This window comes from Streptomyces sp. NPDC056361 (assembly GCF_042262805.1).
Taxonomy (GTDB): Bacteria; Actinomycetota; Actinomycetes; order Streptomycetales; family Streptomycetaceae; genus Streptomyces.
The window spans coordinates 1-57,671 of sequence record NZ_JBHJQI010000020.1; the positions used below are offsets into that span (position 1 = coordinate 1).

General features: G+C 71.2%; 43 protein-coding genes (1 of these 43 running past the window's edge). 19 read left to right on the top strand and 24 right to left on the bottom strand.

Annotated features, from left to right (window positions below; translation table 11 throughout):
* Positions 1-112: 112 nt before the first annotated feature.
* A complete protein-coding gene (locus ACFCY7_RS09150; protein ID WP_376482772.1) occupies positions 113-655 on the bottom strand; it encodes an SMI1/KNR4 family protein in 543 nt (180 codons plus the stop codon).
* Between the two features lie 42 nt (positions 656-697).
* Entirely contained in the window at positions 698-9,268 is an 8,571-nt protein-coding gene (locus ACFCY7_RS09155) for a DNRLRE domain-containing protein (RefSeq protein WP_376482774.1), read from the bottom strand.
* A gap of 347 nt (positions 9,269-9,615) precedes the next feature.
* On the opposite strand from ACFCY7_RS09155, the gene ACFCY7_RS09160 reads away from it, so the two are divergent.
* The gene (locus ACFCY7_RS09160; protein WP_376482775.1) at positions 9,616-10,071 is read left to right on the top strand and encodes a hypothetical protein; all 456 of its coding nucleotides are present in this window, start codon (positions 9,616-9,618) and stop codon (positions 10,069-10,071) included.
* Positions 10,072-10,085: 14 nt separating this feature from the next.
* On the opposite strand, the gene ACFCY7_RS09165 is transcribed toward ACFCY7_RS09160, so the two are convergent.
* Entirely contained in the window at positions 10,086-11,420 is a 1,335-nt protein-coding gene (locus tag ACFCY7_RS09165; protein WP_376482777.1) for a GH1 family beta-glucosidase, read from the bottom strand.
* A 61-nt stretch (positions 11,421-11,481) separates the two neighbouring features.
* Between ACFCY7_RS09165 and ACFCY7_RS09170 the strand changes: the two genes are divergently transcribed.
* Positions 11,482-12,105, top strand: a complete 624-nt coding sequence (locus ACFCY7_RS09170) for a TetR family transcriptional regulator (protein WP_376482779.1) — start codon at positions 11,482-11,484, stop codon at positions 12,103-12,105.
* 16 nt (positions 12,106-12,121) lie between these two features.
* Here the strand turns inward: ACFCY7_RS09170 and ACFCY7_RS09175 are convergent, their stop codons facing one another.
* Both ACFCY7_RS09175 and ACFCY7_RS09180 read right to left on the bottom strand, forming a co-directional pair.
* Complete coding sequence (locus ACFCY7_RS09175; protein ID WP_376482780.1) at positions 12,122-13,384, bottom strand: MFS transporter; 1,263 nt, start codon at positions 13,382-13,384, stop codon at positions 12,122-12,124.
* The gene (locus ACFCY7_RS09180) at positions 13,381-14,385 is read right to left on the bottom strand and encodes a glycoside hydrolase family 36 N-terminal domain-containing protein (RefSeq protein ID WP_376482782.1); all 1,005 of its coding nucleotides are present in this window, start codon (positions 14,383-14,385) and stop codon (positions 13,381-13,383) included. Before ACFCY7_RS09180 ends, ACFCY7_RS09175 begins: the two co-directional genes overlap by 4 nt.
* Positions 14,386-15,092: 707 nt before the next feature.
* Here ACFCY7_RS09180 and ACFCY7_RS09185 point away from each other — a divergent pair.
* A complete protein-coding gene (locus ACFCY7_RS09185) occupies positions 15,093-16,247 on the top strand; it encodes a peptidoglycan-binding protein (RefSeq protein ID WP_376482783.1) in 1,155 nt (384 codons plus the stop codon).
* 204 nt (positions 16,248-16,451) lie between these two features.
* On the opposite strand, the gene ACFCY7_RS09190 is transcribed toward ACFCY7_RS09185, so the two are convergent.
* Positions 16,452-17,270, bottom strand: a complete 819-nt coding sequence (locus ACFCY7_RS09190; protein ID WP_376482784.1) for an SDR family NAD(P)-dependent oxidoreductase — start codon at positions 17,268-17,270, stop codon at positions 16,452-16,454.
* A gap of 321 nt (positions 17,271-17,591) precedes the next feature.
* On the opposite strand from ACFCY7_RS09190, the gene ACFCY7_RS09195 reads away from it, so the two are divergent.
* On the top strand, positions 17,592-18,671 hold the full coding sequence (locus ACFCY7_RS09195; protein WP_376482785.1) for a protein kinase family protein: 1,080 nt from the start codon (positions 17,592-17,594) through the stop codon (positions 18,669-18,671).
* A gap of 74 nt (positions 18,672-18,745) precedes the next feature.
* On the opposite strand, the gene ACFCY7_RS09200 is transcribed toward ACFCY7_RS09195, so the two are convergent.
* On the bottom strand, positions 18,746-20,113 hold the full coding sequence (locus ACFCY7_RS09200; RefSeq protein WP_376482786.1) for a pyridoxal phosphate-dependent decarboxylase family protein: 1,368 nt from the start codon (positions 20,111-20,113) through the stop codon (positions 18,746-18,748).
* A 431-nt stretch (positions 20,114-20,544) separates the two neighbouring features.
* Between ACFCY7_RS09200 and ACFCY7_RS09205 the strand changes: the two genes are divergently transcribed.
* Positions 20,545-21,348: a hypothetical protein gene (locus ACFCY7_RS09205; protein WP_376482788.1), complete on the top strand. Its 804-nt coding sequence runs from the start codon at positions 20,545-20,547 to the stop codon at positions 21,346-21,348.
* Between the two features lie 69 nt (positions 21,349-21,417).
* On the opposite strand, the gene ACFCY7_RS09210 is transcribed toward ACFCY7_RS09205, so the two are convergent.
* Complete coding sequence (locus tag ACFCY7_RS09210; protein ID WP_373040821.1) at positions 21,418-21,828, bottom strand: RidA family protein; 411 nt, start codon at positions 21,826-21,828, stop codon at positions 21,418-21,420.
* A gap of 604 nt (positions 21,829-22,432) precedes the next feature.
* Here ACFCY7_RS09210 and ACFCY7_RS09215 point away from each other — a divergent pair.
* Genes ACFCY7_RS09215 through ACFCY7_RS09225 form a run of 3 tightly spaced genes read left to right on the top strand, consistent with a single transcriptional unit; the run spans position 22,433 to position 24,121 of the window.
* Positions 22,433-22,588: a hypothetical protein gene (locus ACFCY7_RS09215; RefSeq protein ID WP_376482791.1), complete on the top strand. Its 156-nt coding sequence runs from the start codon at positions 22,433-22,435 to the stop codon at positions 22,586-22,588.
* Between the two features lie 11 nt (positions 22,589-22,599).
* Entirely contained in the window at positions 22,600-23,826 is a 1,227-nt protein-coding gene (locus tag ACFCY7_RS09220) for a neprosin family prolyl endopeptidase (protein ID WP_376482792.1), read from the top strand.
* Positions 23,813-24,121 (top strand): hypothetical protein, encoded by a 309-nt coding sequence (locus tag ACFCY7_RS09225; protein ID WP_376482794.1) that lies wholly within the window; start codon positions 23,813-23,815, stop codon positions 24,119-24,121. The genes ACFCY7_RS09220 and ACFCY7_RS09225 overlap by 14 nt, the downstream gene beginning before the upstream one ends.
* 233 nt (positions 24,122-24,354) lie before the next feature.
* Here ACFCY7_RS09225 and ACFCY7_RS09230 read toward each other — a convergent pair whose 3' ends face one another.
* The 4 genes from ACFCY7_RS09230 to ACFCY7_RS09245 form a co-directional block, all read right to left on the bottom strand.
* Positions 24,355-25,041 (bottom strand): hypothetical protein, encoded by a 687-nt coding sequence (locus ACFCY7_RS09230; RefSeq protein WP_376482795.1) that lies wholly within the window; start codon positions 25,039-25,041, stop codon positions 24,355-24,357.
* 159 nt (positions 25,042-25,200) lie between these two features.
* Complete coding sequence (locus ACFCY7_RS09235) at positions 25,201-26,394, bottom strand: hypothetical protein (RefSeq protein ID WP_376482797.1); 1,194 nt, start codon at positions 26,392-26,394, stop codon at positions 25,201-25,203.
* Positions 26,395-26,524: 130 nt separating this feature from the next.
* Positions 26,525-27,712 carry a sensor histidine kinase gene (locus tag ACFCY7_RS09240; protein WP_376482799.1) on the bottom strand — a complete coding sequence of 396 codons (1,188 nt, stop codon included), beginning with the start codon at positions 27,710-27,712 and terminating at the stop codon, positions 26,525-26,527.
* A gap of 11 nt (positions 27,713-27,723) precedes the next feature.
* The gene (locus tag ACFCY7_RS09245; RefSeq protein WP_376482851.1) at positions 27,724-28,380 is read right to left on the bottom strand and encodes a response regulator transcription factor; all 657 of its coding nucleotides are present in this window, start codon (positions 28,378-28,380) and stop codon (positions 27,724-27,726) included.
* Between the two features lie 240 nt (positions 28,381-28,620).
* On the opposite strand from ACFCY7_RS09245, the gene ACFCY7_RS09250 reads away from it, so the two are divergent.
* The 4 genes from ACFCY7_RS09250 to ACFCY7_RS09265 are packed head-to-tail and all read left to right on the top strand — an operon-like array spanning position 28,621 to position 32,223.
* Positions 28,621-29,157, top strand: coding sequence for a hypothetical protein (locus tag ACFCY7_RS09250; RefSeq protein WP_376482801.1), 537 nt, complete (start codon positions 28,621-28,623; stop codon positions 29,155-29,157).
* Positions 29,154-30,302 carry a peptidoglycan-binding protein gene (locus ACFCY7_RS09255; RefSeq protein WP_376482802.1) on the top strand — a complete coding sequence of 383 codons (1,149 nt, stop codon included), beginning with the start codon at positions 29,154-29,156 and terminating at the stop codon, positions 30,300-30,302. The genes ACFCY7_RS09250 and ACFCY7_RS09255 overlap by 4 nt, the downstream gene beginning before the upstream one ends.
* Positions 30,299-31,021 (top strand): ABC transporter ATP-binding protein, encoded by a 723-nt coding sequence (locus tag ACFCY7_RS09260; RefSeq protein ID WP_376482803.1) that lies wholly within the window; start codon positions 30,299-30,301, stop codon positions 31,019-31,021. The genes ACFCY7_RS09255 and ACFCY7_RS09260 overlap by 4 nt, the downstream gene beginning before the upstream one ends.
* A complete protein-coding gene (locus ACFCY7_RS09265; RefSeq protein WP_376482805.1) occupies positions 31,018-32,223 on the top strand; it encodes an ABC transporter permease in 1,206 nt (401 codons plus the stop codon). Before ACFCY7_RS09260 ends, ACFCY7_RS09265 begins: the two co-directional genes overlap by 4 nt.
* 201 nt (positions 32,224-32,424) lie before the next feature.
* On the opposite strand, the gene ACFCY7_RS09270 is transcribed toward ACFCY7_RS09265, so the two are convergent.
* On the bottom strand, positions 32,425-33,969 hold the full coding sequence (locus tag ACFCY7_RS09270) for an MFS transporter (RefSeq protein ID WP_376482806.1): 1,545 nt from the start codon (positions 33,967-33,969) through the stop codon (positions 32,425-32,427).
* Positions 33,970-34,155: 186 nt separating this feature from the next.
* Between ACFCY7_RS09270 and ACFCY7_RS09275 the strand changes: the two genes are divergently transcribed.
* Both ACFCY7_RS09275 and ACFCY7_RS09280 read left to right on the top strand, forming a co-directional pair.
* Positions 34,156-35,220, top strand: coding sequence for a nitrous oxide reductase family maturation protein NosD (locus ACFCY7_RS09275; protein ID WP_376482808.1), 1,065 nt, complete (start codon positions 34,156-34,158; stop codon positions 35,218-35,220).
* Positions 35,221-35,276: 56 nt separating this feature from the next.
* Positions 35,277-36,305, top strand: a complete 1,029-nt coding sequence (locus ACFCY7_RS09280) for a methyltransferase (RefSeq protein WP_376482810.1) — start codon at positions 35,277-35,279, stop codon at positions 36,303-36,305.
* 89 nt (positions 36,306-36,394) lie between these two features.
* On the opposite strand, the gene ACFCY7_RS09285 is transcribed toward ACFCY7_RS09280, so the two are convergent.
* From ACFCY7_RS09285 to ACFCY7_RS09315, 7 genes are all read right to left on the bottom strand, one after another.
* Positions 36,395-36,727, bottom strand: a complete 333-nt coding sequence (locus ACFCY7_RS09285) for a TcmI family type II polyketide cyclase (RefSeq protein ID WP_376482811.1) — start codon at positions 36,725-36,727, stop codon at positions 36,395-36,397.
* A gap of 56 nt (positions 36,728-36,783) precedes the next feature.
* A complete protein-coding gene (locus ACFCY7_RS09290) occupies positions 36,784-37,263 on the bottom strand; it encodes an SRPBCC family protein (RefSeq protein WP_376482813.1) in 480 nt (159 codons plus the stop codon).
* A 1-nt stretch (position 37,264) separates the two neighbouring features.
* On the bottom strand, positions 37,265-37,525 hold the full coding sequence (locus tag ACFCY7_RS09295) for a phosphopantetheine-binding protein (RefSeq protein ID WP_376482814.1): 261 nt from the start codon (positions 37,523-37,525) through the stop codon (positions 37,265-37,267).
* 24 nt (positions 37,526-37,549) lie between these two features.
* Positions 37,550-38,797 (bottom strand): ketosynthase chain-length factor, encoded by a 1,248-nt coding sequence (locus ACFCY7_RS09300; protein WP_376482816.1) that lies wholly within the window; start codon positions 38,795-38,797, stop codon positions 37,550-37,552.
* Entirely contained in the window at positions 38,794-40,062 is a 1,269-nt protein-coding gene (locus ACFCY7_RS09305) for a beta-ketoacyl-[acyl-carrier-protein] synthase family protein (RefSeq protein WP_376482817.1), read from the bottom strand. Before ACFCY7_RS09305 ends, ACFCY7_RS09300 begins: the two co-directional genes overlap by 4 nt.
* A complete protein-coding gene (locus ACFCY7_RS09310) occupies positions 40,059-40,529 on the bottom strand; it encodes a cupin domain-containing protein (protein ID WP_376482818.1) in 471 nt (156 codons plus the stop codon). Before ACFCY7_RS09310 ends, ACFCY7_RS09305 begins: the two co-directional genes overlap by 4 nt.
* 67 nt (positions 40,530-40,596) lie before the next feature.
* Entirely contained in the window at positions 40,597-41,718 is a 1,122-nt protein-coding gene (locus ACFCY7_RS09315) for a SchA/CurD-like domain-containing protein (protein WP_376482820.1), read from the bottom strand.
* Positions 41,719-41,961: 243 nt separating this feature from the next.
* Between ACFCY7_RS09315 and ACFCY7_RS09320 the strand changes: the two genes are divergently transcribed.
* From ACFCY7_RS09320 to ACFCY7_RS09340, 5 genes are all read left to right on the top strand, one after another.
* Positions 41,962-43,620 (top strand): FAD-dependent oxidoreductase, encoded by a 1,659-nt coding sequence (locus tag ACFCY7_RS09320; protein ID WP_376482821.1) that lies wholly within the window; start codon positions 41,962-41,964, stop codon positions 43,618-43,620.
* A gap of 318 nt (positions 43,621-43,938) precedes the next feature.
* The gene (locus ACFCY7_RS09325; RefSeq protein WP_376482822.1) at positions 43,939-44,478 is read left to right on the top strand and encodes a sortase; all 540 of its coding nucleotides are present in this window, start codon (positions 43,939-43,941) and stop codon (positions 44,476-44,478) included.
* A 247-nt stretch (positions 44,479-44,725) separates the two neighbouring features.
* On the top strand, positions 44,726-45,298 hold the full coding sequence (locus tag ACFCY7_RS09330; protein WP_376482823.1) for an AraC family transcriptional regulator: 573 nt from the start codon (positions 44,726-44,728) through the stop codon (positions 45,296-45,298).
* Between the two features lie 135 nt (positions 45,299-45,433).
* Positions 45,434-45,793 (top strand): hypothetical protein, encoded by a 360-nt coding sequence (locus ACFCY7_RS09335; protein WP_376482824.1) that lies wholly within the window; start codon positions 45,434-45,436, stop codon positions 45,791-45,793.
* A 303-nt stretch (positions 45,794-46,096) separates the two neighbouring features.
* Positions 46,097-48,493 carry a SpoIIE family protein phosphatase gene (locus ACFCY7_RS09340; protein WP_376482826.1) on the top strand — a complete coding sequence of 799 codons (2,397 nt, stop codon included), beginning with the start codon at positions 46,097-46,099 and terminating at the stop codon, positions 48,491-48,493.
* A gap of 53 nt (positions 48,494-48,546) precedes the next feature.
* Here ACFCY7_RS09340 and ACFCY7_RS09345 read toward each other — a convergent pair whose 3' ends face one another.
* The 4 genes from ACFCY7_RS09345 to ACFCY7_RS09360 form a co-directional block, all read right to left on the bottom strand.
* Positions 48,547-49,638 (bottom strand): PP2C family protein-serine/threonine phosphatase, encoded by a 1,092-nt coding sequence (locus tag ACFCY7_RS09345; protein WP_376482828.1) that lies wholly within the window; start codon positions 49,636-49,638, stop codon positions 48,547-48,549.
* A 304-nt stretch (positions 49,639-49,942) separates the two neighbouring features.
* Complete coding sequence (locus tag ACFCY7_RS09350) at positions 49,943-51,544, bottom strand: hypothetical protein (RefSeq protein WP_376482830.1); 1,602 nt, start codon at positions 51,542-51,544, stop codon at positions 49,943-49,945.
* Between the two features lie 20 nt (positions 51,545-51,564).
* Positions 51,565-55,827: a hypothetical protein gene (locus ACFCY7_RS09355; protein WP_376482832.1), complete on the bottom strand. Its 4,263-nt coding sequence runs from the start codon at positions 55,825-55,827 to the stop codon at positions 51,565-51,567.
* Positions 55,824-57,671, bottom strand: partial view of a hypothetical protein gene (locus tag ACFCY7_RS09360; protein WP_376482834.1) — the 3' end only. Its footprint extends 3,030 nt past the window's final position; only the last 1,848 of its 4,878 coding nucleotides appear in the window; its start codon lies off the right edge, out of view — the gene reads right to left on this strand; the stop codon is at positions 55,824-55,826. Before ACFCY7_RS09360 ends, ACFCY7_RS09355 begins: the two co-directional genes overlap by 4 nt.

Consider the following 57,671-nt stretch of genomic DNA (forward strand, 5'->3'; position numbering starts at 1 on the left):
GGCCCGCGAAGGTGCGGGCCCGCGCCCACGCGGCCTGAAGCGTCACACCACCGCTCACGCGAAACGCTCGGCCGGGCAGCCCGGCCGAGCGTCTCGCACACACTGCGGGGCGTCAGCCCTGCGCCTGGAACGTCACCTCACTCACGTCCCAGAGGAACTCGCCGCCCAGGGGGTTCTCCGGCCATTCGGCACGGAAGTTCCGGACGAGGAACTCCACCATCCCGCAGTCGTAGCGACTCCACAGCATGTCGTTGCGGTGGTAGACCACGACGGGCCACTGGGCGGGATCGTCGTTCGACGCGTCCCAGCACAGCATGTCCGCGGTGGCGGAGACCCCCCAGGTGATCAGCACCGGAGAAGTGCCCTCGAGCTCGGGCGTCTTCTCCTCCGTCTCCCAGTCGGCCTCGGCGTTCGCCGTCTCGATCACCATGCCGTCCCGCGGGGCCTGTTCCAGCGGCACCTTGGGCTCCGGCCTGCCGATCGACAGGTACTTCTGCACCGCGCCGGCCCCGTAGACCTCCATGTAGCGCCGGAAGTCGTCGGGGAACGGCTTGCCCCAGGTCTCGGCGAGGGCGGCCCAGTCGACCGTCGTGTCCCCGTCCTTCGGCGGCGGCATCAGCCGGCGCAGGGCGTCCAGGTCGGTCGGCTCACTCATCGGTGCCTCGCTCCGTTTCCGTGCGGTCCGCTGCGGTTCCCGTCATGGGGTGCTCCCCGTGGGTACCGGCGAACCGCCGCTGCTCTGTGTGCCGAGATTGTCTCCCGTGCTGAGTGTGTTCGGGATGAACACCTGGAAGTTGATTCCTACCGAACCGTCAGGATTCACGCCGTACGCCGACATGTCGTAGCCGGTCGGCACCGTCCTGTTGCCGTCGTAACGGGGCGACACGGTGTACATGACGTCCTGGCCCGCCATCACGGCGTTGTAGACCTGCAGTTCGTACGCCCTCATGTGCTCTTCGCCCTGCGTGGAGCCGATCTGCTTGGCATTGGCACCGCGAGCGCACGGGGAGAGGTTCGCCAGGACTCCCTTGCCCGCCAGCTTGTTGCCGATGAGGTGGCACGCGTTGACGTTCTTCTGCGCGTCGAGGCCCTTGCCCTTGGCGTAGTCCTGCGCCCACTCGTATCCCGGGGGGTTGGAACCCACGCCGGTTCCCTTGTTGTTCTTCAGGTACTCCTTGGTCAGGCAGGCCTCGGCAGCCGTGGCCCGGTTGCCGTTGGCCGCGTCCCGGTCGCCGTACTTGATCCAGCCGTCGCCGCAACCCGAACGGTCGTCGTCGTCGTTGTCCGGCTCGGGCTGGGGCCGCGGAAGGCGCCGCGGGTCCGGTGCGGGCTCGTCGGCGGTGTCGTCCTCCCGGGCCTCGTCGATCCGTTCCCGGACCTCGTTGACGACGTACTCGACGGCCGCGGCGACGGCGATGATGGCGACGGTCACCACGACCGCCGCGACGAAGGCCACGGCGATCACCGGGATCGCCAGGGCGAAGAAGTGGCCGTCGATCTCGACGTTGCTGATCGGGTTGCCGCCGGTGAAGGCGTAGCGGTTGCCGGTGAAGGGGTCGCTGCCCAGGCCCATGTCGGCCAGGGCCCCGTTGTACATGTCCCGGCTGGTGAAGCGGTTCAGCCCCGGGTCGTAGTCACGGAATCCCATGTCGTACGTACCGGACCCGGCGTCCCACCGCTTGGCGCTGTAGCGGTAGGAGTTGTACTCCTCCTTCGTCGGGTCGGAGGCGTCCGGCTTGTCGATGCCGGTGAACTCCGACGAGTCCTCGTTGCCGTAGGCCGTGTAGCCGTAGGTGGCCTTGGTGTCGCCGCCGGCGTCGGTCAGCGTCTCGACGTCCGTGTGGCTGTTGTAGCCGTAGTAGGCGTCCTCGGTCGTCCCGTTCTCGTTGTGCTTGACCTGCGACAGCCGCTGGCCCCACGGGCTGTACTGGTAGGACTTGGTGAGCTTGCCGGCCACCTCCTCGGTCAGCACCTCCTGGGAGAGGCCGAGGTAGCGGTAGTCGGTGGTCTTGCCGTCCGCGGTCTTCGACGAGGTGCGGTCGAGCGGGTCGAAGGTGTACTTCGTCGACTTCATCGCGCCGGTGCCGTCCCGCTGCTGGGACTCGACGACGTGGTCGAAGCCGTCGTAGACGCTGCGCGAGACGATCTGCCCGTCCTGGGACGTCGACTCCTGACGACCCAGCGGGTCGTAGTTGAAGGAGGTGACGGATCCCGCGGTGGTCGACGTCTGGAGCCGGTTGCGGTCGTAGCGGAAGTCCGTGGCGGTGCCGCCGACGGTCTGCTGGACGACGTTGGCGTTGTCGTCGTGGACGTACGTCTCCGTGGCGGCGCCGTTGCCGGTCTTCACCGACTTGGCGATCCGGTCGACCGGGTCGTAGGTGTACGCGGTGGTGGACTCGAGGTACGCCGCGTGGTTGTCGGCGTTCATCTTCTTCGCCGCGTCCTGCGCCTTGTTGCCGTTGGCGTCGTAGGCGTAGGTGTGCGAGGCGACGAGCGTGCCGTCGGCCTTCTTCTCCGCGCTGGTCCTGACCGCGCCGTCGAGGAAGTAGTCGAAGTCGACGGTGTTGCCGTTGTCCTTGGTCTCCCGCAGCGACTCACCGCGGTCGGTGTAGGTGTACGAGGTGACCTTGGGGTCGGTGTCCGTGGGCGAGGTGCCCACCGAGACCGTCTTGACCTTCTCCCTCAGGTCGTAGGTGTACTTCGAGTACTGGTCGGGGTGGGTGATGCTCTCGGGCTGGTCGTTGGCGTCGTAGGTGTAGGTCGTGCTGGTCTTCTGCTGGCCGGCCAGGGTCTCGGTGATCCCGGACACCCGGTTCAGACCGGTGTAGGCGATCGTGTACGTGTCGACCTCGGCGCCGGACGACAGGTCGTCGATCAGCGAGAGGTTGTCGTTCAGGTCGTAGGCGTAGCGGAAGTGGTGCTTCTCCGCGTCGATGTCGCCGGTGAGGTCGCGCACCAGCTTGACCCCGTCGGCCACGACCTTGCCGTCGGCGGCCTGGAACAGCTCCAGCTTCGCCGCGTTGCCCTGGGCGAAGTCGTACGTGCCGAGGCTGACCCAGGTGCCCGCCGCGGTGGACTGGTCGACCGTGCGGTCGGTGCTGCCGGCGGTGTGGGTGACCTTGTACTTGGCGGTCTTGCTGGCGCCCGCGACCTGCGGGAACTTCACGTACGCGGTGTACTTGCCGTTCTTCGGGATGTTCAGCGTCCAGGAGTACGCGTCCGTCCCGGCTCCGGCCGCGTGCACGCGGTGGTCGAAGCCCTGCTGCCCGGTGAGGTTCGCCGTGGTCCAGGTACCGGTGGAACCGGTGTGCTGGACGTCGGAGTTGTCGACGAGCGGCACCGCGGTGCCGACCGGCACGCCGTCGTCGGTCTTCTCCTTCAGCTTGCCGTTCGGGTAGTAGCTCCAGCCCATGGTGCGGCTGACGGACCCACCGGCGGAGCTGAGCGTCCTGGAGGTCTGCAGTCCCAGGTCGTCGTACTCGTAGCTCGTCCGGATGTCCCACGGGTCGGTGGAGCTCTTGGTCCATCCGTTGTCGTAGTAGGTGAACTCGGTGTCGTTGCGGACCGTCTGGCCCTGCGAGGGCGGCTGCGAGGTCCGGGTGACGCGGCCGGCCGCGTCGTAGAACGTCTGCGTGTAGACGTTCGGGTTGTTGTAGCGGGTGTCCGACGGGTCGTACGGCAGGTACTGCTTGACCGGCCGGTTCAGCTCGTCGTACTCGGTACGGCTGGTGAAGTCGTCGGCGTTCGCGGTCTCCGTGCCCCGCGGGGTGATGACGCGGGTGGCGTTGCCGACCTGGTCGTACTCGTAGCGGGTGGTGCGGTAGGTGGTGCCGGCGCCGGAGCCCGCGTGCGGAACCCTCTGCTCGGTCTTGCGGCCCCGCTCGTCGTAGCCGGAGTAGGTGGTGTTCCCGTCGGGGTCCGTGTCGGCGACGACCAGCGCGTCCTTGTCGTAGGCGCGGCGCGTCACGTTGCCCAGCGGGTCGGTGACCGAGGTGACCCGGTGCTCCAGGTCGTAGGTCATCTTCGACGAGAAGTCGTCGGGGTCGGCCGTCCGGTTCTTCTTCGGGTCGACGACCTTGACGTTGTTGCCCACCTCGTCGTACGTGTACGTGATCTTCTCGCCGAGGGCGTTGACCACCGAGGCGAGCTGGTAGATCTCGTCGTAGTTCTGGGTGGTGGTGTAGTCGTCCGGGATCCCGGGCGTGGCCACGCCCTTCGGCTCGGTCGTGGTCTTCAGGTGGCCGGTCTTGTCGTAGGTGTAGACCGTCCGGCGCAGCGGCGCGGTCGGCGTGTCCTGCGGCGAGGTGGCGTCGGTGAGCTGGTCGGCCGCGTCGTAGGCCGCCGTGGAGACGGCACCGGTGGGCGCGATCGCCTTGGTGACGTTGTCGTTGGCGTCGTAGTCGGGGGCCGGAACGGTGATCAGGTCACCCGCGGCCTGGTCCCTCGGCGCCGTCCTGATCAGCGGCCGGCCGTACGCGTCGTACGTCTGCGTGGTGCGGTGGCCCAGCGCGTCGGTCGTCCGGGTGACCTTGCCGCGCACGTCGTACTCGTAGCCCGTGCTGCCGCCGAGGGCGTCCGTGATCTTCGCCGGGTAACCGGTCGGCGTGAACTCGCTGTTGACCGTGGAGTGGCCGTTGGCGTCGGTGGCCTTGGTGAGCTGGCCGTGGGCGTCGTACTCGTACGTGGTCGTGTAGTCGCCCGCGGTGGGCGTCGCGACGCCCTTCGGGTCGGTGACCGTCTTCAGGTTGCCGAAGGCGTCATAGCCGAACTGCCAGGCGCGGCCCTCCGGCGACGTCTTGCGGTACAGGTCGGAGGAGTATCCGTCCAGTCGCTTGACGTACTCGAACTTCTGGGCGTCGGCCGGGTACTTGCCGGGCGCGCAGTCGCTCTGCGGCGGGACCCCGGCCTTGTTGTGCTCCGCGGTGCGCTTCCACAGCGGGTAGCCGGTCAGCGGGTCGTAGCAGTACGCGGTGACGGCGCCGTTGTTCTCCTCCATGTACGTGACGTTGTTGTCCGCGTCCCACGCCAGCTCGGTCTGCTGCGACTTGGCGTTGACGGACCGCACCGGACGACCGAAGTCGTCGGTGACGTACGTGGCGTCGTGACCCTCGGCGTCCGTGACCACCGTGGACGTGAAGCGGGTGTCGGTGGTGTCCGCGGCGTACCGGAACTGCGTGGCGCCGCCGATGCGGTCGGTGATGGACTGGGTCCACCAGTGGTACTTCGGGTCGTCGCCCTCGCTCGGGTAGTAGTAGTCGAGAGCGGTGGCGTTGCCGCGCGGGTCGGTGATCCGGACCAGCTTGACGTTCTTGTTGCCCTGCTCGGCGTCGTACGTGAAGCCGAAGACCTTCGGCTGGGACGAGCCCGCGCCGTCGGTCAGCTTGGTGAGCAGTCCCTTGTCGGAGTACTCGAAGGCCAGCTTGCGACCCGAGACGTCGGTGATCGACTTCAGGTGGTCGACGACCTTCGGGCTGCCGGCGTCCGCCTTGGTGTAGTAGGTGGCGGTGAGCGTCTGCCGCCCGGCGGGATCGGTGATGTACGTGAGGAACTTGGTCGGCTTGTTGTTCGACTTGCGTTCCTCGTACGTGAACGTCTGGGTGTTGCCGTTCTTGTCGACGACGGACGTCTGGTAGCCGTCGCAGCCGAAGAGGAACCGGGTGCCGTCCGGACGCGTCAGCGTCCAGGCGTCCGGGATCGGGTCCTTCGCCGGGGTGCAGTCGAGGCCCGGCTTGGCCGACAGCCGGAAGTGGACGCCGGCCGGTGCCTTCCACGTGCCGTCCGGCTGTACCCGGAAGACGTGGGTGGTGCCGTCCCCGTCGGGCAGCCGCACCTCCCGCGGGTTCGGGTTCGGGTGGAAGTCCAGCGGGGCGCCGAGCCGGATCGGCCCCGCGGCCTGCACGGACCAGCCGTGACCGGCGACGGTGTCCGAGGTGTCCTGGGTGTTGTAGGCGAAGCGGACGAAGGTGTTCAGGCCGCGGCCCGGGTTGCTGAGGGCGTTGTACTGCCAGACGGTGTTCCCGACGGCGGTGTTGTTCATCAGCGACGAACCCGCGCCGGTGTTCTTGCCGTTGTACGAGGAGAACTTCTCCAGGCCGAGCTGGTCCGAGGTCGGGTCCTCGACGGTGACGTTCTGCCGGAGCCCGGCCGGACCGCCCGTCCCGGACAGCCAGGTGCCCGCCGCGGTGTCCCGGACGTCCCAGGTGAGGGCGTACTCGGTGCGCTTGCTGCCGGAGCCGGAGTTGATGGGTGCGCGGAGCCGGGCCTGCAGGGTGACCGAGTCGCCGGGCAGCAGGTCGGCGGGCAGGGCCGTCTGGAGCTGGTTGCCGCCGGTCGTGGCGTCCGTGCCGTCCGGGAGCGCCCACCGATAGCTCAGGGCGTGGGTGCCGGCCTTCCAGACGGAGGTGGTGGTGTTGGTGAGGGTGAACTCGACGGTGTGGTCGCTGTTCGGGGTGATCCGGGCCGGGGTCTGCGGCGCGTAGTACGTCGACTCGGTCGTCGAGTCGACGTACGTGACCGCGATCCTGGGCCGCAGGCGCTGCTCGGTGCCCTCGGAGGAGAGGAACAGGGTCCGCTCCTGCTGCGCGGCCTCGTCGGCCATCTTGAGGACCACGCCCCGCTGGGTCGACGGAGTCGTCACCCAGGACTGCGCGAGCGAGGTGACCGTCCAGTTGTGCCGCGACGGGTCGTTCGTCTTGGCCCCGGTGTCACTCGCCACCGCGCCGAAGTCACCGCCCGCGGTGGCCCAGTTCGTGGCCGCGTCGGCCTTGACCCAGGTCGCGCCGGCCTCGTCGAAGTCACGCGTCAGCGGGCGGAGTTCGTAGACCGCGCCGGCGGTGTCCGTGGAGGTCTGGGTGCTCCACAGGCGCACGTCGGCTTCGAGGACGCGCGCGGTGGTGGGGATGCCCAGGGCCGGGAACTTCAGCACGGCGCGGGTGTCGCCGTAGGTGGCGGAGTTGTTGCCGACACTGAGCCAGTTCTTCGGGCCGCCGTCGTCGATCGTGTCGAGGAGGGACGTGGGCCGGGCGGAGGACAGGGTGGTGTCCTGCGTCGCGTCCAGCACCTTCGTCGTCCGGCCCGCCTTCGGCAGCCGCACGAGCCGGCTGGGTGCGGCGAGGACCTGCCCGTCCTTCGTCTTGACCGCGACCATGTAGTAGTACGCGCGGCCGAACGGGTCGGGGTCGTCGGCCTTCGTCGGCACGGCGCTCGTGTCCGTGAACGAGGTCGCCGTGGACGCGACGGGTGCGACGAGGGTGGCGGCCGACGGGGTGAAGGCCTGGTTGACGGAGCGGTGGACCTGGTACTCGGCGATGTCGTCGCCGGTCCCGATGGGGTCCGGGTCCTGGTACGCCGACCAGGACAGCTCCGCGCCCGTGTCGTGGACGGTGGTCGGGTTCGCGAGGTCGACGCCCTGACGCCCGAAGGTCATGACGAGGCGGGGGTAGTTGGCGGTCTCGCCGCCGTACCCGTACTCGCTGCCCTCGTACCGCGGTCCGCCCTTCGGGCCGTTCGCGGACTCGTCGCCGGCCTTGATGACGAAGCCGTTGTTCGTGTAGGTGCCGTCGATCCACTGCTGGACCGTCTTCGTCACCGGGAAGGAGTGCCAGGTGTTGAGCTCGCCCGGCTTCTTGGTGACCGCACCGCCCTTGGTGAACCGGACGGCGTCCGCGATCACCGAGGTGCTCGTCGAGGCCGGACCGTCCCCCAGGGCGATCTTGCCGAGCGTGCCCGCCTTGAACGGGTGGGAGCCCAGTGTCTTCCAGACCCCGGCCGTGCCGGCCTGCTGGTCGACCGTGTACGTCTTCGACCCGCCGTCGTACGTGACGGTGTACGGCGCGCTGGTGGCGCGATCCGAGGCCGGGACGTAGTGCGCCTCGACCTGGTAGGTGCCGTCCTCGGGAAGGTTCGGCTGCCAGGTGTACGTGTCACCCGCGACCGAGTCCTTGTTGTACAGGTAGTCCTGGTTCACCGCGTATTGCGTGTACGCGGTGTTGCCCGAAGCCGGCCAGGCGCCGACGGCGGCCGTCCGTCCGGCGTCGCCGTCGTCCACCACGACCGACGTGCCCGACAGCTCGCCCGTGAGCGCGCTCGCGCTGTTCCAGGTGGCCTTGTCCTCGGTCCACGCCTGCGTGGCGCGGTGCGCCTCCAGCTGGACCTCGGTGTCACCGGTGGTGTGGGTCTGGTCGTAGTACAGCTTCAGATCGGCCGAGTCCAGCGTGGTGCCGGCCGGGACGCCGGTCAGCGGGAACCGCAGCAGGGCGCGCGACGCGCCGGTGCTGGTGTTGCCGACCGACAGCCGCCAGTTCCCGTCGTAGTTCTCGGCCGGATCGTCCGAGGAGATCATCACGTCCTGCGCCGTGCTCGGCGTCGGCGCGATCGAGATCGTCGGGTCGATCGTGACCGGGTACTGCCGCTCCGGCGCGGCGAGCCACTTGGCGTCCGGCGTGACCGTCAGCTTCCAGCCGCTGCCCGACCGGACGAGCTTCTGCTCGACTGTGGAGCTGTGCCCGGTGCCGTACGGCGAGGAGGCGTCCTTCTTCGCGTCCGTCATGAACGCGGCCGGAACGACGAGGACCGGATCCGCGCCCTCGCCGTAGAACCGGATCGAGCCGTCCTTGCCGGCCTTCGGCGTCAGCCCGCCCGCGTCCAGCGTGAACGTGAACGTCACCGGGCCGGCCGGCCGGGCGTCCAGGACGATGTTCTCCTTCACCCGCCCCGGACCCACCTGGTACGTCAGGTCCGCGCCGGCCACGGCGTCCTTGTACGTGACGGTGTCGCCCTTGGCGACGGGGGCGAGCGTGCCCGCGCCCTCCAGGCCCAGGGTCACCGCGTGACCGCTGCCGGCCTCGAAGCGCAGCAGCCTCGCCGCATCGGCGCCGAAGGACGTGCGTGCGACGTTCGTGGTGTTGGTGAAGGCGAAGCCCCCGGACCCGGCCGCCGTGACCGTCGGGTCGATGTCCTTCCACGACTTCCCCGACCGGTACGCCGTCGGCTCCGCCGATACTTCGGCCTGCACGCGCCCGTCGGACAACTTCCAGTACCGGGCGTTCGACGTGCGGCGGTCCGTCAGTTCCTTGACCCGCTGCGGCTTTCCGGTCGCCTTGCCCTGCGGCAGCTTCTCCCGGCTCGGCAGTACCGGGGACCCGCCGGTCGACGGCTGTTCCGGCCCGCCCTCGCTTTCGTCCTCTGCGAACCAGCCGGCGAAAGTATCGGCTATTCCCTTGCCGTCATCGGTTGAAACCGGTGCGGCATAAGCAACTTGTGGAAGCATGGTGCCGACAACCGCCGAAACCACGAGGCAGGCTATCGCCGGCCCGTATCTCGCTTTCACGCCATTCCCCTCTTCGATGGACCTGACATCGACCGAAGCGCCTCAAGGCATGGCAAACCAGGCCACGTCCCCCGTACGGGGAAGTGGCCTTGCAGGAGCTTCGATCGCGGGCGGTGGGATTCTTCACCACGCAACTGATGTGTCGTCAACCACGAGCCCATTAAGGGCATTTCGCTGACCGACCGTTGGTGATTGGGGCCGCCTTGCCCGACATTTCCATTGCCTGGCGTCCATCGAATCCGGTGGTGTATAACCCAATCCGATTCCTCGACGGAAGGTGCTGCCACATGCGGACGACCGAAGAACCGAATCGCCGCGTCGACCGCAGCGATCGCGTCGGCGCAGCCCTCGCCGCGGCTCTGCTGCTCGCATGCGGCGTGTTCGTCGCGTACGGATTCCTCGGCACCGGAACCGAGGACGAAGCCGCGGGCGAGCGGGCCGCGACGTCCACCGCCGAGGCGACCTACGACGTGACCTACGAGGTGCTCGGCGAGGGCGCGGCCGACGTCTCCTACCGGGGGTCCGGTGGCGACGAGGCGCACGTCGTCACGCGTGTCGGCCTGCCCTGGCGGAAGACCGTGAGCGTTCCGCTCGGCGCCTCGCCGATCGTCGACGTCACCCTCGGCGAGAAGGGCGGTACGGCCAGCTGCACCCTGTCCGTACGCGGCAAGCACGTCCAACGCGCCACCGCGACCGGCGCCTTCGGCCGGACCACGTGCGGCGGCGGATCTTCAGTGGGTTGACCTGGAGGGGCGGCTCAACCGCGCTGGGCGCGGATGAGGTCGCGGTACCACGCGAAGGACGCCTTCGGGGTGCGGACCTGGGTGTCGTGGTCGACGTGGACGAGGCCGAAGCGCTGGTGGAAGCCCTCGGCCCACTCGAAGTTGTCGATCAGGGTCCAGGTGAAGTAGCCCCGTACGTCCACGCCTTGGGCCACGGAGGCGTCGACGGCCTGCAGATGGGTGTCCAGGTAGTCGATGCGGTCGAGGTCGAGGACGGTGCCGTCCGCGTCGACGACGTCCTCGACGGAGCAGCCGTTCTCGGTGATGTAGACGGGCGGGAGTGCCGGGTAGCGCTCCTTGAGGGTGACGAGCAGTTCCCGCAGGCCGTCGGGGGCGACGGGCCAGCCGAAGGCGGTGCGGCGGTATCCCTCGATGGGGGCCTCCTCGAAGGGCAGCCCTTCCGACGTCGGCGCCTGGATCCGCGTCGGGTTGTAGTAGTTGATGCCGAGCGCGTCCAAGGGGGCCGAGATCAGTTCGAGGTCACCGTCCTGTACGGAGCCGCCCAGGGTGGCGTCCGCGCCGAAGGCCGACAGGTCGGGGTAGCTGCCCGTGAGGATCGGGTCGTTGAACAGGCGGTTGTGCAGGGCGTCGTAGGCGCCTGCGGCGTCGCGGTCGGCGGCGGTGTCCGAGGCGGGCCAGACCGGGGTGCAGTTGTTGGCGATCATCACCTGGAGGCCGCGCGCCCGCAGCTCTCCCAATGCCAGCCCGTGGCCCAGCAGTTGGTGGTGGGCGACGGGGAGGCAGTCCAGGAAGAGGGCGCGGCCCGGCGCGTGGGTACCGAGACCGTAGCCCCAGACCATGTGGATGAACGGCTCGTTGAGCGTGATCCACTTCTGGACGCGGTCGCCCAGCCGGTCGGCCATGAGGGCGGCGTACTCGGCGAAGCGGTACGCGGTGTCGCGGTTCAGCCAGCCGCCGCCGTCCTCCAGGCCCTGCGGGAGGTCCCAGTGGTAGAGGGTCGGGACGGGTTCGATGCCGCGTGCGAGCAGACCGTCGACCAGCCGGTCGTAGAAGTCCAGGCCCTGCGGGTTGGCCTTGCCCGTGCCGGTCGGCTGGATCCGGGGCCAGGCGATGGAGAAGCGGTAGCCGGTGAGGCCCGCTTCGGCCATCAGCGCGATGTCCTCCTCGTACCGGTGGTAGTGGTCGCAGGCCACGTCACCGGTGTGCCCGTCGCGGACCGTGCCCGGTCGGGCGGTGAAGGTGTCCCATACCGACGGCCCGCGGCCGTCCTCTTCGGTGGCACCCTCGATCTGGTACGACGCCGTCGAGACGCCCCAGACGAAGTCGGCGGGGAGATGGTTCAGTGTCACGTCTGGCCTCCTGAAACATGAGCAGGGCTCACGTTAACTTCTCGGGTGGGATGATGGAAGCGTGAATCAAGACCGCAACGCAGGAACGCTGCGCAGGATGCCGGTCCAGAAGCGCAGCGCCGAGCGCTTCGAACGCCTGCTGGACGCCTGCGCCCAACTCCTGGACGAGGTCGGCTATGCCGCGCTGACCACCAAGGAGGTGGCCCGCAGGGCCGACGTGCCCATCGGCACCCTCTACCAGTTCTTCTCCGACCGGGAGGGGCTGATCGGCGCGCTCGCCGTCCGCAACCTGGAGTCGTTCGTGGCGCGGGTCGCGGGCCGCTTCGAGCGCGAGGAGCCGGAAGGCGTCCCGGGCATCGTGGAGGTGACCGTCGACGAGTTCGTCACCATGCGCCGGACGATCGCCGGGTTCGGCGTGGTCGACTTCGGCGCCGTGGGGCAGGACCACGTCCTGGAGCCGACCCTGGACAACAACACCGCGGTCGCCGGCCGGCTGCGCTCCCTCACCGCCTCCCTGTCCGGGGGACAGGACGACGCCGAACTCGACATCGCCGTACGGGTGGCGCTCGAGTGCGCGGACAGCGTGCTGAAACTGGCGTTCGCCACCGATCCGCAGGGCGACGCCCGGCTGATCGCCGAGTGCAAACGCGTCCTCATCAGCTATTTGAACGACCGGCTCGCATGACACCCGCCGGCCCGGCTCAGCGGACGCCCCTGACCTTCCAGACCATGGCCGCGCCCAGTGCGGCCATGCCCGCGGAGCAGAGGAACAGCGAGCGGTAGCCGCCCAGACTGCCGAGCGTGACCGAGGCGATGGGGGGAACCAGGACGAACGGCAGGGAAGTCATCAGGTTGGCCAGGGCCATGTCCTTGCCGCGGTCCGCCGAGGCGGGGAGCACCTCGGTGATCAAGGCGGTGTCGACGGCCAGGTACACGCCGTAGCCCAGCCCCAGGATCACGGCCGCGACCAGCGTCACGGTCCACGTGGGCGACACGGCGAGGGTGATCGCGGCGACGGCCATCGTGATGCCGCCGAGGAAGACCGGCAGGCGCCGCCGGCCCAGCTTGTCGGAGAGCCAGCCGCCGAGCACGACCGTCGAGACCGTGGCGAGGCAGTTGACGCCGATCACGATGAGCAGGCCGTCCTCGGTCGACCGACCGGGGAACAACTGCTCGTAGTGCAGCACGTCGTCCAGGAAGTACGGCAGGTAGAGCGTGCCGAGGCCGTACCCGAGGCCCATGGCGAACCGGGAGCTCATCGCCCAGATGAAGTCGGGGTGCTCGCGCGGGCTGATCCGGTAGCCGTCCAGGAAGGCGCGCAGGGAGAACGGCTCGCGGTGCCCGACGGGAAGCGGCGGATCCTTCATGGTGGTCGCGAACAGCAGGATCAGCAGGGGCAGTGCGGCCAGCAGCAGGTACTGCGCGGAGAAGCTCGCTACCAGGCCGACCAGCAGTCCGCCCGCGATCAGGCCGCCGGCCTGCGGGGCCATGGCCCAGCCGAGGACCACGCCCCGCTGACCGATGGGGACCTGGTCGGGCACCACGGGGGACAGGCCCGCACCGATGATCATGCAGGCGGCGGACAGGACGAAGGAGCCGATCGCGACGCCGGTCACCGTCGTCTGGACACCGAGGAAGACCAGCGCCGCCATGTAGACCAGGGAGCCGATGACCATCCACGGCCGGCGCCGGCCGAACCGGCTGGTGGTGCGGTCGCTGAGGGCGCCGGCCAGCGGCGCGAGGACGATTCCCGAGATCGCGCCCATCGCGCTGACCCAGGCGTAACTGCCCACCTTTCCCGCCGGATCGATCTGTGCGATCTGCTCGGGCATCAGGATCGTGGTCGGCACCAGGAGCGGGACGAACAAGCCGACATTGCCCAGGACGTACAGGGTGATCCAACCGCGGCCGACCGTGCGGACGGGCTCGGCGAGGGAATCGGACCGTTCGGTGGCGAGGCTCATCGGGGCACTCTCCTGAGGTGGACGAGTGCGCTCGTCCGGTCGAAGGGCGGCAACGGCGGCAGACCGTGGCCGAGCAGCACGGCGTCCGCGTGGACGGCACCGGTGGCCTCGTCCCGGTGGCGGGCATCGGGGTCGAGGCCCCTCAGCCGGGTGCGGGCGACCGGCCGGTCGGACGCGGACGGCCGGAACTGGAAGACGACGACTTCGTCCTCGGTGAGGTACTGCACGGCATCGCGCTCCAGCCGGTACTGGACGCCACCGCGCACCACGGGCCGGATCCGCCGGTCCGGGAGGCGCGGTCGTAGGGGGCGCGACGCGGGGTGATCCGGCGGCTGCCGCTTCAGGCCAGGGTCGCGCTCCGGACCTCGCCGTGCTCTTCGGCGGCGTCCTGCGCGTCGAGCATCAGCCGGGGTCCGGTGTCCCGTGATGCCGAGGCGACTGGTGAACACGGTCTCCCCGACGGGCACCCGGTCGCGCCCGAGTCGGAAGTCCCGGCCCCGTTCGCCCACCGCGCGGCTGGCCCGGTAGTCGTCGCGGGCGGGCAGCGTCCAGGCGGCGGAGTCGAACCACAGCACGTCGACCGGTTCGCCCGCGGTGAGGACGGCCCAGCGCTCGATCTGGTCATGGCTCTCCCGGACCCGGTAGTTGAGGTCGAGATCGAGGGAGCGGACACGGTCGGTGAAGGAGAGCGTGAGCAGGTCCTCCTCGACCGTGTGCGAGACGAACCGCCACTCGAAGCCGCGGACGCCGTCGTCGAACCGGACGGTCAGGGACGGCGGTCCGAACCGCAGACCACCCTCCACCCCGTATTCCACGCCGCGATCGTCGGCGCCGGGGTCCTCGGCGGGGCGTTCGGCCGCGACCGAGACGGCCTGCTCCAGGCTCAGCGGTCGGCCCCAGTGCACGTGCCGGGGGACGTCACCGGCATCCAACCGGAAGGCGTAGGAGGTGCCGGGAGTGCTCAGAAGCCAGAGGCGCGCTTCGGAGTGATGAGTGATCACGCGGTTCCTCAAATGTGAGTCAGGCTCATGTTCTGCTCGTACGGTAGGCAGTCGAGGCCACCCTGCCAAGCCCCTGGCGGCCGAGAACCCGGCCTCCGGGCCGAACGCCTGGGAGCCGCTCGTGCACTGGGTGGCGAACCCGCCGAGCCTCCAGGGCCGCTCGGTCCGGCCCGCGTCCATCCAGCTGCGCGAGGGGAGGGCGTCCTGGCACGAATCGGACTCGAGGGTGCCGAAGGCCTGGTCCGCGGCGTCGTTGCGCAGGACTGTCCAACTCACTTTCAACACCGCCGGCTTGGAAAAGCTCGCTGTTGCCGCGGCCCGCCATGTGCCCGCCTGCGGCAACGACGCGGTGCGCAACGCGGGCGGTGCGGTCATCACCGTGAGCGGCGGCCCCGGCAAGGGAGTGCTGAACGGTCCGTCCAGATGCCATCGACTCCAACGGCGGATAGCCTTAAAGGTAGAGCTTGTACTCGCCTAGTTGCGCCCGGGCCTTCGAGATGCTTTGCCTCGCGCAGGTGCGACTTCTCCCGTCAGTGACGCTTCACACCCAGCCCGGCAGCACGCAGGGGAACGCCCCTCGGCTCGCTACGCCCGCCGTCGGCGAACCGGTTCTGATGTCCTGGGAACCGAGTGGCGTGGTTCCCAGGTGAAAAGCCATGAGAGTAGCGGGGTGGCGCGCGCAACAGCCTGTTCGAAAGGGGAAGTCCATGGCTGACACACCGCAGCGCCTTCAGTTCCGACTGCGCTACTTCATCGAGCACGACTCCACCGACGAATTTCTCGAAGGGGCCAACGACAGCGTTTTCATGTCGGCCACCGGACTCGACTCCTCGTCCGTCACGATCGGCCCGGACAGGAAGCCTGTCGTGAACCTCATCCGCACACCACGCATCGGAGACGTTTCCGACAATGCCATTCGCGGGGCGTGGAAGATCCATCCGCACGTCCTGATGGATTTCGACCTGCAGCGGCCAGGCGACTTCCCGCGCACGTACACGGTGACCCTCTTCTTCGTGGAGCAGGACCACGGTGATCTCGCCGAGGACTTCCAGAAACTGCAGGACGAGTTCGGCTCCAAGATCGAGAAGGCTGTCCAGACCGCGGCCGCCGCGGCCGCCGCCCAGGCGGTCGGCGCGGCCATCGGATCGGCTGTGCCCGGTATCGGAACCCTGGTCGGGTTCACTGTCGGCGCACTCGTCGGGGCGGCCTGGGACGCGCTGGTCGACCTGATCCGCGAAGGCCTGGAGGATGACATCTTCACCCCCGTTCCCATCATTCTGACCGTTCCGGATCGCGCGTCCATCGCCGGCCAGGTCGGGGTCGGCAGCCAGCAGTCGCTGAGGATCAAGGAACACGGAGGCGACTACGAGCTCTTCTACGACTGGAACGTCGTCTCCGCCGTCTCGAACGGTGGCGACACTCCCACGCTTTCTCAGGGTTCTCAGGGTGAAGCGGTGCGGAAGCTGCAGCGGCTGCTGAACGAGCACGTGCCTGATCTGCCTTCTCTGGCCGTGGACGGGGATTTCGGGCCCGCGACGGATGCCCGGGTGCGGGAGTACCAGCGACGTGTCGAAATCACCGTCGACGGTGTGGTGGGCCCGCAGACCTGGGGGATGCTCTCCGGCGGAGAGCGGGCGGAGGAAGCCGCTGCCGGCGCTCCCACCCTGCAACAGGGCTCTCACGGGCCGGCCGTACGGAAGCTCCAACGGCTGCTCAACGATCACCTTCCGGACCTGCAGCTGGAGGTCGACGGCCAGTTCGGTCCCGTCACCGACGGCCGAGTACGCGAATTCCAGGAACGCGTCGCCATAGCGGTCGACGGCATCGTCGGACCCGAGACATGGGGCCACCTGACGCAGTGACAGACTCAGGCCCAGGCCCCGCGTTTCCAAGCCTGCGGTGCTGGCAGTGAGTTCCAGCGCTTCGGCGTCGCTCCGGACGGTCGAGTGTTCCGAAACGGGCCCGGTGACTCCATCGATGCCAAGTTCCCGGCCGAAGCGCGGAATCATGCGAACCGGCTGATCGACGAGTCCGACGTGACCGGTCACGTCGGCAGTGACTGTCGGTCAGGCCCGCGGGACGCGTGGCTCCAGCCGGAACTCGAAGCCGAGAGTGCCCGGGTCGATTGCGGTCGCGCCGCCGTCGACGGTGAGCACCGCACCGTTCACGAACGAGGCGGCGGGCGACAGCAGCCAGGCGATGGCCTCCGCGACCTCATGCGGCTCCCCGGGCCGCCCGGCCGGCAGGACCCGGGTCACCTCTTCGTACGCCGCCTCCAGACCGTTCCCGCCCAGGCCCGCCTCGTCGGCGAACCGGCTCATTCGGCGGTCGGCCATGTCGGTACGCACCCAGCTCGGGCACACGGTGTTGGCGCGCAACCCCGCGCCCCCGTAGTCGACCGCGAGCGAGCGGCACAGCTGGAGCAGCGCCGCTTTGGAGGTGGCGTAGGCGGCGTTCCCGACGCCGTTGCGCAGGGCGGACACCGAGGCCACCGCGACCACCGCGCCGCGGGCGTCGAGCAGGTGCGGGAGCGCCGCGCGCAGCAGCAGGAAGGGACCGGTGAGGTTGGTCCGCATCACCTCGTCCCAGTCCTCCGGAGTCACCTCTCGCACCCCGCCGCCCCGCCCGATGCCGGCGTTGAGCACCAGACCGTCGAGCCGCCCGTACGTGCCGACCACCGTCTCGACGAGCGAGGCCACCGCGGAGGGGTCTCCGATGTCCGACGGTACGGGCAGGGCGCCGGTCTCCTCGGCGACCAGCCGCAGCGGCTCGGGGCGGCGCCCGGACACCGCCACCTTGTGTCCCGCCCGGGCCAACGACTGCGCGGTCGCCGCCCCGATCCCCGTTCCGCCCCCGGTCACCAGGTACACGCGTTCGTCCGCCATGTCCGCCGCCTCTCCCGTGCCTCGTCCGCCGTCCCGCTTCCCGGTGATCTTAGGCGCGCGACGCTCCGGGGAGGGGCCGGCCGGCGAACCACACGGCGGGGCGCGTCGGTCGGGGGAGCGGAGCCGAGGTTGACTGCTGCTTCGTAGGATCGGGCGGTCTTGTCGTAGCGGCGGAGTTCTCCCTTCGGACGGCTTTGAGGACATGCAGGGGCTGTCTCGGCCGATAGGGCCGATAGGGCCGATAGGGCCGATAGGGCCGATAGGGTCGATCGCGTTCATGAGATCACCGACGCCCTGGTTCGGGGTACTGAGGAGCCGTCGATGCACCACCCGGACCCGTGCCATGCCGCGCGCCTCGCCGCGTACGGGACCGTCGCCACACGCCTGTCCCTTCTGAGCGACCACCGGCTCGGCGAGGTCGTGGCCGCCGTCGCGCCGCTCGGGTCCGGCATCGGCGGCAGGTCGGCGGAGTTGGACGTCGACGGGACGCGGGTCTTCGTCAAGCGGGTCCCGTTGACGGACATCGAGTTGCGGCCGGAGAACGTGCGGTCGACGGCGAACCTCTTCGGGCTGCCGATGTTCTACCAGTACGGAGTGGGGTCGGCCGGGTTCGGAGCCTGGCGCGAGCTGGCCGTGCACACCATGACCACCCATTGGGTCCTCGGAAACGAGTACGAGGGCTTTCCGTTGATGTACCACTGGCGGGTCCTGCCCGACTCCCCTCCCGAGGGGTTCGCCGACGAGTTCGGGGGCATCGACGGAGCGGTCGCGCACTGGGAGGACTCACCGGCCGTGCGCGAGCGACTGGAGGCCATCGGCCGGTCCTCCTCCAGTCTGGTTCTCTTCCTGGAACACGTACCCCAGACGCTCGCCACGTGGCTGGCTGACCAGCGGGAAGCCGGCCCGCAGAGCGGGGACGGCTCGCCCTACCCATGGGTGGAGGAAGGTCTGGCCCGCGGGACCGCCTTCATGAGCTCTCACGGGCTCGTCCACTTCGACGCCCACTTCCGCAACATCCTGACCGACGGACGACTGCTCTACTTCGCGGACTTCGGACTCGCCCTGAGCTCCAGCTTCCAACTCGCGCCGAATGAGGTCGAGTTCCTCTCCCGACATCTCGCCTACGACCGCTGCTACACCCCGAGCCACCTGCTCCGCCACCACTTGCCCGACGGCATACGCGTCGACACGGACCACGAGGCGTTCCTCCGTGAATGGATCGCGGGCCGAAAGCCCCATGGCGTCACGCCGGAGATCGCCGCGATCATCGAACGACACGCTCGGACTGCCGTCGTCCTGGACGCGTTCCACCGCCGTCTTCTCACGGAGAGCAAGCGGACGCCGTTTCCGGCCTTCGAGATCGAGCGGGCCCTGAACACTGCGGCTCCGGCGCCCCGCTGAGGCCGGACCCCTTTGCGTCCTCCGGCTCGTACCACTCCTGGTGCAGGGGCGCGCGACGGGAGGTTCGACCGTCGTCAGGCCCCGGCGGCCGCGCGCCGGATCGCTTCGAGCGTGCGTGCCACATCGTCGTCGGTGGTCGACCAGTTGCTCACCGAGATCCGCATGACGCGTCTGCCGTGCCAGGTGGACCCGCTGATCCACGCCGTGCCGTCGTCGAGCAGCCGGGCGAGTACCCGGTCGGTACGTCCGTCGCCGCCGAACTCGGCGCAGACCTGCGTGAACGCGACCTCGTTGAGAACGGTCGCGCCGTCGATCCCGGCGAGGCCGGCGGCGAACGCGGAGGCGTGGCGGCACAGCCGCTCGACGAGGTCGGAGACGCCTGATCGGCCGAGGGACCTGAGGGCGGCCCACACAGTGAACGCTCTGCCGCGCCGAGAGAGTTCGGGCACCTTGTCGATGGGGTCGCCGTGCTCGTGCTGGATGAGGTAGTCGCCACGCTCGCCCATCGCCGCCCGGACCGCGGACGCGTCGCGCACGATCGCGAGTCCGCAGTCGTAGGGGACGTTCAACGTCTTGTGGGCGTCCGTCGCCCAGGAGTCCGCGTCCGCGCAGCCCGCCGTCAGGTGGGCGTGGCGCGGCGAGGCGGCTGCCCACAGTCCGAACGCGCCGTCCACATGGACCCAGGCGTCCGCCTCGCGCGCCGCACGGATGCTCGCGGCGAAGGGATCGAAGGCGCCGGAATGGATGTCGCCGGCCTGGAGGATCACGATCGTGGGGCTCTGTCCGCCCGCCGTCAGCGCCCTGCGAAGGGCCTCGGGCTCGATGCGTCCTTGATCGTCCGCCGCCACCAGGTCGGGCCGACCGAGCCCGAGGTAGCGCAAGGCCAGGTCGATGGCCATGTGCCGGGACTCGCCGGCGACGACACGCACGGGCGGGCCACCCGTGAGGCCGTCGCGGGCGACGTTCCAGCCGGTGCGCCGCAACACCGTGTCCCGCCCGGCGGCGAGGCACGTGAAGTTCGCCATCGTCGCACCCGTGGTGAAGCCCACGGAGCTGTCCCTCGGCAGGCCGAGCAGATCGAGCAACCAGGCGCCGGCGATCTCCTCCGCCGCCGCGTACGCGGGCGAGACGGTGCGCATCACACAATTCTGGTCCCAGGCGCTGACCAGCCAGTCAGCAGCCAGCGCGGCCGGCTCGGTGCCCCCCACCACGAACCCGTAGAAGCGGCCGCTGGGGAACGCGGTGAGCCCTGGCTCACAGGCCGTGGCCAGCAGGTCGACGACGTCGGCGGGCGTGCTGGGACCGGCAGGCAGTTCGGCACCGAGCGCGCTCACGATCTCGTCGACCGAAGCGCGGGCGGGAATCCGGCGGTCGGGCAGGCTCGCCAACCACCGGACAGCATGGTCGTACGCCTGTCTGAGCGCCGCCTCGCGCGCGTCCATACCTCGGACTATGCGACCGTCGCCGCCACCCCGCAAGCCGACCGCGGTCGGGGTCCTTCGCAAGATCCGGAGGGAGGGCCCGCATGCGTTCGGGCCGAGGGTCGGCTACCCCTCGCCTTCAGGGATGTGGCGTGGGGCGAGCGGTCGAGCTTGAGGGTGGCGAACGCGGGAGTGCGGCGTGCGGTGGTGAACGCCGAGTGCAGCACGGAGCGCATTGCTTCGTGCGGCTCGCGGGGCGAGGAACGCAGAAAGCGCGGCCGATCGGGTCGGCGAGGCTCGGGCGGCTTTCATCCGGACGGCGCAGGAAGCAGTCGAGGAGATCGAAGGGACCTCTTGATCGCCCCACCGGAGAGTGAAATCGGCCGACGACGAGCTTCCCCCGCCCATCCTGCCCGTAGGGTCCAGCGACAGCCGGAAAGCGGAGGAACGACATGGACGACGAGCTGGACCCCCTGCAGGTGGAGCTCGACATCGAGGCGGGCATCCAGAACGCGATCGACCGATGCGTGAAGGAGTACGCCACCCCCGCCACCTCTCCGGAAACGGGCGGGCTGCACCTTCGCCACCCGGAAGGCACGGCGGAGGTCATGCTGGATGCCGCCTCCGCCGCAAAGCAGGCCCGACAGGTCCTCGACAGCCCGTGGGCCGTCTACCAGGCCGAGGACGCCGAGACGACCCTCGCCGTGGCGCTGGACCTGCTGCTGACCGCTCAGGAACTCGTCGGCGACGTCCTGGACCGTGTGGTGGAGGCACGCCACCGCGGCGACATCCGCGACTCGGACGGTCTGACCCACGCCCTGCACACCGGCCGCCGCGCCGCCGTGCAGATGTACCGCGGGGGCCGGCATGAACTCGGCCTGGTCGTCGAGGCCCTCGCGCACACCGCCAGGCACTACCCGGGCCGGCTGCCGAGGGATTCGCACGAGACCGTCGCCGCCGCCGCTGCCGCCCTGGGCGACAGCGCCCGCGTAGACGATGAGCACCACGACGAGACCGCAGACGCTACTCAGGTGTCCTGCGGGTGCACCCTCGTGCTCGACGTGGACGGTCAGACCTGGTACGTGTCGTGGAACGACGAGTGGGCCGCCGTCCTCGACACCGGCTGCACCGACAGCTACGTACTCACGGAAGGCGTCGACTTCGTCGAGCTCGCCATCCTGCCCCTCAGTGTTCACCCTCACCAGATGGTCGAGGCCATCCGCCGGCACATCCCCTCCACCACCGCCACCCGCTGACGCCCCTCGGGGCGGCGGCCCCGACCCTCAGGTCCGAGGGATCTCGCCGTCGGGCCGGGCGAGGACCGCTCAGGAATCAAGCACGGCGGCGATGGCTTCGATCTCTACGAGCTGGCCGTCGTAGCCGAGCACGGTGACACCCATCAACGTGCTGGGCACGTCGTGGTCACCGAACGCGTCCCGGACAACCTCCCACGCCGTCACCAGGTCCTCCCGCCGGTGAGAGGCAACGAGAACACGGGTGCTGATGACATCGTGCAGCGACGCGCCCGAGTCCGTCAGAGCGGTCCGCATGTTCTCCACAGCCCTGGCCGCCTGCCCCGCGACGTCCCCGATCGCCGCAGTGGAGCCATCCTCATTCAGAGGACATGCTCCGGCCAGGAAGATCAGCCGCGACTCGGCCGGGGCCGTGGCCGCATAGGCGTACTCCGCAACATCGGACAGGGAGGCAGAGCGGATCAATGTGACAGCACGCGGCACGGGCTTCCTTTCGCAGCAGTTCCGGGACACTCGGAACCTTCTCAAAGGTCGACTCCGCGTTCGACACATTTTCCTGGCCCGTCGACCCCCGTGATGGGCCACTGCCGTCAGCCGCCCAATGGATCTCACGTGGTCGAATCAAAGGGGGGGCGTACGTTGTCACCCGGCCCCGAAGCCGGCGGGCTGCGGCCGGCTCGGCGGGGAGGAGTCGAGCTGCGCCGACTCCCGCGTGGGGGCAGGATGGAGATGCAGGGGCTGTGTGGCCGCGACATCGTCGCCCGCATCTGACGTCAAGAGGTTACTCATGACCGGTGACGCGTACGAACCCCCTGTCTCCGAACCATCAGCGTATGGAACCGTGTCGGAACACCCTCAGCCCGGCCCCGCCGTTCCGGTGGTGAGCCCGGAAGACGCGGCGGAGCTGCCGCGGGAACTGCCGCCTCGCGGGCGGGACATCGGACGACGCGAACGCTCCAGGCTCGCCCGACACCAGGAGAAGCAAGCATCCACACGCCCTCGTCATGCCGACGTTCCGCCCACGGACGCCGCACCCGCACCCAGGGAAGCCGGCTGAGACGACTGGCGTGAAACGAGGTGGCGCCGCATGCCGTCCGTGAACCTGGTCCAGAACATCGGGCTCGACGACGCCGCGACGGGCCCCAGCACGACGCTGGACGACGAACCCACCGCCGCGCGGTTCCCGAACCATGCGCCGAGTTCGGCGTCGGCCCCTGACGGGCCGTCGCTCCTGAAGACCTGAAGGAGGCAACCATGGAAGTGGGCAGGGTCGAACGCAACCCGGAGGCGCCGCAGTCAGCGCCGCCGCCGCGAGCGGGCCGGGACATGGAACGCGAGGCCGCGGAGCGGCTCGACGAGATCCGGCAGTACTTCAAGGACCTGTACGCGCGACGCGACGTCGTCGCCCGCACCACCACCCCGTACGGAGAAGACCTCGACTGGGTCCCCAGCGAGGCCGATGCCGAGCCACCCGATCTCGAGTACCCGGAACGCTCCGGCAGCACCGACCGTCCCGTGTCCCCCCAGCCCTTCGAGGCGGCCGCCGACAGCGCCCAGACGGGCCCTCCCGGCACGGTCCCCATGGTGCGCAAGCAGCTGGACAGCATCACCGCCGCCGGCACGCTCCAGGACTACCTCGCCAAGGGGACACGGGCGAAGGTCGTGACACCGCCCGACGATCCCGGCCTCGCGCCCCCGGCCGTCTCCCTCCACAAGTACGCGCACGCCATCCAGCAGGTCACGAACTACGGGACGGAAGGCGTCATCAACACCTGGCGGCCCTACGTCCAGTGGTCGGACGAGTTCTCCCTCGGGCAGGAATGGGTGGTGCGGGGCAGCTTCGTGCCGGGCACGACCGACGGGCAGACCGTCGAAGTGGGCGCACAGACCTACAAGGGCCTCTACGGGGACTGGTATCCGCACCTCTTCATCTTCTACACGACCAACAACTACACGGCCAGCGGTCCGAAGATAGGCGGCTACAACACCGACGTGGCCGGCTGGAAGCAGGTGTCGACCTCGGTCTACCCGACCGTACGTCTTGCGGAGAGCGTGTACGACGGGAACCAGTACGAACTCTCCATCAAGGTCACGCTCTTCAGCGGCAACTGGTGGATCCGGATAGGCAATGAATGGATGGGGTACTACCCGGCCGCCGGCCCCGATGGCCTGTTCAACGCCGCGGGGCTGCTCAACGGGGCGCAGTCCATCGACTGGGGCGGTGAGATCGTCGACGAGAGCAGCCACCCGGGGCCCACGGCCACCTGGATGGGCAGCGGCCACTTCCCGTTCGAGGGCTGGCGCCGTGCGGCCTACATGCGCAACCTGGCCTATCAGTCCGACACCTCCGGAACGATGGTCAGCATGCAGGGCTACACCCACGAGACCAACCCGAACGCCTACAGGATCGCGACCGACTTCTCCGGGACGACGACCTGGGGCTCGAACTTCTACTGGGGAGGTCCGGGTGGAGTCGAGTGACCCTCCGGCCGAGGACGAACGGCCCGAGGTGATCCCCTCCGAGGTCGATCCGGACATCGAGTGCGTCCGGATCGACGAGGCGGGCGGGGCGGCTGAGCCACCGCCCTACCCGCCCACGCAGGACCAGGGTGCCCCGCCGGGGCGGGACGCGAGGCTCTGCCCCGAGGGGTACGTGCCCCGGCGCCGCCGCCGCGACTACACGCTGGACGGCAAACGGGTCGTCACCGACTCCCCGGCGACCCGCAACCCCGAGGATCCGCCGGCTCACGGGGCGGCATCGCCGCCGTCCCGGTGACCGGTGACCCGCACGCCCGCGGCGCTGCTCAACGCTGCACCGGCACCTGCGTCATCTCCTGGACCTGACCGGAGGCCGGACCCGGATGCAGCTCGGCGCCTGCGCGGTACGAAACGGCTGGGCGGAGCCCCTCGGGAGTGATGGGCAAGCACCGGCGCGGCACCGCGGGAGCCGTGCGGGCCGACGTGGTCGTCCCGACGTGGTTGTCCCGACGTGGTTGTCCCGACCCCGCGTCAGGCGAGGACGTTGACGGCGCGGGCGACCACGAGCCCGAGGATGAGCAGGGAGACGAGGGATTGAACGCCCATGGTGATTTTGGCCCAGGGTGCCAGGGGCATGACGTCGGTGGGGCTGAAGGCGGTGGCGTTGGTGAGCGCGAGGTAGAGGTAGTCGATGTAGTGGGGCCGCCAGTCGGCGCTGCTCAGTCGGGGATCGAGCTGTTGGGGGAAGGCGAGCGCGGGGGCGGAGGGCATGTGGTGGGCGCGGGAGGCGGGTCCACCGCTGTCGAGTTCGAAGTACAGCAGGGAGAAGGAGAGGACGGTGCAGGTCCACACGGTGCCGCCGGTCTGCAGCAGGCTGGTCGCGGAGCTGGTCTCCTTCCCGGCGTGGAGGATGTCGTCGACCAGTTGAACGGTCGACCAGACGGCACTGAGGGCCAGAACTCCCACCAGGGCGATCGACATGCTCCGCAGGGCGGCCGTGCGCCGGTCGATCCGGCCCGGGTCGCCGGCGATGAGCGCCAGCAGGAGCAGTCCCTCGATGGCAGGGAGAACCCAGCGAGGTGCCAGACGGAGGTCGTCGGGGAGCAGGACGGTCAGCGCCATGGCGGCGACGACGGCCGCCGCCATCGGCCATCGTGGCTCGCCCAAGGACTCGTCCGGTCTCGGGCTCTCGGTCGGCTCGGTGGTGCGTCCGGTCACGGTGGCGGCCCTCAGGGTCGAATGTGGAGTGAATTGCGCTGTTCTACCCTCGGAAGGTATAGCCGCCGGGCGGGCAGGCGTCGGATCCCACGCGTGGTCCACGACAGCGCCGGACCCGACCGCGAGAACAACGGACCACCCGCGGTCGAGGGGACTCCCTCACTGGCCGTGCGGACGCTGCTGGATCTCCGAATCCGGCGGTTGGGGGTTCTGGCCCCGGAAGCGGGTGAGTGTCTTGGCGAGGGCCTTCCATGGCGAGGGGTCGTCCTTGGTGGCCGCAGGCGATGTCGTCCGGGGGGCACCGTTGCCGCTCGTGGCCTCGGCGAGGGCGTCGAGCGCCGACTCGGCGGCCTCCCGGTACAGGTCGCAGGACGCCGTCATGGCTTCGAGCGCCTTGGCGTACCTGGTGACCATGGCCCGTGCGTGGACCAGTTCCTCGTCGGGGGTGAGGAGGTGCCAGCCTTGGCGCAGGCGTGTGAGGGGCTGTTCGGCGTCGGTGGGCAGCGGCTGGGGCAGTGAGGCGAACTCCTCGATCTTGTCCAGGAGCTTGGTGGGTTCCGTGCCGTCCAGGAAGACGTTGCGGATCGTGAAGTGGTCCGCGTCGTAATCGGGGGCCTGCGGGGTCGGGGGCACGATGACGGCGCCGCCGCGCGGTAGCCCCACACCCAGCTCGCGCTTCATCACGAAGTCGGCGATCAGCGCCTGCTCCGGCGTGGCCCGGTGTTCGACCACCCGGTGCCGCAGGCTCGGCGGCAGGAACGCCGTGATCGGCCGGCGTCCCAAGGCGTCCGGCGTCATCGCCTCGTGCACCACGACATGGATGAACCAGCTCTGCCGGGTGCAGGCCCGTAGCAGGCGGCGCAACTCGTCGTCGTCCTTCGGCAGGTAGTTCGTCGACCGCAGGCGCACGTCGGGCACCGTGTCGTGGTCCCAGGCGACCTGGTCGCTGTCGGGCCAGAACACGGTGGCCGGCGAGGGCCAGCGCGCTTCCCACGCCCGCTCGGCCTCGGTGGCGAGGACCCAGGTGACACCCTCGCCCTTCGTGCGGCGGGACCCGGGCTCGTACGTGGTCAGTTGGGCACGCACCGTGACGCCGTCGGCCACGCGCCAGCGGGCCTCGAAGAGGCGGCGGGCGGACGGGCCGGGGTCGGCGGACTCGTCCCGGGGGTACAGGTCGGTGGAACGCGCCGCCTCGACGGGGTCGAGTTCCAGGAAGTCGTCGATCACCCGGGCCGCCTTGAGGGCGATCAGGTTGCGCCGGACGTCCAGCTCGGGCTCGGGCCCGAGGTGGCGCCCGCGCCCGAGCCAGGCGGTGTCGGGGACGGTGGTCGATGAAGTGCTGTTCTTGTCCATGGAACCGTTCGGTGGACGATCAGGGCCCGACCAGTATGGTCCGCGATCCGGGGGAGGGAAGCGGCACCCCGTCCGCGCCGTCGTGGATCGAATGCCCGGTCGACGCTTCGGTCGCGGCGAGTGCGCTCGGTCACCCTTGCGGAGGGTGCCGACTCTCGGGGGGCAGGGTCACGGTGACCGTCAGACCCCCGCCGGGGCGGGGGCGGGCGGTCACGTCGCCACCGTGGGCGAGGGCGACCGAGCGGACGATGGACAGGCCGAGGCCGGCGCCCTTGGCAGTGACGAGGCGCTCGGTGCCGAGGCGGCGGAACGGTTCGAACAGGGTGGGGAGCTCGTAGGGCGGGACTTCGGGGCCGGTGTTGCCCACCTCGATCTCGGCCCGGCCGTCCTCAAGGGTGCGGCTGGTGACGCGTACCCATCCGCCGTCGCCGGTGTTGTGCCGTATGCCGTTCTCCACGAGGTTCTGGACGATCCGTTCGAGCAGCAGGGCGTCCCCGGTGGTCGGGGCCGGGCCCGCCTCCTCGTGCACGGTGATCCCGGCCTTGTCGGCTTCGGGGGCCCTCTGGGCGGTCACATGGGTGACCACGTCGGCGAGGTCGAGATTCTGCTGATCGGGGAGGTGGTTCTCCGAGCCGGCCAGCAGGAGCAGTCCGCTGATGAGCCGCTCGTGCCGGTCGTTGATCTCCAGGAGGTCCTCGCCGAGCCGTTTCACGTCGGGGGAGGCCGTCTTGCGGTGCATGGCCAGTTCGACGAGGGCGCGCCCCACGGTCAGCGGGGTGTGCAGTTCGTGCGAAGCGTTGGCGACGAAGCGACGCTGTCCGTCGAAGGAGCGGTCGAGTCGTTCGACCATGAGGTCGAAGCTGTCCGCGAGGTCCTTCACCTCGTCGTCGCGACCGTCGAGGGCGATGCGCTCGTGCAGGCCGCGGTCGGCGGCCGGCGCGGAGGCGATGCGGCGGGCGGTGTCGGTGACCCGGTGGAGGGGAGCCAGTACCCGGCCGGCGATGAGCCAGCCGAAGCCCGCCGCGACGCCGCCGACGAGGGTCAGCGCGAGGCCTCCCTGGGTGATGAGCGAGGTGGTGGCTGCGTCGTGGAGTCTCTTCTGCTCGTCGTCCACCCAGTTGAGGCCGTCGGACGGGGTGCTCTGCGGCGAGGACGCGTTGTCGGCGGAGTCGGTGTGGACGCTCAGGTCCCCGCCCCGGTCGAGCTGCTGGGCGAACAGGACGTAGGTGACTCCGAGCAGCACGATGCCGGCGGCGAAGAACAGGCCGCCGTAGACCAGGGTGAGCCGGGCGCGCAGGGTGGTACGTCGCTTCTCCATGGGGCCCTTCGTCACGGGATCCGGTACCCCACGCCCGTGAGGGTTTCGATGACCGGTGGGTCGCCGAGTTTGCGGCGCAGCTTGAGTACGGCGAGGCGGACGGCCCCGGTGAAGGGATCGGTGTGCTCGTCCCACGCCTTCTCCAGCAGGTGTTCGGTGGAGACGGCGGCGCCGTCGGCGCGCAGCAGCTCTGTCAGGACGGCGAACTCCTTCTTCGCCAGGGGCACGTAACGGTTGTCCCGGAACACCTCGCGGCGTGCCGGATCCAGCGTGATGCCGCGCCGGCGGAGCACGGGTGGCGCGGCCGGGCGGGAGCGCCGGCCGAGTGCGAGGACCCGGGCGGCGAGCTCGGGGAAGGCAAAGGGCTTGGTGAGGTAGTCGTCCGCGCCGAGGGAGAGCCCGGCCACGCGGTCGGTGACCTCGCCGGCCGCGGTCAGCATCAGCAGTCGCGCCTGGCTGCCGGAGGCGACGAGGTGGGCGCAGACGTCGTCGCCGTGCACCAGGGGAAGGTCCCGGTCCAGGATGATGACGTCGTAGTCGTTGACGTCGGCCCGCTCCAGTGCCGCGGCACCGTCGTAGGCGACGTCGACCGCGTGGGGTTCCTGCCGTAGCCATTCCGCGATCGCGTCGGCCAGCAGCCGCTCGTCCTCCGCCACCAGGAGCCGCATCCGTTGCCGTCCTTCCCTCGGGGCCGCCGCCTGTCCGGCGGGCGGCGACTTCTCGCGCCCATGGTCGTCCACGGGGTCGTTTCCTTCGCGTAAGCGATCGTCGCCCCTTGTGGGGGATCGTCGGCCGCGTTCTTCGAAGGCGACGGCCCGGACGGGGAAACAGTGAGGTAACGGCACCAGGGGTTGCATCTCCTCCGTCGGTCGGCACCCCGCCGGCCCCTCGGCAAGGAGACGCCGCACATGCCTCGTACACGAACCCCCGCCCTGTTCCGCGCCCTGCCCTGGGCCGCCCTGGCCCTGACCCTCACCGCGTGCGGGGCGGGGGCCGACGGTGGTGGCGTGGTGGCCTCCGCGAACGGCGGTACCAAGAGCGCGACGAGCAGCGCCGGTTCCGGCCTGAGCCGGGACGAGATGAACGTGAGGTACGCGCGGTGCCTCCGGGAGCAGGGACTGGACGTGGCGGACCCCAAGCCCGGTCAGGGCATCGGGCTCTCCATCGACGGTTCGAACAAGGAGAAGGCGGACAAGGCGATCGAGGCGTGCCGCTCGGTCGCGCCGCCGGCACCGGCCGACCAGAGCGACTCCAAGGACCGCCAGGCCATGCTCGACCTCGCGCGGTGCATGCGCGAGAACGGCGTGGCGGACTTCGCCGATCCCAAGGAGGGCCAGGGCATCGACATCGGCCCCGCGCAGGCCGAGGACCCGGACTTCGGGAACGCCTGGAAGAAGTGCGGCGGCGCCCAGGGCGAGCGCGAGCAGGCGGGGAGCGCCCAGTGACGGCCGCGGACTCCGACGAAGCCTTCCGCGAGCAGCAGGCGGACCCGCCACCCCGGCGCGGCCGACGGCGGCACCGTACGCGACGCGCCGCGAAGGTGACGGCCGCCCTCCTCGTGCTGACCGCGGCCGGCGCGGGCACGGCAGCCGTCCTCGCTCCGGACGACAGGGGCAAGGCCGGAGGCAATGCGACGAACGGGCTTCCCCCGGCGACGGCCGAAGTGCTCCGGCAGACGCTCAAGGACACGAGGAGCGCCGACGCCCGGCTCGGTTTCGGGAGGGAGCGGACCGCGGTGGGCCGGCTCCCCGGCACGCTCACCCGACTTCCCGCGTCGGGCGCGGAGATCACGCGCGGCAAGGCCCTGTACGCGGTGGACGACCAGCCCGTCGTGGTGCTGTACGGATCGCTCCCGGCCTACCGCGTCCTGGCGAAGGGCTCCGAGGGACCCGACGTCAGGCAATTCGAGGAGAACCTCGCCGCGCTCGGCTACACCGGGTTCACGCCCGACGAGGAGTACAGCGACGCCACGGCGAGAGCCGTACGGCGATGGCAGGACGACCTCGGTGTGAAGGAGACCGGGACGGTCGAGCCCGGCCGGGTCCTCTTCACCGCCGGTGCGATCCGTGTCGCCGGCCTGGAGGCCGAGCCGGGGGACCAGACAGGGCCGGGTCGGAAGCTGCTGTCCTACACCGGCACGGCCAGGGCGGTCACGGCGGAGCTGGACACCTCTGACCGGCGGTTGGCCAAGGAGGGCAACGCCGTCCAGGTCACGCTCCCGGACGGGGCCGCCGTCCAGGGCACGATCGGCGAGGTCGCCACGGTGTCCAAGCCCGCGGAGGGGCAGAAGAAGGCGGAGACGAAGATCAAGGTGGTCGTGGGGCTCACGGACGCCCGGGCCCGCGAGGCCGTCCGTGCGTACGACGAGGCCGGCGTCCACGTGACCTTCACCGCGGGCACACGCGAGGACGTGCTCACCGTGCCCGTCGCCGCGCTGCTGGCCCTCGCCGAGGGCGGCTTCGGGGTGGAACTCGTACAGGGGGCGACCTCGACGTACGTCCCCGTCACCACGGGGCTGTTCGCCGACGGCCGGGTGGAGATCTCGGGCAGCGGCATCGCCCGGGGCGCCAAGGTGGGGATGCCCAAGTGATCACCCTCACGAACGTGAGCAAGACCTACCCCGGCGCGGTGACCGCCCTCGACGGGGTCACCCTGACCATCGGCCGCGGTGAACTCGCCGCCATCGTCGGACCCTCCGGCTCCGGCAAGTCGACGATGCTGAACCTGCTCGGCACCCTGGACCGGCCCACCACCGGTCGCGTACGCGTCGCCGGACACGACGTCGGTGCGTTGTCCGACACCGAGCTGTCAGCCCTGCGCGCCTCCCGGATCGGATTCGTCTTCCAGCAGTTCCACCTCTCCGCGGGCACCTCGGCCCTGGACAATGTGGCCGACGGACTCCTCTACCGCGGGCTCCGGCCGGCGGAGCGCAGACGCCGTGCGGCGAAGGTCCTCGAACGCGTCGGCCTCGGCCACCGCACGGACCACCACCCGCACGAGCTGTCCGGTGGCGAGCGCCAGCGCGTCGCCATCGCCCGCGCGGTGGCCGGCGACCCGACGCTGCTGCTCGCCGACGAACCGACCGGCGCCCTGGACTCGGTGTCCGGGCAGACGGTGATGCGGCTCCTGCGCGAACTCCACTCCTCCGGCACCACAGTCGTGATCATCACTCACGACCAGGAGCTCGCCGCGTCCCTGCCCCGCCAGGTGCGCATGCGCGACGGCCGGGTCGTCGACGACGTGATCCGGGACGACGTGATCCGGCAGGAAGTCCCCAGGGAAGCCCCGGCAGCGGAGGTGGGCCGATGACCGCCGACGTCCTGCGGCCGGCCCGCATGAGGCCCGGCGACGTGGTCAGGGTCGGCGCCGTGGGCCTGCGGACCCGCCCGACACGAGCCGTGCTCTCCGCGCTGGGCATCGCCATCGGCATCGCCGCGATGGTCGCCGTGGTCGGGGTCTCCTCGTCCTCCCGCGCCGGGCTCGACCGCACCCTGGCCACCCTCGGGACCAACCTGCTCACCGTGGCCCCGGGCGACACCCTGACCGGTGGCACGGCCCGACTCCCGGCCACCGCCGAAGGAATGATCTCGCGCGTCCGGCCGGTGACCTCCACGTCGGCCATCGGCAAGCTCCCCGACGCCGACGTCTTCCGCACCGACAGGATCCCCGAGACGGAGAACGGCGGCATCACCACGTACGCGGCACGGACGAGCCTCCCGGCCGCCACCGGGGCCGGGCTGCGCAGCGGCACCTGGCTCAACGCGGCGACCGGCAGGTATCCGGCGACCGTGCTCGGGACCGAGGCCGCCGAGCGGCTGGGCGTCGGCGACGCCCGCCCGGACACCCGCGTACTGATCGGCGGGCGGTGGTTCACCGTCATCGGCATACTCGAACCAGTAGCCCTCGCACCGGAGTTGGACTCGGCGGCCCTCGTCGGCTGGCCGGTCGCCGAGACCGTGCTGGACTTCGACGGCCGGCCCACCCGCGTCTATGTGCGCAGCACGGACGCCGACGTGGAAGCGGTCCGATCCGTCCTCGGCGCCACCGCCAATCCCGAGGCGCCGAACGAGGTCAAGGTCTCCCGGCCTTCCGAAGCCCTGGTCGCCAAGCAGGCCGCGAGCAAGGCCTTCACCGGCCTCCTCCTCGGCCTCGGCGCGGTGGCTCTGCTCGTCGGCGGCGTCGGCGTGGCCAACACGATGGTCATCTCGGTCCTGGAGCGCCGCGCCGAGATCGGCCTGCGCCGCTCCCTCGGCGCCACCAGGGGACACATCCGCAGCCAGTTCCTCGCCGAATCCCTGCTGCTGTCCGCGCTGGGCGGGGCGAGCGGCGCACTCCTGGGAGCCGTCATCACCACCGGGTACGCCCTCTCCCAGGACTGGCCCGCGGTGATACCCCTCCGGGCGGGCCTCGGCGGTGTCGCCGCCACCCTGGCCATCGGCGCCCTGGCCGGCCTCTACCCGGCCGTCCGCGCCTCCCGGCTCTCGCCCACGGAGGCCCTGGCCGCCCCCTGACCGGCCACAGCGGCCTGCCGCCTCGCGTGGAGCGAAGCGGCAGGCCGGAGGCGGTGCGGGGGACGGCCAGGGAGAGGGCCGGGCAGCGGGTTCCTTGAGCACGGCGAACACGAGGTGTACGCGGTCCGCGTCGAGCGTCTCGTCGAGCTCTTCGAGGACGTCGGCCGAGGGCGCGACGTCTCGCGCCGTGGGCGCCCGGCGCTACAGGGCGGCGTCCGCTCGCGTCTCCTGCCCGCCCGGCATCGCGCCCGCTCCCGGCCGCTGCCCGGCGTCGGCCGCGGGGACGCGTACGGTCGCGACGATGATCAGTGAGGCCGCCGCCCCCAGCGCCGCCGCCACGACCAGCACCGCGTTCAGGCCGGACGTGAACGCCTCGCGCACCAGGTGCGTCATCTCGGCGCGTTCGGCCTCCGGCCAGCCGGCAACGAACGACCGGGCGTGTCCGCCGCTCAGAACGACGGCCGCCTCGTGCGGGTCGGGGATGCCGCCGTCGGCCTTCAGCACACCCTCGATCCGCGACTGGAAGATCACGCCGTACACGGCGATCCCCAAGGCGAAGCCCAACTGGCGGAAGGTGTTGACCGCACCGCCCACCATGCCTCCGCGCTCCGGCGGCACCGTGGCCAGCGCAGCCGCCGACAGACTGGGCGTCACGAGCCCGACGCCCAGACCGGCGACGACGAGCCCCGCCACGAGGCTGCTGCCCGAGGATCCCGCGTCGAGGGTGGCCTGCATCCCGGAGCCCACGGCGATGAGTGCCAGCCCTCCTCCGATGGCCGCCCGTGGCGGCCAAGGACCGAAGCGGCCCGCGAGGACGGACGCGAGGAACGCGGAGGCGCACATGGGCAGGATGTACAGACCCGCTTCGACGGGCTCGTACCCCAGGACGGACTGCATCCACAGGGACTCGTACAACAGGTAGGCGAACGCGGCTCCCTGCAGGAACAGGGCGCCGGTCATGATGCCGGTGAACGACGGTCTGCGGAACAGCGACAGGTCGAGGATCGGGTTCTCGACCCTCCTCTCGACCACGACGAACAGGGCGAGGGCGACAGCCGCCGTGCCGAACAGACCGAGGGTGAAAGGGGTCGTCCAGCCGTCGGAGTGGGCGCGGATCAGCCCGAAGGTGAGAGCCCCGCTCGCCACCGTGAAGGCGACGGTGCCGAGGACGTCCGCACGCTGCCGACCCTGCCCCTTGGCCTCCCGGACGGACAGGAGCGTCATCGCGACGGCGGCCAGGCAGACCGGCAGGTTGACGAAGAAGATCCACCGCCAGTCCAGGTACTGGGTGAGGAGTCCGCCGACCACGGGCCCGGCCGCGGCGGCGACCGAGTTGGTGGCGCCCCACACGGCGAACGCCACCCCCCGGTCCCGGCCGCCGTAGTGCATGCCGAGCAGGGCGATCGTCGTACCGAACATCCCGGCGGCGCCGATCCCCTGCACCGCGCGGGCGCCGATCAGCACACCCGCGTTCGGGGCGACCGCGCACGCCACCGACGCCGCGGTGAAGACGATCAGCCCGACCAGGTACACCCTCCTGCGGCCGATCCGGTCGGCGCGGGAACCGACGCCGAGCAGCAGCGCCGCCAGCGCCAGCGCGTACGCGTCGACCACCCACTCCAGCTCGGAGAGCGTGGCGCCGAGGTCGGACGCCATGGCGGGCAGCGCCACCGTCACGATCGTGACGTCCAGCAGGAGCATGAACGTGCCCAGACAGATCGCGGCCAAGGGCCACCACTTGCGCATCCGAACCCCTTCGCCGCCCGCCGCACCGAAGACGTGCCCCCGGCGGCCCCCATGATCCACGGAGGAGCGGAGATCGCCGTGAGGACCCGCGCGCCACGCCCAAGCATGGACCGCAGGGAGGTATGCCTAGGTCCGCCTGGGGGATCACCGGTGGCAGGCCGGAATACGCGCTCTTAGCTTCGGCACATGACCAAACGACAGATCGCCCTCCTGGCCTGCACCGTGGCCCTCACGGCCTCCGGGCTGGGCGCAGCAGCGCCCGGCGCCGGGAGCCGTACGGCGCACCTGGTGAAGCCCGGCGAATCGATCCAGAAGGCCGTGGACGCCGCGAAGCCGGGGGACACCATCGTCCTGACACCCGGCACCTACCGCGAGAGCGTCCGCATCACCACCCCGCGCCTGACGCTGCGCGGCTCGGGCCCGGCCTCCACGGTCCTCGTGCCCGGCGACGCCGCGGCCGACGACACGTGCGCCAAAGCCGGTCACGGCATCTGCGTGACCGGGACGGACGGCCACCCCGTCGAGGGCGTCACCGTGCGCTCCCTCGCCCTCAGGGGCTACACCGCCAACGGCCTGTGGGCCTCCCGCACCGACCGGCTGACGGTCCGCAAGGTGCTCGCCGAGAAGAACGGGAAGTGGGGCATCGCCCAGGAGAGATCCACACGGGGCGTCTTCAGCCACAACACCGCCCGGAACAACGCCGACGCCGGACTGTTCCTGGCCAACACCACCGACACGGAGGCCGGCGCCACGGACGCCGAGGGGACGCGGGTCACCCACAACAACCTGTCCGGCAACCGGATCGGCCTCACGGTGCGGCGCCTGCGGAACGTGACCGTCGACCACAACGAGGCGACCGCGAACTGCGCCGCCGTCTTCGTGGTGGGCGACGAGTCCAAGCCGCGTGCCGGAGCGATGACCCTGCGCCGGAACGACATCCACGCCAACAACAAGTACTGCCCGAAGACCCCCCGCCTGCCCTTCCTGCAAGGCTCGGGCATCGTCCTCACCGGCGCCGAGGAGACGGTGGTGGAGAAGAACCGGGTCGTCGGCAACGTGGGCGCCTCGCCGCTCTCGGGCGGCATCGTGCTGTTCAAGAGCTTCGTGGGCGTCCTGAACGAGCAGAACGCCATCCGCGACAACGTGGTGATGCGCAACAGCCCCGCCGACCTCGCCGACCGGGACACCGGCAAGGGCAACACCTTCACCCGCAACACCTGCACCCTCTCGGAACCCGCCGGAATGTGCTGACCCACCGGTTTCCCCCCCACATCTCCCACGGCACACAGCAAGGACAAGGCGAACAGATGACAACGGTTGATCCGGCTCCCGCCCCGCCGATGCGGCTGAGGGAACTCGTCTTCGGGGCGGCGTGCGCCGCCGCCGTACGCGCGGCCGCCCGCCTGGGCGTGGCCGACGCCCTGGGCGACACGCCCATGACCGCGGAGGACCTCGCGGCCGCCGTGAAGACCCAGCCGCGGACACTGCGCAGGCTGCTGCGCGCGCTGTCCTGCCAAGGGGTCTTCACCGAGCTGCCCGACGGCACCTTCGCCCACACGGAGATGTCCCGCCTGCTGCGCGAGGACGACCCGCACAGCCTGCGGTACATCGCACTGTGGTGCACCGAACCGTGGACGTGGGACGTCTGGCCGAAGCTCGACGAGGCCGTGCGCTCCGGACGGAACGTCTTCGAGGACGTGTACGAGAGGGAGTTCTTCGCGTACCTCAACGAGGACGCGCCCGAGTCGGCCCACGTCTTCAACCGGGCCATGACGACGTCGAGCAGGCAGTCGGCACAGGACGTCGCGGACCTCCTCGACCTCGGGGACGTGTCCTGCGTCGCGGACATCGGCGGCGGACAGGGACACGTCCTGGCCAGCCTGCTGGAGAAGCACCCGTCCCTGAACGGCGCGCTGCTCGACCTGCCGGGCGTGGTGGAGAACGCCGACCCGCGCCTGCGGGACGGCGGCGCGCTGAGCCCCCGGGTCCGCGTGGTCGCCGGCGACTGCCGCGAGGACATCCCGATCCAGGCGGACGTGTACATCATCAAGAACATCCTGGAGTGGGACGACGACAGCACCCGCAGGGCGCTCGCCAACGTCCGCAAGGCGGCGCGCCCCGGCGCCCGGGTCGTCGTGATCGAGAACCTCGTCGACGACACGCCCTCGATGAGGTTCACCACCGCCATGGACCTGCTGCTGCTCCTCAACGTCGGCGGTGCGAAGCACACCCGGCAGAGCATGGTCGACCGGCTGACCGACGCGGGACTCGTCATCGGCGAGATCCGCCCGGTCAACGCCTACCTCCACGCGTTCGAGTGCACCGTGCCCGCCTGACGGGACGAGGGAGACGAAACCGAGGCCGCCCGCTCCGCGTCGTTCGCGGGGCGGGCGGCCTCGGGTTTTTCTGCCGTGTACCCGGGGGATCAGGAACCGGCGTCGCGCTCCCACTGGTAGAAGCACTGCGCCATGGCGTCCTTGGGGCTCCGCCAGGTCTGCGGGTCGTACGCGCTGACGTACGCCGACAGCTTCTCGCTGGCGTCCCGGAACTCGGGGTGTCCGGTCAGCTTCGCGATGGCCGGTGACGGGTCCTGCTCCGACTCGATGAGGTGCAGGTACACGTCGCCGAACTGGAACAGGCGACGCCGGGTGACGCCGACCAGGTGCGGGAGCTCCCCGCGGTCCGAGGCGGCGAACACGTCGGCGATCGCCGGGGCCGAACCGGGCGCCATGCGGGCGACGATCAGAGCGTGGTGCATCGAGCGTCCTTCCAGGTGAGACGAGCGGGTGTACGGGTCTCCGCGGCCGGGTTCGGTCAGCCGGGCAGGACCGGGGCGCTCCGGCGGTCGCGGGCGACCTGCTCGATGCGGTCCCGGATGAGGGCCATCTGCGTGCGGGAGTTGCGGTTGATGTTGTCGGTCATCCAGGCGTCGTCGACCGGGGCGTCGGGCTTCATCGCGAAGTCCTGCACCCAGCGCATGTGGACGCCGGCCGGGGTCTCCTCGTACTCCCACCGGATGTCCATGTGGGCGAACGGGCCGGTCTCGACGCGGCGGGCGCGGACGGTCCGCCCGGGACGGTCGACGGTGCGCTCCGACACCCAGCTCCAGACCTTCCCGGACTCGTCCGGGTGCATGGTCAGGCGGAAGGTCGTGGAGTCGCCCTCGCGGGAGAGCACTTCCAGGGAGGCGTACTCGCTGAAGAGGTCGGGCCACTTCTCGATGTCGTTGGTGATGTCCCAGACGAGGTCGAGCGGGGCGTCGACGGTGATGCTGTTGTCGGTGTGGCCGGCCACGTCAGACTCCCGTCTTGAGGGTGTTGTTGACCAGGCCGAGGAACTCGGCGGGCGTCTTGCAGCGCTCGGTGTCGGTGGGCAGCGCCACGCTGTACCGGTTCTCCAGCTCGCCGACGATTCCGAGCAGGCCGAGCGAGTCGAGGCCGAGGGCGGTGAACGGAGCGTCCGGTTCCTTCTCCAGCTCCCGGGCGTCGACGGTGACCCCGGCCGCCTGCTTCATCAGCGTGGCGAGTTCGTCGAAGGTCAGTGCGGTGGTGATCATCTCTGCTCTCCTTCCCGCCCGGTCCTACCGGGCGGAGTCGTCGCCGCGGCGCACGACCAGCGCCGCGTTGGATCCCATGAGTCCCCGGCTGAGGACGAGGGCGGTGCGCAGCTCGGCGGGGCGAGCGCGGGACGTCACCAGATCGAGGTCGTGGCAGATGTCGAACACGTGGGGCGTGGGCGGGACCACGCCGTGCTCCATCGCGAAGACCGCGGCGGCGGTGTCCAGGACGGGCGCGCCGCAGTAGGCGCGGCCGATGCCCGTCTTGGGCGCCGTGACGGGTACGCGGGTGCCGTGCGCTCCGAGGGCGTCGGCGATCGCCAGCGCCTCGGCGCGGTCCGCCTCCGGCACGCCCAGGGCGTCGGCGAAGACGACGTCGATCTCCTCCGGGGCGCACTCGGCCTCGTCGAGGGCGACACGGATGGCACGGGCGAGTCCCTCCCGGGATTCCTCCCAGCGGGAGGCGCCGGTGAACGTGGCGCCGTGACCGGCCACGACGGCCCGGACGTCCGCTCCCCGGGCGCGGGCGCGGGACTCGTCCTCCACGACCAGCATCGCGCCGCCCTCCGCCGGGACGAAGCCGCAGGCGCCGGCGGTGAAGGGCCGGTAGGCGCGGTCCGGGTCCTCGACGGTGCTGAGCTCGGGGTATCCGAGCTGGCACACCATCGAGTACGGGGCGAGGGGAGCCTCCGCGGCGCCGACGAGCAGCGCCCCGGTGCCGCGTCGTACGGCCCGAGCGGCGTGGGCGATGGCGTCCAGGCCGCCCGCCTCGTCGCTCGCGACCACGCCGCACGGCCCCTTGAGGCCGCTCCGGATGGAGATCTGGCCGGTGCTCGCGGCGTAGAACCAGGCAATGGACTGGTACGGGCCGACGAACTTGGATCCCTGGCCCCAGAGCTTCTGGAGCTCTCGCTGACCGAACTCTCCGCCTCCGGACCCGGCCGCGGTGACCACGCCGAACGAGAAGGGCTCCTCGGGGTCGTTCCGGGCGAGGCCGGCGTCGTCGAGAGCGAGTTGGGCCGCGGCCATGGTGTAGTGGCTGAAGCGGTCCGTCTGGACGAGGAAACGGTCCTCGATCAGGGTGGAGGCGTCGAAGCCGCGGACCTCGCCCGCGACCTTGAGAGGCAGGTCCTCGCATCCCTCACGGGTGATCCGGTCCAGTGCGCCGACGCCTTCCCGGACGGACTTCCAGTACGCGTCGGCGCGCAGTCCGTTGGGGGCGATCACGCCGATCCCGGTGACGACCGCGCGCCGTGGGCGCTCCGTGCTCATCGTGTCCTCCCACCCGATCGCGTCAGGAGGACCGCGGACTGGAAGCCGCCGAATCCGCTGCCCACGGAAAGCACGTTCCTGAGCTTCCGGGGGCGGGCGGTGCGCGGCACGTAGTCCAGGTCGCACTCGGGATCAGGGGTCTCGTAGTTCGCCGTCGGGGGTACCACCTGGTGCTTCAGTGCCAGCACGCAGGCGGCCACCTCGATCGCACCGATCGCGCCCAGCGAGTGCCCCACCATGGATTTGATGGAGCTCATGGGCGTGTCGTAGGCGTGCGCGCCCAGTGACCGCTTCACGGCGGCGGTCTCGTGCCGGTCGTTCTGCCGGGTGCCCGAGCCGTGCGCGTTGACGTAGTCGATCAGCGTGGGGTCGAGCCGGGCCTGGTCGAGCGTGGAGTCGATCGCCCGGGACATCTCCAGCCCCTCGCCGGTCAGACCGGTCATGTGGTACGCGTTGCCGAAGGTGGCGTAGCCGCCGATCTCGCAGTAGATGTGCGCACCTCGTGCCCTGGCGTGCTCGTACTCCTCCAGGACGAGGACGGCCGCGCCTTCTCCCATGACGAAACCGTTGCGGTTGTTGTCGAAGGGCCGGGAGGCGTGCTCCGGGTCGTCGTTGTCGGGCGAGGTGGCCTTGATGGCGTCGAAGCAGGCCATGGTGATGGGGGAGATGGGGGAGTCCGACGCACCTGCGATGCAGACGTCCGCCCGGCCCTCCGCGACGGTGTGGAAGGCGTAGCCCACGGCGTCGAGGCCGGAGGTGCAGCCGGTGGAGACCGTCTGCACCGGGCCGCGGGCGCCGTACTGCTCGGCCACGACGGAGGAGAGCGTGCTCGGCGAGAACGCCATGTGCAGCTTGGGGCCGGCCGCGCGGTGGTCCACGTCCCACCGTCGCCCGCCCTCGCTGACCAGGACGTAGTCGTGTTCGAGCCGGGTGGTGCCGCCGACGGCGCTGCCCAGGGAGACGGCGACGCGCCAGGGGTCTTCGGCGTCGGTGTCGAGTCCGGAGTCGCGGACGGCTTCCCCGGCGGCGACGACGGCGAACTGGATGTACCGGTCGGCGTGGCGGCTCACGTCCGGATCCAGTCCGTGGTCCGCCGGGTCGAAGTCGCACTCGGCGGCTATGCGGGAGCGGAGCCCGACCGGGTCGAACAGGGTGATGCCGCGGGTCGCGGTACGGCCGGAGGCGAGCAGGTCCCAGAACGCCTTCGCCCCGGTGCCGCCTGGAGCGACCACACCGATGCCGGTGACGGCCACTCGCCGGGTCACTCGATGGCCCCGCTTCGCTCGGACACCCGTCCCGGGTCGTGCACGGTCAGGTGCGGGCCCGCCGCGGCGAGCTCGGCCTCGTCGGTGATCTCCGTGTCGACGTGGCCGAGGCTCGGCCGGGGGGCGAGCGGGCCCAGGTGGAAGACCATGCGGGCCTCCACATCGCCCACGTTGCGGAAGCGGTGCCGTACGTCGATCGGGATCAGGAGCCCCTGATCGGGCTGGAGCGCGTACGTGTCGCCATCCAGATCCACCTCCAGCGCGCCCGAGACCACGTACACGAACTCCTCCGAGTACGGGTGGTAGTGCTCGCCGATGCGCTCGCCGGGCTGGACGATGGCCAGGCCCATGAAGCCACTGGTGGAACCCACGGTGGCCGGCGTGAGCATGGCCCGCAGGTCACCTCCCCGCCTGCGGTTGGGTTCCGTATCGCTCAGGTTCACGATGTGTGGACGCTGCTTGAGCATGGTTGCTACCTCCAGATGTGACAGTGACGTGCTGGGGAACGACCGCGGTGCGAGCCGCGGCCGGCCGTCAGGAGTGCGCCGAACGGTCCGTGACGGGCAGCATGTCCGCGTGCGACAGAAGCCGGTTGATGTTGCGCTCCGTCTTCAGGGAGCCCTCGACGCCGATCGCGGCGCCGTCGAGGAGGCGTTCCAACTCCGCTGCCTTCCCGGGGCCCTTGAGCCCGAGGGAGGCGACGGGGTCGAGGTCGAGGTCGCCCGTGACGTCGACGAGGCGCACCACGATGTCGTCGCGCTGGAACACGGTGCTGCTGTGCACCGGGCTGTCCGGATCGTCCGCGGCGGTCCGGTCCTGATGGGAGAGCAGCCGGGCGAGCGCCGCCCCCTGGCCTTCCTTGGCCGGGTAGTACAGCGCGTGCCGTCGCAGACCGGCCGGCGCAGGCTGGTCGGACACCACGTGGTGGACGGCCGGCAGCGCGGCCCGGGTGAAGAACACGCGTGCCGACTCGGGGTCGGTCAGGTCCCGGTCCTGCTCGAGGTACGGGTTGATGGCCTCCTCGACCGCGCGCACCTGGGGCTGACGGGCGACGTGCCGCAGCGCCACGAGCAGGTCGCCCTCCACCTCCACGGCACGCACGACGCGGTTGCCGTGCATGAAGAGGGAGGTGCGGCGCAGCCGCGTGGTCTCGTCGACCTGGGCCTGGGGTGACTCGTACCCGGCCAGGATCTCCGCCACCTTCGACTCGGAACCCGGCTTGACGGTGAAGGTGAGGGCATGGCGTGCCACGTTTTCGCCCACGCGGGGCTCCACCTGCACGCCGGCCGACGACGCGGCGCGCGAGGTCGGCTGCCCGGCGTTGGTCTCCCGGAGGATGCTGTAACGCATCGAGCGGGTGTCCCGGACGCAGCTGTGCATCGGCTTGACGGTTTCGACGTGCTCCTCGCTGTTCACCCACGCGAGGAACGGCGGGGCGCTCTCCCACTCGCTGGTGATGAGCCACTGCGAGGGGTTCTCGATGGACTGGCAGAGCTGGTCACTGATGTGGCCGGGAACGGAGGCGACCTGCTTGCACATGAGTTCGTACGCGTCCAGGAACTGCTGCTGCGCTCCTTCGTACAGGTCGAGCAGGAGGATCACCCGCAGCCTGGAGCCGTCGAACACGGACTGCGAGATGCGTCCCGAGGGGGCCATCCGGCACACCTCTTCTCTTTTCGGTGGTGGGGGGGTGGGGAGACGACCTGCCTGGCCTGGCGGATACGCCGAGGCCGGCATGTGTCGATCCTTGACAGGAGCGCCTCCAGCGCGCGACCCGCATGAAGCGGACGAGTGAACCGCGTGTCATACGGGTGCCCCGGGCACGCGAACCCGTCCCCGAAGGGCATGAATCTGCATCCCATCCTCAACTCGCGTCGCAGGCGACGCCGGAGACGAGCAATGAACCGATTCGACGCGGCCGAAGCAACCGTTCACCGCACACCCGTACTCATCGTCGGCGGCTCGTTGGTGGGCCTGTCCACCTCGCTGTTCCTGGGGCGTCTCGGCGTGCCGCACACACTGGTCGAGCGCCATGCCGGTACTTCGATCCACCCGCGCGGCCGTGGCAACAACGTCCGCACGATGGAGCTGTTCCGCAGCGCCGGGCTGACGCGGTCCGTCCAGGAGGCCGCGTCGGTCCTGGCACCCAACAACGGGATCCTGCAGACGCCGAGCCTGGTGGGCGATGTCGGCGAGTGGCTGTTCAAGAACATCGACCCCGGCGGCGGGGTCGCCCGCTTCAGCCCCGCCGGGTGGTGCCTGTGCAGCCAGAACGATCTCGAACCGGTGCTGCTGAAGCACGCCGTGGAGCTCGGCGGAGACCTGCGGTTCGCGACCGAGCTCATGTCCTTCGAGCAGGACTCCGAAGGGGTGACCGCACGGGTCAAGAGCCGCGGCACCGGTGAACACACCACCATCCGCGCGGACTACCTCGTCGCGGCGGACGGCCCGCGCAGCCCGGTTCGCGAGCAACTCGGCATCGGGCAGAGCGGTCCGGGCGACCTCTTCCACAACGTGAGCATCACCTTCAACTCCCGCGGCCTCGCGGACGTCGTCGGCGACCGGCACTTCATCGTCTGCTACCTGACGAACCCGGAGGCCGACGGGGCCTTGCTGCCGGTCGACAACCGGGAGCACTGGGTGTTCCACGCTCCCTGGCACCCCGAACACGGCGAGACGCTGGAGGAGTTCACCGACGAGCGGTGCACGGAACACATCCGGCGGGCCGTGGGGGTGCCGGACCTCGATGTGGAGATCACGGGCAGAGCTCCCTGGCACGCGGCGCAGAGGATCGCCGAACGGTATGCGGACGGCCGGGTGTTCCTCGTCGGCGACTCCGCCCACGAGATGCCGCCCACCGGGGCGTTCGGCTCCAACACCGGTATCCAGGACGCGCACAACCTCGCCTGGAAGCTCGCGGCCGTACTGGGCGGCTGGGCCGGCCCCGGCCTGCTCGCCTCCTACGGCGCGGAGCGCCGACCGGTCGCGGAGACGACGAGCTCCCGGGCCGCGGCGCGGTCGGTCGAACACAGCCACCCCGGGTACACCCCCGGCCCCGGAGCCGGCGGCCCCGTCGGGAAGAAGGGCGGCATCCTCAACGAGGTGCTCGGCTACCGCTATCCGCAGGGCGCCGTCCTAGGCGTCGACCGGACGATGCCGGTCGTGCCCGACGGCCTGCGCCTGACGGGCGAACCCGGAAGCCGGGCACCCCACATGTGGCTGAACCGCGCCGGCAGCCGGGTCTCCACCCTCGATCTGTACGAGCGGTCCCTGGTGCTTCTGAGTTCCGAAGACGGCGCCGGCGACTGGCACACCGCGGCGACACGCGTCGCGCAGCAGCTGTCGGTGCCGCTCGACTCGTACCGGATCGGCGTCGGGCCCGACGCCGAGCTCTCCCCCGCGAGCGAAACGGACTGGGCGGAGCTTCACGGCGTCACGCCCGACGGCGCGGTACTGGTCCGCCCCGACGGGTTCGTCGCGTGGCGGTCCGAAGGGGCGTCGGCGGATCCCGGAGCGGCGTTGCGGCAGGCCCTCACGGCGATCCTGGGCCGGGACTGACCGCTTCCTCGTGGCCGGCACGGCAGGGCTGGAAGCCTCCGCCGTGAACGGGATCAGACAGCATCGACGACGCTCGTGATCCCTGCGTCTAGCCCGTTCGCGCGCAGGGCGCCGTCCGATTTCGAGCACCGCACTTGCCGCCGTGACCTGCGGAAATGATCACCGGCAGGGCAGATCAAGACCCCGACCGGGGGACAGCGCGCGCGAATCTCGCGTTGCGGTGCTCACCGGTCGGGGTTCTTCTCGTGCACGGAGCACAGCACAGGCGCCGCGCTGCCCAGCCGGCCGGGAAAGCTCCGCCGAAGGAGAGAAGAAAGCATGCGTCTCGCACGTAAGGGTCCCCAGCTCGTCCTGGTCCTGGGCGCCCTCGCCCTGTCCGCATCCCCCGCCGTCGCGGCGCCCGACGGTGACGTCCGGGTCAATCCGGGGAACGCGGCCCCCGGGACCACCGTCACCGTCAGCACCACCGCCTGCGGCAAGGAGACGTACGGCAAGGGCGAGTCGGAAGCGGGCGGGAAGTTCCACCTCCTGCCCGGCGACCGGGAGGGCGTCCTGGTGGGTCGGTTCACGCTTCCGTTGGACGCCGTCTCCGGCACGGACACCGTGACCCTCAAGTGCCCGCCCCGCATCAAGCAGACCGTCACCTACCAGATCTCCGGCCAGCCCGTCGGTGCAGTCGAAGCGGGCTTCGGCTGGGCCGCAGGCGCAGGCGCAGGTGCGGGCGAAGGTGCGGACGGGGGCAGCAGCGGCAGCGGCAGCCCGTACGCCCTCGGCGCGTTGCTCCTCGGCGGCGCCGCCGCCGGCGTCCTGGTCAGGACGCGCCGCCGCCGCGCCACCGCCGCCGGGAATGGCGCCTGAGCCCACGGCCACGGCCACGGCTCCGGCTCTGGCTCCGGCTCCGGTTCCGCGAGGAGATCCGGTACGCCATCCAGCAAAGGCACGACCCGCGTGAAGCACGGCTCCGGGCCGAAGCCCGACAGAGCGCCGTCCGGGCGCGTCCCCCTCGGTCGGGGCACTCGCCTGGACGGCCCGTCGATCACCTCGACACCCAAGGTGAGGTGCGGATCTCCCAGAACGGCAACGAGGCGGTGGTCGCGGGGGACTCGTGCTCACCGACACCTCACGGCCGAGCGAGGGGGTGTGCGCGGAGGGACGGATCGAGTCGGTGGTCATGCAGATCCCTCGTCAGACGCTGGGACTGAGCACCGACCGGGTGGACCGCCTCCTCGCACGGGACCTGGCCACGGACGTGGGGTCAGGGGCGATCCTCGCCGACTTCCTGAGGACACTGTTCATACGAGGGCCGGAATGCGACCCGGAGGAGCTGCGCGGAGCGGGGTCCGTCGCTCTCGACCTGGCCACGGCGTTTCTCGCGCGACGGCTCGGCGACCAGCCCCTGACCGTCGCGGCACACATCCGCCAGAGCCGGCTGGAGCACGCCTACGCCGACCTGGCACGCGGGGAACTGGGCGGTCGGTCCGTTCAGACGATCGCGGCGCGCTGGGGATTCTCGAGTGCGACCGGGTTCAGCCGGGCGTTCCGCGAGGCCTACGGGATGCCCCCTACCGAACACCGGGCGCTCTCGCTGCACGCAGAGGACAGAAACCCGGCACGCCACGCACACCACCGCGCGCCGCTCGGGCCTACATTCTCCGCTGGAGACAGCGCCACAGCGTGAACGGAGGGTCGGGACGACAATCCGGCCCGGCGCCCGCATGCCATCGACAGTGGCATCGGCCTGTGACATTCGCGTCTCCATGCCCCTCGCCTTCCCGCGAGGAGGCGTCCGAGCTTCATCTCATGGGGGACAAAAATGAGCGTGCGCAAGAAGGTCGCCACCACTGTCGCGGCCTCTGCCCTTGCCTTCGCCGGGTTGCTGGGCTCCGCGGGTCAGTCGTTCGCCGGATCGAACGGCCAGCAGCTCCGCTTCCACGACACCAGCACCGTCGTCTATTCCATCCGCGTCGAGGGCTACAACCAGAGCGGCGAATCGGTGTCGGGCTGCTTCAGCACGCCGAGCAAGGACACCTGGATCAGCGGCTGGTGGTGGAAGGGGGAGGTCAGAGTCACCTTCTACAAGAACAACTCCTGCTCCTTCGCCACGTACTACGACGACACGATCGTGTGGGTCCCCACCGAGCAGAGCGGCGACTGGACGACCGTCTACTCCTGACCCCGCCCGTCCACTCCGGGATGACAGGGGGAGCGGACTGCGCGTACCGACGGGCCTCCGCGGCTGACGAGAGGCGCCTGACGGACAAGATCCGGTTCAGGCGCCTCTCGTGCTGCTGCTGGAAGAAACCGAGCTTCCTTCAGGATCGAGCGAGATCGAGAGGGCGATGCCCGGCAGGGTGTCGGAGATGTCAGCGCGGGTCGGGGCAGAAGCGTCGACGGCTCCGGTGGCCGGCGCATGCCGCCCTGGGCGGACCGGACCGAGCGCACTGCGGTCGCGACCGCTCGGAAGGATGATGGGACCATGGAAGGGCTACCTTTCACTCCTCCCGCCGGGGCGGAAGAAGGTGGGCGCCTGGGTCCGCCCCCGGCCGCTTTCGCCCTGCTTGCCGCAGACGGGGTGCTCGTCGGGTGGAGTCGTGAGGCCGAGGCCCTACTGGGATATCCCGCTTCGGAGGTACTGGGACGCCGGGCGGCGGACCTGCTCGTAACCCCGCACGCCGAAGGCGACGGATCGGAAGAGCGGCGGCCGGATCAGGGGCTGCGGTTCGGTGGGACGCGCGGTGCCGTCGTGGACGTGCGTCACCGTAGCGGACACACCGTGCGTGTGGCGGTGACTCTGCGTCCCCTGACCTCCGCATCCGAAGGGGACTCCACAGGCCGGGCCCCTTCCGCCGTCCTCATGGCGGCCGAGCTGGAGGGGCTTCGCTGGTGGGAGACCCGACAGGCGATGCTGCAGGGGCTCGTGACCCAGTCGCCGGTGACACTGACCATCTACGGACCCGGTGCGCGCCTGTTGTGGGCCAACGCATCCAGTGTCCGGGAGCTCGGTGGCGACCTCACGGCATCGCTGGGCCGCTCCATGACCGAGCTCTTTCCCGGCGATGTCCTCACCACCCAGCATCTGGCGCCGCCCGAGGACTTCGTCCGGCAGATCCTCGAGACCGGTGAGCCGGTCATCGACGTGCATTTCCGAGGGCGGGCCCCGGCCGACCCGCGGCGTGAGCGCGTCTGGTCCTCGTCCTATTTCCGACTGCTTGACGGCCGGGGGGAGCCGGTGGGCGTGTGCGAGCAGTCCATTGACGTCACCGACCACTACCGTGCGCAGCAGCGCCTCTCGCTCCTCGCGGAGGCCGGTGCACGGATCGGGGCGACGCTCGACCCGTCCGGAACGGCGGTGGAGCTCGCCAAGATCGCCGTGCCGCAGTACGCCGACGCCGTGCTGGTCGACGTGGCGGCAGAGGTGCTGGAGGGAGAGGAGCCGAAGCCCGTCACGGCATGGGACCTGGTACGCGTGGCCGATTCCGACGAAGAATCCTCCCAAGTGGGGGAGCGGGTCGCGTACGCCGCCGGGTCGTCGCAGGCCGACAGCCTGGCCGCGGGCCGTGCGACCGCGGACGCCGTGGTCGCGCCGACACGGCTGTACGTCCCGCTGATCGTGCGGGGGACGCCGTTGGGTCTTGTCACCTTCGTACGGGGCGAGGACTCGGAACCCTTCGACGACGGCGATCGGGCGGTGGCAGAGGAGCTGGCGTCGCGGACCGCCGTGTGCATCGACAACGCCCGGCGGTACCGCCGGGAGCGCACCGCCGCGTTCATGCTCCAGCGCAGTCTGCTGCCACGATCGCTGCCCGAGCTGAGCGCGGTCGAGGCGGCGAGTCGCTATCTGCCCGCCGACAGCCACCTCGGTGCCGGCGGCGACTGGTTCGACGTCATTCCGCTGTCCGGCGCACGTGTCGGACTCGTGGTGGGGGACGTCGTCGGCCACGGGCTGGGAGCCGCTGCCACCATGGGGCGCCTGCGCGCGATGGTGCACACCCTGGCCGAACTGGACCTCGCGCCCGACGAGCTCCTTGCCCGGCTGAACGATCAGGTCGGCAAGGACGCGTCGGACCAGAACGTGAAAGGCTCGGACGGCAGTGGCGCCGTCGGAGCGACGTGCGTCTACGGGATCTACGATCCGGCTTCCCGGACGAGCACCTGGGCGGCGGCGGGACACCTGCCGCCGGCTGTGGTGCAGCCGCACGGCCCCGTCAGCTTCCTTCACCTGCCACCGGGGGCTCCTCTGGGCGTGGGGCGGCTTCCGTACGAGGGCGCGGAAGTGGCGCTCGCCGAGGGAAGCCTGGTCGTCCTGTTCACCGACGGCCTCGTGGAGGCCCGGGGGCAGGGCGTCGACGTGGGGTTGCGCCGCTTGGCGGCTGTGCTCGGGGAGCAGCGAGGATCGTCGTCCGACCTGTTGTGCGCCCGGATCGTCGCGGAGCTGGCGTCGGACCAGGTGCGGGACGACGCGACGCTCCTCGTCGTGCGCACCCGTGCGCTGGACGCACGCCAGGTGGCGGCCTGGGAGTTGCCCTCGGACCCCGCGCTCGTCGCCCGCGCACGTTCGATGGCCGCGGAACAGCTTGCGCGGTGGGGACTGGACGATCTGGCCTTCACCACGGAACTGGTGGTCAGTGAACTGGTCACCAACGCGATCCGTCACGCCTCCGGCCCGATCGGTCTGCGCTTGATCCGGGACCGTTCTCTCATCTGTGAGGTCTCCGACTCGCAGCACACCTCACCGCATGCCCGTTACGCCGGCAACGACGAGGAAGGCGGACGCGGACTGTTCATGGTCGCCCAGCTCACCGACCACTGGGGTACGCGTTACCTGCCGACAGGTAAGACGATCTGGGCGGAACAGGCCTTGCCCGTGCCTTGACGGCCACCCGCCGCCCGCCGCTCGTGGGGCGGCACCTCGCCCACGGGCACGGCTCAGGGAGTGTGCAGGCGTACGGCCAAGGCGGCGATGTCGTCGTCGAGGCTGCCTTTGCTGTGACGGAGGAGGTCGTGGTGCAGGGCCGTGAGCAGATCACGGGGAGGTGTGGGGGGCTGTCGGCGCATCCATGCTGTCAACGGGAAGAACTCGCCGTCCCGGGCGCGGGTTTCGGCGATCCCGTCCGTATAGAGGAGGAGGAGTTCGCCGGGGGCGAAGTCGAAGGCGTCCGCGTGGTAGTGGTCGCCGAGCAGTTCCGCGAGGCTGAGGAGGGGCGAGGGGGCGGACGGCTCGAGGATGCGCACGTTCTTGAGGCTGTGGATCAAGGGCGGGGGGTGTCCGCAGTTGACGATGGTGATGTGGCTGCCTTGATGCGGGATCTCGACGAGCAGCGCGGTGGCGAAGCGTTCCATCGGTGCCTCGGGTGGATGGGCGGCGTTGTGCCGGGCACAGCCGGCATCGAGCCTGCGGGCGACGTCGGCCATGGAGGCCTCGTCGTGTGCCGCCTCCCGGAAGGCGTTGACGATCGCCGCGGCCGCTCCCACTGCCGGCAGGCCCTTGCCCCGCACGTCGCCGATGAGCAGCCGTACCCCGTACGCAGAGTCGACGACCTCGTAGAAGTCCCCGCCGATGCGGGCCTCTGCTGCGGCTGCCAGGTACAGCGATTCGATCTCGACGTTCCGGAAACGGTGCGGCAGGGGCCGCAGCACCACCTGCTGGGCCGCGTCGGCGACGAGCCGTACCTGAAAGAGCGTGCGCTCCCTTTGAAGCCGGACATGGCTTCCGTACGCGGCGGCCACGGTGACCGCGATGATTCCCCCGCACGTCCACCACGTCCCGAGGTCGGGGAAGACGAGGCTGAGGCCGATCATCAGAAGGAGGCAGACGGTCCCGAGGAGGACGGTCGGGAGCACCGGCCACATGGAGGCGGCCAGAGCCGGCGCCGCGGGCAGGAGGCGGCTGAAGGCCATCTCCGGCGGAGTGGCGTAGGCCAGGCTGGCGATCACGACGGTCAGAATCACCGGCGACAGCCGCACGAGCCAGCCGTAGCCGTAGCTCCGACGGAGCCGCGGCTGTCCGGACTCGATCATGAATCCCAGAGTATCCGCGAGGGGCCCGCTCAGCGACGTGACGAGCGGGCTCCGCGTGTGACGGAGCACGCCTGCCGGCTCGCGAGGGCGCAACCGCGTGATGCGTCACTGACTCGTAGGAACGGGAAGGTCACGGACGGTGTCATCGAATGCCAAGAGCGTCCTTCCTGCTGCGTCAGGCCCGCGGACGGCAAGAATGACGGTTCGGTGAGCCGATGGCGGGGTGTCGGACCGCGGTGAGCCCGTTGTGAGAGCCGTCTCGCAGGCGTCGCCCTTCGTGCGGCGGACGGGAGGCGGCGTCGCGTCAGTCCACCGTGTCGAACACCAGTCCACTGCTGCCCTCGCCGAAGCCCGGGCGCTTGCGGCGGCCGATCCAGGTGTGGGTCGAGCCGTCGGACCAACGGGCGTACTGCCAGGCGCGGGTGATCTCCGCCCCGTCTCGGGGGACCTCCTCCTCGTGCAGCAGCAGGTCGGCGCCCGGGGTGAGCAGGGTGCCCCGCGGCAGGGGGTCGGGGCCGCCTGTGGGGGAGGGCATGGTGCCCCGGCGCAGGTGGTGGCCGCCGCCCCGGGGCGCCTGGGGGATGAGGGGGAACCAGTGGGCGGGGACCGAGGAGGCGAGCCGGTAGCGGCCGGGGACGGGCGCGGGGACGGGGGCAGGCTCCTGCGCCCGGTGGACCGGGCGGCCCGCGGCGCCCTCGACCGACTCCTCCAGCGCCCACGCCAGGTTCGCGCCCTCGTCCCGGAAGAGGCGCACCACCTCCAGCGGTTCGCCCTGGAGGGAGACGGGCAGCGTCGGCGAGATCAGCATCCGGTCGGCCCGCCCGCCGTCCGAGCCGCTGTGGCGGAACAGGCTCCAGTCCTGGCCGTCGCCCTGGAGGTCTCCGGCCGCCCGCACCAGGGTGCGGCGCCCGAAGCTGTCCGTCACCACCAGGGAGTCGACGTGGACGACGGAGCCGACCGGGGTCCGCAGCGGCATCAGGTACCAGTCGTTGCCGTAGACCACGGCGTACTCGACGAGCAGCAGGCGGGCCAGGTCGCGGCGCTCGGCCGTCAGCGACCCGAGGTCGACCCGCGCGTCCTCGAACTCCCACCAGCGGGGCGCCGGGGCACCGGCGAACGACGCCGGGGCGGGCAGCGAGGTGGCGACGACCTCGCTGCCCTCGCCGGGAGCCGGGTCCAGGTCGAAGGAGTACCAGTCGAGGCGGGCGCCGTCGTACTCGGGCGCGGTGAGTTCGGCTCCCGGGGCGGTGAGGGTGAAGCGGTACTCCATCCGTTCCGGACGCCAGTACTCCGCCGCCTCGCCCTCGGGCCAGCACGTCGCGACATGGGCGAGCCAGGACGAGGCGAGCCGGGCCAGTGCGGGCACCTGGTCCGCCGGGGCCTCCAGCCAGTCCGGGACCGTGCCCCGGGCCAGGGCGGTGAGGACGGGGGCCAGGAGCTCGCCGTCGGGCGCCCGGCGGTGGTGCAGGGCCAGCCAGCGGCCGGTGTCCGGGTCGAGGTCGCCGCCCCGCGCGGTGAGCGGGCAGTGGGTGAGGAAGGCCCCGGCGTACGGGGCGAGGTTGGGCTCGGTGGCGAGCAGCCGCAGCCAGTGCCGGCCGCTGTCCACGGCCGCCCGCAGCCCCGACAGCCCGCCGCCGTCCTCGGCCTCGACCGCCGCCTCCAGCGGACGGTCCGGCCGGTACGGTTCCGGCTCGCCGCCCGGCGGCCGGCAGGTGGTCAGCGGCGCGACCTTCGCCCGCAGCCGCACCGAGACGGGGCTGCCGGTGTCCTCGCCGGTGAACTCGCCGAGCTGCCACTGCCGGGCCAGCAGCCACAGCGGGTCGTGCACCTGGGCCTGGAGGCCCCCGTCGAGGGCGTCGAGCCGGGCCCGTGGCTCCAGACGGGTCCAGGAGGTGATGGAGGGCATGGGTGGTATCCGTCCTTCGGTCAGTCTCGTACGCCCAGGCGGGAGAAGTCGGTGGAGGCGGTCTCGCCGTCACGGTTGAGGGGGAAGGACAGCGCGGGCAGGAACTGCCCGACGCCGCTGAGCGCCTCGATGTCCACGGCGCGGACGCGGGCGAGGTCCAGGGTGTCGAGCAGGGTCTCCTCAAGGAGGGTGGAGCCCCACTGCGGGGTTCCGGCCGGGGCGACCGCAAGGAGGATCGCCTGAGGGGCCGACTGGCCGGGGGTCTCTGCGTGGTAGGCGATGGCGGTGGTCTCCTCGGCGTTCGGCAGCACCTCCGTCCACTCGTCGATCGCGAGGCCGCACAACGGGCGGGCGGTGTCGAGTCCGGGCGCGGTGTCGAGGACGAGGCCGGTGCGTGGCTTCGCCCCGGTGCCGTCGCCCGGGAGCCCCACCCAGCGCTCGCCCGGGGTGTACGGGAGCTGCGCCACCAGCGGAGCCTTCCTCGGGGTTCCGCGCAGCGCGTCGGCGTAACCGACGGCCTGTTCGTACCGGTCGAGTCCGGGGCGGACACGGGCGGCCCGGGTGAGCCAGGTCCGCACCGCGTGCGGGTCGCCGCCCTGCGTGGCCGTGCTCCCCGCGAGGGCGGTCCGCAGGGTATCGGGGGAGCCGGCCAGGAAGCGGGGCAGCACGCGCGTGCCGGGGCCGAACACGGCGGTCAGCCGCGCCGTGTCGTGCTCGACGCGGGCGGCCGGCGTGGCGGCTGTCCGGTCGAAGCCCTCGGCGAGCGCGGCGAGTGCATGGCGGCGCCGGGCAAGCTCCGCCAGGACGGTCGTGACCGCGGTCGTGAGCCGGTCCGCGTCTGCGTCCGGCGGGCAGTAGGCGCCGATCACCCCCAGGTTCGCGGCCCGGTCCAACTCCACCGCGAGATCCGGGTCGCCGTTCAGGGCGCTCTCGACGTCGGCGAGCGCGGCGGACGCGGCGTCCGCCCGGCGCTCCAGGTCGGATGCGTCGAAACCGGCGGCCTCCTCCGTGCCGGCGACCCGCAGATCGGCCGGGCCGAGCGCGCGGGCACCGCCGACCAGGGAGCGGACGGCGCCCAGGCACTCGACGAACTCGGCCAGGGACACCGCCCCGTCCGGGCGCTCGACGGTGCCGGTCACCTCCACGGGGCGCCGCCCGTCCCGGGGTGCGACGCTGCCCAGGACCCGCAGGTACAGCTCCTCGGGCCGGTCGGCGAGGGCCAGGTAGTCCAGCGGCGAGCAGCGCAGAGCGGTGAGGTCGACGGTGCGCAGCGTGCCGTCCTCCCAGCGGACTTCGCAGTGGACCTCGGCCGGTCGGGGAAGGAGCCCGCCGACGATGCCGTCGAGGGCGGGCTCGGCCGCCGCCCGCAGCTGCCGGTCGGTGACCGGCCACTCCTCGGCGGCCGGCGCCCACGCGTTGCCGAGCAGCGCCACCCGGTGGGTGAGGGCCGTCCCGGTGCGCGGAGTGCGCGCGAACTCCAGCTCGGGCGGGGGCACGGTCCCCCGCGACAGCGCGTCCACGGTGGCACCGGCGCGCAGGGGACTGCCCTGGACGGCGTGGTGGACGCTCTCGGCGAGCAGGGCGTCGGAGACGGCGTCGATCAGTTCGCCGAGCGAGTAGAGCAGCCCGGTGAGGGCCTCGCGCTCGGCCGTGGGCAGCGTGGGCAGCACGAGGGTGCCCGCCGCGTACTTGTGGTGCAGGACGAGGCCGTCCACCACCCCGTGCGGGGAGACGACCTCGCGGGCGCCCTCGTCCGGAGTGTGTCCGGTGGTGGTGACGGGGGCCTGCCGGCGCAGTGCGGTGAGGCACCCCTCAAGGCCCGGGCGGAGCGGGTGTTCCTGGAGGCGGCGCTCGAAGCGGTAGCCGAGCAGGGCCCCGAGGGGCTGGCCCTGCCGGACGCCGTCGAGGAGCCACTCGGCCTGCCGGATGCGGTCGGCGCTCAGGTCCACCGCGAGGGGATTGGCGCCCTGGCCGCGCGGGTGGCTGCGGTAGCCGTTGCGCAGCACCGCCGCGGTGACCGCCTGCGCCGTGGACGGCGCGTGGACGTGACCCGCGTCCGCGGCCCCCTCGTACAGGAGGCCCTCCTCGCCGGGCACCGGCCGGTAGCCGGGCTTCGTGGGGTCCGTGCCGGGCACGATCACCGGCTGGGTGCGCCGGATGTCCTGGAGCCAGCCGTAGCCGCCGAGGAGGACCCCGGAGGGCCGGACGGCCCGCAGCTCGGACAGGCGCTGGGTGGCCAGCGAGGTGAACCAGGCGTCCAGGCGGTGCGAGGCGAGGTCGAGGGAACCGGCGAACTGCCGCAGCGCCGTCTGCGGCGGCCGCCGGGTGAAGTGGGTGACGGCGGCACGGAACTCGTGCACGTCACGCACCGAGGGGTCGGTGGCGGGCAGCGCCCGCAGGTGCGCGTCGACCGTCCGGGTGCTGCCGCCCACCGTCACCGTCCGGGTCAGCTGCCGGGTGAACGGCCAGCTCTCCAGCTCGGGGCGGCCGTAGGTGTTGGGCCGGACGTCGATCAGCTCCGGCTCCAGGTACGAGGGCAGGGGCGCGTGCAGCCGCTGCCAGCGGCGGGCGGCGGTGACCCACTCGCCGAGCGCGGCCTGGTTGAGGACCATCGCCACCAGTGGGGCGCCGGCCGGGTCGTCCTCGATCCACCAGCGCAGCTCGTTCCAGTCGTAGTCCCGCTCCAGGAGGGCTTCGAGGACGCCGGTCCCGGCGGCGTACGGGCCGGTCACCAGGTGCGCCTCGTCGGCGAACGTGGCCCGGGAGACCCGGGGTTCGGTACGGATGCCGAGGGCGGCCAGCACCCCGTCGTGCAGGAAGGCGTCGTCGGCCCGCCAGCCGCCGCGCATCCGCAGGCTCCCGAACCGCCACAGGTGCGTGACGTACTCCAGGCCGAGCATCGAACGGGCCCGCCATTCGGCGGTCACCGGCTCCATGGCGAAGATACGCAGCATCGTCTGGTCCGGGTCAGGATCGTCCCGCCTGATCCGGGGCACGGCCTCCGGTTCCTCCGACTGCGGCCGCCAGTGGGCCGTGCGCAGGTGGTCGAGGACCTCCCACAGCTTCCGCTGCCGGCCGGGCGCGCCCCAGGGGCGGCGCGAGGCGAGGACGGGGAGCACTCCGTACGGCTGGTCGCCGACGCGCAGCGCGGGCAGCGGTCCGGCGGCGCGGACGTGGTCGACGAAGTGGCGGCGGGTGAAGGCGAGGTCGTCCTCGTCAAGGACGCCGTTCAGGAGCTGGCTGAGGTAGTAGCCCCAGCTCGCCGACCAGGTGGCGGTGTTCATGTGCCGGCCGTCGGCCGCCTGCGGCTCGACGGCGTGCCGGGCCCGGGCGAGCGCGGTGGGCGAGGCCGAGGGTGCCCCGCCCCGGGCGTCGTGCAGGTCGTCGCCGGCCTGCGCGCGCAGCCGCACGCCCAGCGCCAGGGCCGTGGCCCGGGCGTTGCTGTCGAGGTCCGCCGGTTCGGCGTCCTCGGCGCCCCGCACCCGCAGGTCGGCGACGGCGGCCGGGTCGCGCGGGTCGTAGCCGGAACGGGCGTCGGGCGTGTTGTTGGTGGGGGTGCCGGGCGGAACGAAGCCGAGGCCGTGGGAGTGGAAGTGGGCGTCGAACAGCCTGCCGAGGGTGCGGGCTCCCGCGTCGGCGTCGGACCGCTCGTCCACGCCGTACACGACCAGCTGGTCGACGGCCCCGTCCCTGCGCATCGCGGGGGAGAGCTCCACGCGCAGCGCCATGCCGGCGTCGACGGCGGCGTCGAAGTCGGTCAGCCAGCGCAGGCCGGGGCCCGTCGGCGGCGCCTCCGGCGCGGCTCCGGCCAGGTCGAGGCGCGGGTCGGGTCCGACCTGCGGGGTGGCGGTGCGCTCCGACGACCTGCCGTAGGCGGTCTCGGCACCCCGGCGGGCGGTGGCGTACCAGCGGGTGGGCAGGGCCCGGGCGAGCGCGGGCCGGGTCCAGTCCTCGTCGAGGTCCTTGGGAGCGGGCACGGGCCGCTTCCAGGTGGTGCCGTCGAGGTAGGGCTCGGTGACCCGGGCGATCCAGACGGCCCGCTCCGCACCGGCGAGTTCGCACAGCAGCCGCCACGGTTCGGCGCCCGGCGCGTCCCAGTAGTCGCCGCCCCAGGACCGCTCCTCGGACGTGAGGCGCGGCTCGTGGCCGTCCACGTGGACGGTGTCGGGCAGCACCCGGACCAGCAGGTGGGTGTCGGTGAAGCGGGTCTCGAGACGGACCGGCAGCAGCGCCAGCGGCCACTGGGCCGGCAGCGGCCAGGTCACATCGGGTGCGGGGGTCATCGCGGGTCCTCACGGAGTGCGGCGGGTCGCTGGGGCAGCAGGGCGGAGGCGTGCCGGATCACCCGGAAGGGCCGCCGCAGCAGAATGCGGGCCAAGTGGGCGCTGTTGCGCCCCCATTCGAGGCCGTCGAGGCGCAGGGTGGACAGCACCGAGGTGGCCGGGACGTGCCGCAGCCGCTCGGCGGCGGCCGCGTCGGGCGCCAGGTTCCCCCAGTGCAGGTCGGCCCAGGACGTCGGCGCGCCACCGGGGCCCGCGGGGTCGTCGAGCCCGAACCGGAGGTCGGTGGGGGGCTGTTCCAGGACGACGTACCAGCCGGGGTCCTCCCCGCCGCCGCGGGCGTCGGCCTCCCGCACCGGCAGGCCGAAGAACCACAGGTCCGGCTCCATCCGGCCGGAGAACCGGGGCGGCCGGGTCTCGGTCCCCGGCACGCGCCGCCCGGTCCCCTGCTCCCAGATCGCCCGCCGCAGGTGCACGGAGGTGCCCGGGTAGCGGCGCAGCAGCTCGCCGCGCAGCACCAGGACCAGGCAGTCGGAGCCGTACGTGCCGTGGCTGCCCAGCGGCCCGGTCGGGGACCAGTCGGCGAGCGGCCCGATGTCCGGTGCCGCGCCCGGCACCTCGTGGTTGTCCCAGAACCGGTGGAAGAAGGTGGCGCGCGGATCGGTCGGATAGCGGCGCCACAGCAGCTCGCGGCTCATCTCGTGGTTCAGGCCGGTCAGGAACGCCTCGATGAAGGCGGGGTCCGGCTCCAGGAGCACCGCCGAGTCCGGCGGGACCGCCGAGACGCCGGGCAGCAGCAGCTCCTGCCCGAGGTCCCGCAGGGCCTCGTACATGGGCCGGTCGAAGCGGGGCGTGACGGACAGCTGCCGCAGCGGGTCGGGCGCCGCGGCGGCCGCGAGGACGGCCGCGGGCGGTGCGAGCGGTACGGAGAGCCGGGCGGCCAGCGACGAGGTGATGGCGTCGGTCGGGTCGAGCCCGCCCCGGACCTGCCGGGCCACGTCCGGAAGCCGGTCCACGGGCTTGGGCCGCTCGCCCTGGGTCAGGTCCATCGCGGCGAGCACGCGCTTCTGGTGGCGGACGGCGGCCTCGATGAAGGCGTTGCCCATGCCCTTGCGGCGGTCGGTGAGCGCCGGGTCCAGGTCGGCGACGGCCACGGCCGTGCCCTGGTTGTACGGATCCGGCCACTCCGGCACGGGCCGCGACTCGGTCCACTGCCGCCCGCCGCCGCCGATCCGGTCGAAGTCCTCGCCGAGCCGGAACCAAGCCTGGTTGGGGGCTTCCCCCGGCATGTCGTGCAGGTGGAGCACGATCAGGTCGGCGTACCGGGACCCGGTGATGTCGGTGACCGCGAGCCCGAGCCCGCACAGTCCGGGCGGCACGGGGCCACCGCCGACCGACCGCCAGGAGGTCCAGCCGCCCGCGGGCAGACCGCGCGCGTTGATCCGGCGTCCGACCGTGTACTGGACGCGGGAGGTGGCGCCGTCGGACCGGGCGATGGCCACCACGAGGTCGGGCAGCCCGTCGTCGTTCGTGTCGGCGAGGGCCATGCCGACGGCGGTGACGGGGCCGCCGCTCCAGGGGACGCGGAGGGAGTCGCTCCAGCCGCGGGTGACCTTGCCGTCGGTGTCCAGGCCCCAGCCGATGCGGTAGTAGAGGGCCTTGGGGGTCGCGTAGGCCACGATCAGCTCGGGCCGGCCGTCCCCGTCGAGGTCGGCGAGGGCGGCGTCCGCCCCGTACACGGCGTCGTTCACCGGGACCGGTGCGCTGCGGGTCTCGCTCCAGCCGCCGGTGACCGCGCCGTCGCGGTCCAGGTCACGACCGACCTGGTAGTACAGCCGGTTGGGGCC

Bases quoted from the DNA above. Each gene is read 5' to 3' on its own strand.
- ACFCY7_RS09150 (WP_376482772.1), bottom strand. From the start codon at position 655: ATGAGTGAGCCGACCGACCTGGACGCCCTGCGCCGGCTGATGCCGCCG.
- ACFCY7_RS09155 (WP_376482774.1), bottom strand. From the start codon at position 9,268: ATGCTTCCACAAGTTGCTTATGCCGCACCGGTTTCAACCGATGACGGC.
- ACFCY7_RS09160 (WP_376482775.1), top strand. From the start codon at position 9,616: ATGCGGACGACCGAAGAACCGAATCGCCGCGTCGACCGCAGCGATCGC.
- ACFCY7_RS09175 (WP_376482780.1), bottom strand. From the start codon at position 13,384: ATGAGCCTCGCCACCGAACGGTCCGATTCCCTCGCCGAGCCCGTCCGC.
- ACFCY7_RS09185 (WP_376482783.1), top strand. From the start codon at position 15,093: ATGGCTGACACACCGCAGCGCCTTCAGTTCCGACTGCGCTACTTCATC.
- ACFCY7_RS09190 (WP_376482784.1), bottom strand. From the start codon at position 17,270: ATGGCGGACGAACGCGTGTACCTGGTGACCGGGGGCGGAACGGGGATC.
- ACFCY7_RS09195 (WP_376482785.1), top strand. From the start codon at position 17,592: ATGCACCACCCGGACCCGTGCCATGCCGCGCGCCTCGCCGCGTACGGG.
- ACFCY7_RS09200 (WP_376482786.1), bottom strand. From the start codon at position 20,113: ATGGACGCGCGCGAGGCGGCGCTCAGACAGGCGTACGACCATGCTGTC.
- ACFCY7_RS09205 (WP_376482788.1), top strand. From the start codon at position 20,545: ATGGACGACGAGCTGGACCCCCTGCAGGTGGAGCTCGACATCGAGGCG.
- ACFCY7_RS09215 (WP_376482791.1), top strand. From the start codon at position 22,433: ATGCCGTCCGTGAACCTGGTCCAGAACATCGGGCTCGACGACGCCGCG.
- ACFCY7_RS09220 (WP_376482792.1), top strand. From the start codon at position 22,600: ATGGAAGTGGGCAGGGTCGAACGCAACCCGGAGGCGCCGCAGTCAGCG.
- ACFCY7_RS09235 (WP_376482797.1), bottom strand. From the start codon at position 26,394: ATGGACAAGAACAGCACTTCATCGACCACCGTCCCCGACACCGCCTGG.
- ACFCY7_RS09240 (WP_376482799.1), bottom strand. From the start codon at position 27,712: ATGGAGAAGCGACGTACCACCCTGCGCGCCCGGCTCACCCTGGTCTAC.
- ACFCY7_RS09245 (WP_376482851.1), bottom strand. From the start codon at position 28,380: ATGCGGCTCCTGGTGGCGGAGGACGAGCGGCTGCTGGCCGACGCGATC.
- ACFCY7_RS09250 (WP_376482801.1), top strand. From the start codon at position 28,621: ATGCCTCGTACACGAACCCCCGCCCTGTTCCGCGCCCTGCCCTGGGCC.
- ACFCY7_RS09265 (WP_376482805.1), top strand. From the start codon at position 31,018: ATGACCGCCGACGTCCTGCGGCCGGCCCGCATGAGGCCCGGCGACGTG.
- ACFCY7_RS09270 (WP_376482806.1), bottom strand. From the start codon at position 33,969: ATGCGCAAGTGGTGGCCCTTGGCCGCGATCTGTCTGGGCACGTTCATG.
- ACFCY7_RS09275 (WP_376482808.1), top strand. From the start codon at position 34,156: ATGACCAAACGACAGATCGCCCTCCTGGCCTGCACCGTGGCCCTCACG.
- ACFCY7_RS09280 (WP_376482810.1), top strand. From the start codon at position 35,277: ATGACAACGGTTGATCCGGCTCCCGCCCCGCCGATGCGGCTGAGGGAA.
- ACFCY7_RS09285 (WP_376482811.1), bottom strand. From the start codon at position 36,727: ATGCACCACGCTCTGATCGTCGCCCGCATGGCGCCCGGTTCGGCCCCG.
- ACFCY7_RS09295 (WP_376482814.1), bottom strand. From the start codon at position 37,525: ATGATCACCACCGCACTGACCTTCGACGAACTCGCCACGCTGATGAAG.
- ACFCY7_RS09300 (WP_376482816.1), bottom strand. From the start codon at position 38,797: ATGAGCACGGAGCGCCCACGGCGCGCGGTCGTCACCGGGATCGGCGTG.
- ACFCY7_RS09310 (WP_376482818.1), bottom strand. From the start codon at position 40,529: ATGCTCAAGCAGCGTCCACACATCGTGAACCTGAGCGATACGGAACCC.
- ACFCY7_RS09315 (WP_376482820.1), bottom strand. From the start codon at position 41,718: ATGGCCCCCTCGGGACGCATCTCGCAGTCCGTGTTCGACGGCTCCAGG.
- ACFCY7_RS09320 (WP_376482821.1), top strand. From the start codon at position 41,962: ATGAACCGATTCGACGCGGCCGAAGCAACCGTTCACCGCACACCCGTA.
- ACFCY7_RS09325 (WP_376482822.1), top strand. From the start codon at position 43,939: ATGCGTCTCGCACGTAAGGGTCCCCAGCTCGTCCTGGTCCTGGGCGCC.
- ACFCY7_RS09335 (WP_376482824.1), top strand. From the start codon at position 45,434: ATGAGCGTGCGCAAGAAGGTCGCCACCACTGTCGCGGCCTCTGCCCTT.
- ACFCY7_RS09340 (WP_376482826.1), top strand. From the start codon at position 46,097: ATGGAAGGGCTACCTTTCACTCCTCCCGCCGGGGCGGAAGAAGGTGGG.
- ACFCY7_RS09345 (WP_376482828.1), bottom strand. From the start codon at position 49,638: ATGATCGAGTCCGGACAGCCGCGGCTCCGTCGGAGCTACGGCTACGGC.
- ACFCY7_RS09350 (WP_376482830.1), bottom strand. From the start codon at position 51,544: ATGCCCTCCATCACCTCCTGGACCCGTCTGGAGCCACGGGCCCGGCTC.
- ACFCY7_RS09355 (WP_376482832.1), bottom strand. From the start codon at position 55,827: ATGACCCCCGCACCCGATGTGACCTGGCCGCTGCCGGCCCAGTGGCCG.